Annotated in this window: 55 protein-coding genes (1 of these 55 cut by a window edge); 25 read left to right on the plus strand and 30 right to left on the minus strand. The window is 57.7% G+C overall.

From position 1 onward, the window contains the following. Positions 1–212 precede the first annotated feature (212 nt). The 3 genes from recA to PZA18_RS16400 all read right to left on the minus strand — a co-directional run bounded on the left by recA (position 213) and on the right by PZA18_RS16400 (position 3,851). Complete coding sequence (recA, locus tag PZA18_RS16390) at positions 213–1,256, minus strand: recombinase RecA (protein WP_284101948.1); 1,044 nt, start codon at positions 1,254–1,256, stop codon at positions 213–215. Positions 1,257–1,325: 69 nt separating this feature from the next. After that, a complete protein-coding gene (locus PZA18_RS16395) occupies positions 1,326–2,000 on the minus strand; it encodes a DUF599 domain-containing protein (RefSeq protein WP_284101949.1) in 675 nt (224 codons plus the stop codon). A gap of 15 nt (positions 2,001–2,015) precedes the next feature. Further along, entirely contained in the window at positions 2,016–3,851 is a 1,836-nt protein-coding gene (locus tag PZA18_RS16400) for an ATP-binding protein (protein WP_284101950.1), read from the minus strand. Positions 3,852–4,445: 594 nt separating this feature from the next. On the opposite strand from PZA18_RS16400, the gene PZA18_RS16405 reads away from it, so the two are divergent. Further along, the gene (locus tag PZA18_RS16405) at positions 4,446–5,705 is read left to right on the plus strand and encodes a D-amino acid dehydrogenase (protein ID WP_284101951.1); all 1,260 of its coding nucleotides are present in this window, start codon (positions 4,446–4,448) and stop codon (positions 5,703–5,705) included. A gap of 364 nt (positions 5,706–6,069) precedes the next feature. Here PZA18_RS16405 and PZA18_RS16410 read toward each other — a convergent pair whose 3' ends face one another. From PZA18_RS16410 to PZA18_RS16420, 3 genes are all read right to left on the minus strand, one after another. Then, a complete protein-coding gene (locus PZA18_RS16410; protein WP_284101952.1) occupies positions 6,070–7,893 on the minus strand; it encodes a M61 family metallopeptidase in 1,824 nt (607 codons plus the stop codon). A 202-nt stretch (positions 7,894–8,095) separates the two neighbouring features. Then, on the minus strand, positions 8,096–10,654 hold the full coding sequence (locus PZA18_RS16415) for an alkaline phosphatase D family protein (RefSeq protein WP_308447406.1): 2,559 nt from the start codon (positions 10,652–10,654) through the stop codon (positions 8,096–8,098). A 479-nt stretch (positions 10,655–11,133) separates the two neighbouring features. Beyond that, positions 11,134–11,685 (minus strand): DUF2946 family protein, encoded by a 552-nt coding sequence (locus PZA18_RS16420; protein WP_284101953.1) that lies wholly within the window; start codon positions 11,683–11,685, stop codon positions 11,134–11,136. A 287-nt stretch (positions 11,686–11,972) separates the two neighbouring features. On the opposite strand from PZA18_RS16420, the gene PZA18_RS16425 reads away from it, so the two are divergent. Beyond that, complete coding sequence (locus PZA18_RS16425; RefSeq protein ID WP_284101954.1) at positions 11,973–12,173, plus strand: hypothetical protein; 201 nt, start codon at positions 11,973–11,975, stop codon at positions 12,171–12,173. A gap of 51 nt (positions 12,174–12,224) precedes the next feature. On the opposite strand, the gene PZA18_RS16430 is transcribed toward PZA18_RS16425, so the two are convergent. Genes PZA18_RS16430 through PZA18_RS16445 form a run of 4 tightly spaced genes read right to left on the minus strand, consistent with a single transcriptional unit; the run spans position 12,225 to position 15,623 of the window. Next, positions 12,225–13,427, minus strand: a complete 1,203-nt coding sequence (locus PZA18_RS16430) for a tryptophan--tRNA ligase (RefSeq protein WP_284101955.1) — start codon at positions 13,425–13,427, stop codon at positions 12,225–12,227. A gap of 39 nt (positions 13,428–13,466) precedes the next feature. Then, entirely contained in the window at positions 13,467–14,108 is a 642-nt protein-coding gene (locus PZA18_RS16435) for a site-2 protease family protein (RefSeq protein ID WP_284101956.1), read from the minus strand. A 3-nt stretch (positions 14,109–14,111) separates the two neighbouring features. Further along, complete coding sequence (locus PZA18_RS16440; protein WP_284101957.1) at positions 14,112–14,738, minus strand: L-threonylcarbamoyladenylate synthase; 627 nt, start codon at positions 14,736–14,738, stop codon at positions 14,112–14,114. Positions 14,739–14,777: 39 nt separating this feature from the next. Continuing rightward, entirely contained in the window at positions 14,778–15,623 is an 846-nt protein-coding gene (locus tag PZA18_RS16445) for a 3',5'-nucleoside bisphosphate phosphatase (RefSeq protein WP_284101958.1), read from the minus strand. Between the two features lie 335 nt (positions 15,624–15,958). On the opposite strand from PZA18_RS16445, the gene PZA18_RS16450 reads away from it, so the two are divergent. After that, positions 15,959–17,521, plus strand: coding sequence for a tetratricopeptide repeat protein (locus PZA18_RS16450; protein ID WP_284101959.1), 1,563 nt, complete (start codon positions 15,959–15,961; stop codon positions 17,519–17,521). Positions 17,522–17,584: 63 nt separating this feature from the next. On the opposite strand, the gene PZA18_RS16455 is transcribed toward PZA18_RS16450, so the two are convergent. The 8 genes from PZA18_RS16455 to PZA18_RS16490 all read right to left on the minus strand — a co-directional run bounded on the left by PZA18_RS16455 (position 17,585) and on the right by PZA18_RS16490 (position 24,453). Beyond that, positions 17,585–18,616 carry a radical SAM protein gene (locus tag PZA18_RS16455; RefSeq protein WP_284101960.1) on the minus strand — a complete coding sequence of 344 codons (1,032 nt, stop codon included), beginning with the start codon at positions 18,614–18,616 and terminating at the stop codon, positions 17,585–17,587. A 139-nt stretch (positions 18,617–18,755) separates the two neighbouring features. Beyond that, complete coding sequence (locus PZA18_RS16460; protein WP_284101961.1) at positions 18,756–18,992, minus strand: hypothetical protein; 237 nt, start codon at positions 18,990–18,992, stop codon at positions 18,756–18,758. 383 nt (positions 18,993–19,375) lie between these two features. Continuing rightward, positions 19,376–20,521, minus strand: a complete 1,146-nt coding sequence (locus PZA18_RS16465; protein ID WP_284101962.1) for a M14 family metallopeptidase — start codon at positions 20,519–20,521, stop codon at positions 19,376–19,378. An 82-nt stretch (positions 20,522–20,603) separates the two neighbouring features. After that, positions 20,604–21,002, minus strand: a complete 399-nt coding sequence (locus tag PZA18_RS16470; RefSeq protein ID WP_284101963.1) for a YchJ family protein — start codon at positions 21,000–21,002, stop codon at positions 20,604–20,606. A gap of 169 nt (positions 21,003–21,171) precedes the next feature. Further along, entirely contained in the window at positions 21,172–22,125 is a 954-nt protein-coding gene (locus tag PZA18_RS16475) for a sensor domain-containing diguanylate cyclase (protein WP_284101964.1), read from the minus strand. After that, complete coding sequence (locus PZA18_RS16480; RefSeq protein WP_284101965.1) at positions 22,125–22,736, minus strand: chemotaxis protein CheC; 612 nt, start codon at positions 22,734–22,736, stop codon at positions 22,125–22,127. Before PZA18_RS16480 ends, PZA18_RS16475 begins: the two co-directional genes overlap by 1 nt. Then, positions 22,733–23,101 carry a response regulator gene (locus PZA18_RS16485; RefSeq protein ID WP_284101966.1) on the minus strand — a complete coding sequence of 123 codons (369 nt, stop codon included), beginning with the start codon at positions 23,099–23,101 and terminating at the stop codon, positions 22,733–22,735. The genes PZA18_RS16480 and PZA18_RS16485 overlap by 4 nt, the downstream gene beginning before the upstream one ends. A gap of 224 nt (positions 23,102–23,325) precedes the next feature. After that, the gene (locus PZA18_RS16490; protein WP_284101967.1) at positions 23,326–24,453 is read right to left on the minus strand and encodes a cupin domain-containing protein; all 1,128 of its coding nucleotides are present in this window, start codon (positions 24,451–24,453) and stop codon (positions 23,326–23,328) included. 150 nt (positions 24,454–24,603) lie between these two features. On the opposite strand from PZA18_RS16490, the gene PZA18_RS16495 reads away from it, so the two are divergent. The 11 genes from PZA18_RS16495 (at position 24,604) to PZA18_RS16545 (ending at position 34,262) form a co-directional block, all read left to right on the plus strand. After that, a complete protein-coding gene (locus PZA18_RS16495; RefSeq protein WP_284101968.1) occupies positions 24,604–25,071 on the plus strand; it encodes a peroxiredoxin in 468 nt (155 codons plus the stop codon). Positions 25,072–25,078: 7 nt separating this feature from the next. Next, positions 25,079–25,564 (plus strand): FKBP-type peptidyl-prolyl cis-trans isomerase, encoded by a 486-nt coding sequence (locus tag PZA18_RS16500; RefSeq protein ID WP_284101969.1) that lies wholly within the window; start codon positions 25,079–25,081, stop codon positions 25,562–25,564. A gap of 159 nt (positions 25,565–25,723) precedes the next feature. Further along, entirely contained in the window at positions 25,724–26,593 is an 870-nt protein-coding gene (locus tag PZA18_RS16505) for an ion channel (protein ID WP_284101970.1), read from the plus strand. Positions 26,594–27,063: 470 nt separating this feature from the next. Further along, complete coding sequence (locus PZA18_RS16510) at positions 27,064–27,267, plus strand: cold-shock protein (RefSeq protein ID WP_284101971.1); 204 nt, start codon at positions 27,064–27,066, stop codon at positions 27,265–27,267. A 122-nt stretch (positions 27,268–27,389) separates the two neighbouring features. After that, positions 27,390–28,385 (plus strand): DUF2059 domain-containing protein, encoded by a 996-nt coding sequence (locus tag PZA18_RS16515; RefSeq protein WP_284101972.1) that lies wholly within the window; start codon positions 27,390–27,392, stop codon positions 28,383–28,385. Between the two features lie 178 nt (positions 28,386–28,563). Continuing rightward, positions 28,564–28,809: a FeoA family protein gene (locus PZA18_RS16520; RefSeq protein WP_284101973.1), complete on the plus strand. Its 246-nt coding sequence runs from the start codon at positions 28,564–28,566 to the stop codon at positions 28,807–28,809. Beyond that, the gene (gene feoB / locus PZA18_RS16525) at positions 28,806–31,022 is read left to right on the plus strand and encodes a ferrous iron transport protein B (RefSeq protein ID WP_284101974.1); all 2,217 of its coding nucleotides are present in this window, start codon (positions 28,806–28,808) and stop codon (positions 31,020–31,022) included. Before PZA18_RS16520 ends, feoB begins: the two co-directional genes overlap by 4 nt. After that, positions 31,016–31,240 (plus strand): FeoC-like transcriptional regulator, encoded by a 225-nt coding sequence (locus PZA18_RS16530; protein WP_284101975.1) that lies wholly within the window; start codon positions 31,016–31,018, stop codon positions 31,238–31,240. Before feoB ends, PZA18_RS16530 begins: the two co-directional genes overlap by 7 nt. A 374-nt stretch (positions 31,241–31,614) precedes the next feature. Beyond that, positions 31,615–32,121 carry a hemerythrin domain-containing protein gene (locus PZA18_RS16535; RefSeq protein ID WP_284101976.1) on the plus strand — a complete coding sequence of 169 codons (507 nt, stop codon included), beginning with the start codon at positions 31,615–31,617 and terminating at the stop codon, positions 32,119–32,121. Positions 32,122–32,242: 121 nt separating this feature from the next. Then, positions 32,243–33,391: an NnrS family protein gene (locus PZA18_RS16540; RefSeq protein WP_284101977.1), complete on the plus strand. Its 1,149-nt coding sequence runs from the start codon at positions 32,243–32,245 to the stop codon at positions 33,389–33,391. A 124-nt stretch (positions 33,392–33,515) separates the two neighbouring features. Then, complete coding sequence (locus PZA18_RS16545; protein WP_284101978.1) at positions 33,516–34,262, plus strand: lysophospholipid acyltransferase family protein; 747 nt, start codon at positions 33,516–33,518, stop codon at positions 34,260–34,262. Between the two features lie 266 nt (positions 34,263–34,528). On the opposite strand, the gene PZA18_RS16550 is transcribed toward PZA18_RS16545, so the two are convergent. Together PZA18_RS16550 and PZA18_RS16555 are read right to left on the minus strand one after the other, a co-directional pair. Next, positions 34,529–34,900 (minus strand): hypothetical protein, encoded by a 372-nt coding sequence (locus PZA18_RS16550; protein WP_284101979.1) that lies wholly within the window; start codon positions 34,898–34,900, stop codon positions 34,529–34,531. A 51-nt stretch (positions 34,901–34,951) separates the two neighbouring features. Then, positions 34,952–35,485 (minus strand): carboxymuconolactone decarboxylase family protein, encoded by a 534-nt coding sequence (locus tag PZA18_RS16555; RefSeq protein ID WP_284101980.1) that lies wholly within the window; start codon positions 35,483–35,485, stop codon positions 34,952–34,954. Positions 35,486–35,766: 281 nt separating this feature from the next. On the opposite strand from PZA18_RS16555, the gene tmpT reads away from it, so the two are divergent. Both tmpT and PZA18_RS16565 read left to right on the plus strand, forming a co-directional pair. Beyond that, positions 35,767–36,405, plus strand: a complete 639-nt coding sequence (gene tmpT / locus PZA18_RS16560) for a thiopurine S-methyltransferase (RefSeq protein ID WP_284101981.1) — start codon at positions 35,767–35,769, stop codon at positions 36,403–36,405. A 42-nt stretch (positions 36,406–36,447) separates the two neighbouring features. Then, positions 36,448–36,849 carry a VOC family protein gene (locus tag PZA18_RS16565; protein WP_284102014.1) on the plus strand — a complete coding sequence of 134 codons (402 nt, stop codon included), beginning with the start codon at positions 36,448–36,450 and terminating at the stop codon, positions 36,847–36,849. A gap of 12 nt (positions 36,850–36,861) precedes the next feature. Here PZA18_RS16565 and PZA18_RS16570 read toward each other — a convergent pair whose 3' ends face one another. From PZA18_RS16570 to PZA18_RS16580, 3 genes are all read right to left on the minus strand, one after another. Then, positions 36,862–37,377 carry a methylated-DNA--[protein]-cysteine S-methyltransferase gene (locus PZA18_RS16570; RefSeq protein ID WP_284101982.1) on the minus strand — a complete coding sequence of 172 codons (516 nt, stop codon included), beginning with the start codon at positions 37,375–37,377 and terminating at the stop codon, positions 36,862–36,864. Then, the gene (locus tag PZA18_RS16575) at positions 37,374–38,828 is read right to left on the minus strand and encodes a DNA-3-methyladenine glycosylase 2 family protein (protein WP_284101983.1); all 1,455 of its coding nucleotides are present in this window, start codon (positions 38,826–38,828) and stop codon (positions 37,374–37,376) included. The genes PZA18_RS16570 and PZA18_RS16575 overlap by 4 nt, the downstream gene beginning before the upstream one ends. Positions 38,829–39,017: 189 nt before the next feature. Further along, positions 39,018–40,601, minus strand: a complete 1,584-nt coding sequence (locus PZA18_RS16580; protein WP_284101984.1) for a phosphatidylinositol-specific phospholipase C domain-containing protein — start codon at positions 40,599–40,601, stop codon at positions 39,018–39,020. A 116-nt stretch (positions 40,602–40,717) separates the two neighbouring features. Between PZA18_RS16580 and PZA18_RS16585 the strand changes: the two genes are divergently transcribed. The 4 genes from PZA18_RS16585 (at position 40,718) to PZA18_RS16600 (ending at position 44,510) form a co-directional block, all read left to right on the plus strand. Beyond that, entirely contained in the window at positions 40,718–42,733 is a 2,016-nt protein-coding gene (locus tag PZA18_RS16585) for a ribonucleoside triphosphate reductase (RefSeq protein ID WP_308447407.1), read from the plus strand. Positions 42,734–42,777: 44 nt separating this feature from the next. Then, positions 42,778–42,981 (plus strand): anaerobic ribonucleoside-triphosphate reductase, encoded by a 204-nt coding sequence (nrdD, locus tag PZA18_RS16590; protein ID WP_284101985.1) that lies wholly within the window; start codon positions 42,778–42,780, stop codon positions 42,979–42,981. Positions 42,982–42,989: 8 nt separating this feature from the next. Further along, positions 42,990–43,688, plus strand: a complete 699-nt coding sequence (locus PZA18_RS16595) for an anaerobic ribonucleoside-triphosphate reductase activating protein (RefSeq protein ID WP_284101986.1) — start codon at positions 42,990–42,992, stop codon at positions 43,686–43,688. Positions 43,689–43,823: 135 nt separating this feature from the next. After that, complete coding sequence (locus PZA18_RS16600) at positions 43,824–44,510, plus strand: Crp/Fnr family transcriptional regulator (RefSeq protein WP_284101987.1); 687 nt, start codon at positions 43,824–43,826, stop codon at positions 44,508–44,510. A 94-nt stretch (positions 44,511–44,604) separates the two neighbouring features. Here the strand turns inward: PZA18_RS16600 and PZA18_RS16605 are convergent, their stop codons facing one another. After that, positions 44,605–45,522 (minus strand): hypothetical protein, encoded by a 918-nt coding sequence (locus PZA18_RS16605; RefSeq protein WP_284101988.1) that lies wholly within the window; start codon positions 45,520–45,522, stop codon positions 44,605–44,607. A gap of 397 nt (positions 45,523–45,919) precedes the next feature. On the opposite strand from PZA18_RS16605, the gene PZA18_RS16610 reads away from it, so the two are divergent. From PZA18_RS16610 to PZA18_RS16625, 4 genes are all read left to right on the plus strand, one after another. Continuing rightward, the gene (locus PZA18_RS16610; protein ID WP_284101989.1) at positions 45,920–47,104 is read left to right on the plus strand and encodes an NAD(P)H-dependent flavin oxidoreductase; all 1,185 of its coding nucleotides are present in this window, start codon (positions 45,920–45,922) and stop codon (positions 47,102–47,104) included. Then, the gene (locus PZA18_RS16615; RefSeq protein ID WP_284101990.1) at positions 47,089–48,450 is read left to right on the plus strand and encodes an aldehyde dehydrogenase family protein; all 1,362 of its coding nucleotides are present in this window, start codon (positions 47,089–47,091) and stop codon (positions 48,448–48,450) included. Before PZA18_RS16610 ends, PZA18_RS16615 begins: the two co-directional genes overlap by 16 nt. 461 nt (positions 48,451–48,911) lie before the next feature. After that, positions 48,912–50,342: an FAD-binding oxidoreductase gene (locus tag PZA18_RS16620; RefSeq protein WP_284101991.1), complete on the plus strand. Its 1,431-nt coding sequence runs from the start codon at positions 48,912–48,914 to the stop codon at positions 50,340–50,342. A gap of 105 nt (positions 50,343–50,447) precedes the next feature. After that, on the plus strand, positions 50,448–50,834 hold the full coding sequence (locus tag PZA18_RS16625; RefSeq protein WP_284101992.1) for a tautomerase family protein: 387 nt from the start codon (positions 50,448–50,450) through the stop codon (positions 50,832–50,834). Positions 50,835–51,380: 546 nt separating this feature from the next. On the opposite strand, the gene PZA18_RS16630 is transcribed toward PZA18_RS16625, so the two are convergent. Continuing rightward, positions 51,381–51,614, minus strand: coding sequence for a hypothetical protein (locus tag PZA18_RS16630; RefSeq protein WP_284101993.1), 234 nt, complete (start codon positions 51,612–51,614; stop codon positions 51,381–51,383). Positions 51,615–52,135: 521 nt separating this feature from the next. Here PZA18_RS16630 and PZA18_RS16635 point away from each other — a divergent pair. Continuing rightward, positions 52,136–52,321 (plus strand): hypothetical protein, encoded by a 186-nt coding sequence (locus PZA18_RS16635; protein ID WP_284101994.1) that lies wholly within the window; start codon positions 52,136–52,138, stop codon positions 52,319–52,321. A 101-nt stretch (positions 52,322–52,422) separates the two neighbouring features. Here the strand turns inward: PZA18_RS16635 and PZA18_RS16640 are convergent, their stop codons facing one another. The 5 genes from PZA18_RS16640 to PZA18_RS24985 form a co-directional block, all read right to left on the minus strand. Continuing rightward, entirely contained in the window at positions 52,423–53,088 is a 666-nt protein-coding gene (locus PZA18_RS16640; protein WP_284101995.1) for a response regulator, read from the minus strand. Between the two features lie 22 nt (positions 53,089–53,110). Further along, positions 53,111–55,039 carry a type IV pili methyl-accepting chemotaxis transducer N-terminal domain-containing protein gene (locus PZA18_RS16645; RefSeq protein ID WP_284101996.1) on the minus strand — a complete coding sequence of 643 codons (1,929 nt, stop codon included), beginning with the start codon at positions 55,037–55,039 and terminating at the stop codon, positions 53,111–53,113. Then, positions 55,036–55,542 (minus strand): molybdopterin-guanine dinucleotide biosynthesis protein B, encoded by a 507-nt coding sequence (gene mobB / locus PZA18_RS16650; protein WP_284101997.1) that lies wholly within the window; start codon positions 55,540–55,542, stop codon positions 55,036–55,038. The genes PZA18_RS16645 and mobB overlap by 4 nt, the downstream gene beginning before the upstream one ends. A gap of 153 nt (positions 55,543–55,695) precedes the next feature. Next, entirely contained in the window at positions 55,696–56,298 is a 603-nt protein-coding gene (locus tag PZA18_RS16655) for a YitT family protein (protein ID WP_284101998.1), read from the minus strand. A 142-nt stretch (positions 56,299–56,440) separates the two neighbouring features. Continuing rightward, positions 56,441–56,566, minus strand: the 3' end of a protein-coding gene (locus PZA18_RS24985; RefSeq protein WP_308447408.1) for a carbonic anhydrase. It continues 231 nt past the right edge of the window; only the last 126 of its 357 coding nucleotides appear in the window; its start codon lies off the right edge, out of view — the gene reads right to left on this strand; its stop codon occupies positions 56,441–56,443.

The following is a 56,566-nucleotide window of genomic DNA, read 5'->3' on the forward strand; positions in this document are numbered from 1 at the left end:
GGGGCGGTTGTTTTGACCCCCAAACCCCCCCCCCCCCCCCCCCCCCCCCCCCAAAAACTCGACCCGGCCCGGAGGGTTTCGCCGGATTTGAGCCCGCTGCTGCGTTAAAAATCGCTTGCTTAGCCCACTAAGCGGCGCGCTTTTCGCCTTGCATCAGGCCCAAATCCGACGAAACGCGATCCGGAAATAAAATGTCAACAGAGCCTAGCGCATTACAGATCATCTGGGACTTCGTCGTCTGCTTCCTGGCTGGCAGGCAAGGGCATTGAGACACCCACGGCTGCGCGTACTTTGGCTTCAATCTCGCGGGCAATTTCCGGGTTGTCGCGCAGGTAGTCGCGGGCATTGTCTTTACCTTGACCGATCTTGCTGCCGTTGTAGGAGTACCAGGCGCCGGACTTCTCGACGATCTTGTTGTTGACGCCAAGCTCGACGATTTCCCCTTCACGGCTGATGCCGAGGCCGTAGAGGATATCGAAGTTGGCTTCGCGGAACGGCGGTGAAACCTTGTTCTTGACAACCTTGACGCGGGTTTCGTTGCCGATGACTTCTTCGCCCTTCTTGATCGCGCCGGTGCGGCGGATGTCGAGTCGGACCGAGGCGTAGAACTTGAGGGCATTGCCACCGGTGGTGGTTTCGGGGTTGCCGAACATCACGCCGATCTTCATGCGGATCTGGTTGATGAAGATCACCAGCGTATTGGTGCGCTTGATGTTGGCGGTCAGTTTGCGCAGTGCCTGCGACATCAGGCGGGCTTGCAGGCCGGGTAGTTGGTCGCCCATCTCGCCTTCGATTTCGGCCTTGGGAACCAGTGCGGCGACAGAGTCGATGACGATGACGTCTACACCGCCTGAGCGTACCAGCATGTCGGCGATTTCGAGCGCCTGCTCACCCGTATCAGGCTGGGAGATGAGCATATCGCCTACCTTTACGCCCAGCTTCTGCGCGTAGACGGGGTCCAGCGCGTTTTCAGCATCGATATAGGCCGCAACGCCGCCCAGCTTTTGCATCTCGGCGACTGCCTGCAGGCAGAGTGTGGTTTTGCCGGAGGATTCCGGGCCATAGATTTCAACGACACGGCCGCGTGGCAGGCCACCTACGCCCAGTGCAAGATCAAGGCCGAGCGAGCCGGTGGATACGACCTGCAGGTCGTTTTCGATCTGGGCATCGCCCATTTTCATGATCGAGCCCTTGCCGAATTGCTTTTCGATTTGCGCCAGCGCAGCAGCGAGCGCCTTGCTCTTGTTGTCGTCCATGCGGGTCATCCGGGTTGTGTTTGAGTAAGGGGAATTATGGCACAAAAAAACGATTTGGAGAACGTTTGTTCACTCTCCGCCGCCGCCGGGAGGCAGTACCCAATCGACACGGTACAAAACCACCACCAGCAGCGTGGTGGCGAGCAGCATCAGATAGGGGCTGAATAGCCAGAATACCAACGGAATGCAGTAGTAGTAGAGCCGCATGCCCGAGCTGTAATACTGGCCAGCCCGCAGCATGAGGATGTCAGCATCTTTCACCAGATGTTCGATGTCACCATAGGCTGACTCGCCGCCGACCATATAGCCGAGGTGGTTGTAGAGGCGAATGGCGCTGGTGAAGCTGAAAAATGCCGCGAAGAAATCGAGCACCAGAATGACGACCTTGGCCTGCCAAAGTGCCGGGCTGGAGGCATGAAACGAGGTTTGCAGGATGGGGTTGGTGTCCGCCTGGGTGGCAAGATTGAGCAGGCCGATGATGAACAGAACGGCAGTCGAGGCAAAGAAGGTTGCGGCCATCGTTGAGTTGCGCAAGGTCTGGACAGCCAGGATCTCCTGATTGCGACGACGGATGATGCTGCTGAGCCACGCCTGGCGCGCCAGGCGTGACAGGCCCATCAGGGTGGTATGGGGACGCAGGCGTGTCGCTCGTAGCAGCAGGGCGTGATAGGCGGCCAGCAGGATGATGCTGGCACCGGCGGCTGACCATTCGGTCAGCGCGCCGGAAAACAGGTCTGGAAGCATGCTGAAGCGCAGGTTTTAACGTTTGCGTGGCAGGGTGAAGTAGAAGGTGGCGCCCTGGCCGATGGCGGCCTTGGCCCAGACCCGACCGTTGTGACGGGCGATAATGCGCTGGACGATGGCTAGCCCCACGCCGTTGCCTTCGAATTCCTGCTGGGTATGCAGACGCTGGAAGGCTCCGAACAGCTTGTCAGCGTAGGCCATGTCGAAGCCGGCACCGTTATCGGCCACATAGAAGGCATTCTGACCATCAATATTGGTGACGCCGAACTTGACTTCAGGCTGCTCGGATTTGCCGGTGAATTTCCAGGCATTTGACAACAGATTCTGCAAGACGACGCGGATCAGCTTGGGGTCGGCATCGGCAACCAGATTGGGCATGATCACCAGATTGACCTGCCGGTCCGGTTCGGCATTTTGCAGGTCGTGGGCAATTTCCTGTGCGATATCCGTCAGATTGACCGACTGGGTATTGACCTCGCTGCGGGTGAGTTTGGAGAGGTTGAGCAGATCGTCGATCAGGTTCGACATATTTTGCGTGGCCCGGCGGATTCGCTGCAGATATTGCTTGCCGATGTCGTCCAGCTTGTCGGTGTAGTCTTCCAGCAGCACCTGGCTGAAACCATCAACCGAGCGTAGTGGCGCCCGCAGATCGTGCGAGACCGAGTAGGAAAAAGCTTCCAGTTCACGATTGGCAGCCGCGAGCGCCTTGGTGCGCTGCTCGACCAATTCTTCGAGGTGATTGCGGTAGTGGTTGAGTTCGATTTCGGTAGCCTTGCGGGCGCTGATGTCGATCAGATAACCCTGCAGGTGGCGCTCACCATGCTCGTCGGGCACGGCAGTGGCGACGAGCAGCACCCATACGACTTTGTTGTTGGAGTCGAGCATGCGGCATTCAAACTCGATGTAGTTCTCGCGGTCCTGCGTTTCGGAGAACAGCTTGTAGGCCAGGTGGCGGTCATCCTGATGCAGATAGCTGGTCAGAAAGCCTTCGCTGTACCAGATGTGCAGCGGAAATCCGAGCAGGGCTTCTGCCTGCGGGCCGACATAGGTGAAACGCCATTCTGCCGGGTTGGCCTCCCAGGGGACGACATTGGTCGATTCAACCAGACGCCGGTAGCGGTCTTCAGAAGCGCGTAGCGCTTGCTCGATCTGCTTTCGCTGCGAAATATCGGCCTGCAGCTCGCGGTTCTTGGCTTCGAGTTCGGAGAACAGGCTGTGCAGGGACTGGCGGGTGATTTCGAGACTCTGGCCAAGCTTGCCCAACTCATCCTGTCGCTTCCATTCGAAAGGTGTGGAGAGGTCGCGGCTGGCGAGGCGGATGGATTCTGACATCAGGCGTTTCACCGGCGTCAGCACCCGGTTGTGGATCAGGGCCATGATCAGGGCAAGGCTAAGTACCAGCTGGATGCCGACGGTGGCCAGGTAGTAGTTCTGGTCATCGTGGATGGTCTCGGTGAGCTTGCCATCGTCCATCTCGACCGTCACCTTGCCGATGACGTTGCCCTGCTTGGTGACGCTCTGGGATTCCTGCAGCAGGCGGCCTTTGCGGCGATCTGGCTTGTTGTGTTCAAGAAAGGTGCCAAGGGTGGCATCCTGAATGATGACGCGGACGATGCGCTCGTCGCTCATCACCGAATCCAGCAGTGGCTTGCCGGTATCGGGGGAGAGGTTCCATAAGGGTTCTTGCATCCCCAGAACCAGAATCTGGGTGATGCGGGTACGATCTTTGAGCAGACCTTCCTGCAAAGCAGCTTCTCGCCGCTTGAGTGTGCTGTAGCCACTGAATATGGCAGGAATCAGCAATCCCACAAGAATCGCCGCGATGACTGCACGACGCAAAGTTAAGGGCATGGATGCTCCACAGTCTGTTCCCACTTCTACGCTACACAAGCAGGCATGCGCTGCCTGCGTGTGGGTTGGCGGGATTTCTCCTATTATTTAGCCTAGTTTTGCAGCCGCGCAAACCGCTTGTGTAAGCCAGCCTTGCATGGATCCCTTCAAAACCCAAGGGGGTCATGGCTGAAAAGTGCGCAGCGCCGGGCGAGCATTACGCGGCAGTTTACGGCGGCGCGCAAGCCGTGCCTGTAAAAATGTGTTGCCGGGGCCTGGGCCGCTTAGGCCTGGCAGGTGCACACTGTCACAGGATTTTGTCGTAACGATGAGCGGGTAAGTCGGTTTTCATCTTTTTGTGAAGCCTGTCTGCAATATAGATGAGATGGGTGTTCGCCAAGCGCTGTTGACATTTTATTTCCGGATCGCACTTTGCCGGAAAGCGGCTTGGCGTTGCGTGACAGAGCGCTTGCATAGAGTGGCCATGCTGCGGGCCTTGCGTCTTGGCTCCCCTTAAAATCCGAGCCGGCGCGACCGAATAGGTGAGGCAACAGAGCCTAACTATTGCAAGCCTGCATTTAAAAACAGCAAACAACGACAACAATGGGAGAACCCATGAAGGTTCTGATTCTAGGCGCCGGCATTACTGGCGTTACCTCGGCCTGGTATTTAGCCCGGGCCGGGCATGAAGTGACTGTAGTAGACCGCCAGCCACAGGCAGCACTTGAAACCAGTTTTGCCAATGGCGGCCAGGTGTCGGTCAGCCAGTCCGAGCCCTGGGCCGGGCCGGAAGCGCCCTTTAAAGTGGCCAAGTGGCTATGGCGTGGCGATTCGCCACTGCTGTTCCGTCCCCGGCTGGACGTGCGTCAGTGGCAGTGGGGGGCGGGCTTTCTCTGGGAATGTCTGCCCACCAATATGCGGCACAACATTGCACAGATGGTGCGCTTGGGCCTGTATAGCCGCGACGCGCTACGCGAATTGCGTGACGAAACCGGGATCGCCTACGACTGCGAAACCCGTGGCATTTTGCAGATCTACTTTGATCAGGCCAGCCTGGATGATGCGGCGGCGACCTCAAAGCTCATGCGCGAGCTGGGTTGTGAACGCCGCACCTTGAACACCGAAGAAGCGGTCCAGATCGAGCCGGCGTTGCGCTACATCAAGGATAGACTGGCCGGCGCGACCTTTGCGCCGGATGATGAATCGGGTGACGCCAGATTGTTTACGCAGGGTCTGGCCGATCTGGCGGCACAGCGCGGAGTGAATTTCCGCTACAACACCATGATTCTCGGCGTGGAACACGCAGCTGATGCCGTAACCGGAGTGCGCATTCGCGATTGCGAAGGCCGGGATTCCACCTTGCGGGCGGATGCCTATCTGGTCTGCCTGGGTAGCTACAGTCCCTTGCTGGTGCGGCCGTTAGGCTTGTATCTGCCGATCTACCCGACCAAGGGGTATTCCGCGACGATCGATACCGAGGGATTTGACGGTGCACCCCACGTCAGCATTACCGATGATTCGGTGAAAATGGTCTTCACCCGCCTGGGTAACCGGCTGCGCATCGCTGGCACGGCCGAGCTTAACGGCTACAACACCGACCTCAACATGCTGCGCTGCGAGGCGCTGCTACGTCGCACCTTCGAACTGTTCCCGAATGCCGGGGATCGCCATAGCGTGCAGTACTGGACCGGACTGCGGCCCTCGACGCCGTCGAATGTGCCGATGATTGGCGGAACCCGCTATCGCAATCTGTACCTCAATACCGGGCATGGCACGCTGGGCTGGACTGAGGGCTGTGGCTCTGCCAAGGCCATCGCCGACATCATCAGCGGCCGCAAACCTGAGCTGGATTTTGATTTTCAGCGATCTGGCTGATCGGGCTTGTTGATCGAGGGGCCACTGGCTTAGCTGCTGTCGGTGCAAGGTGCGCCAGTGAGAAGTCACTGGATCAATCAGGGGCGATCGTCGAAATGCCATGGCCTTGACGGATTTTCGTGGAATTTGCGGACAGGGGTTCAATGGATGGGATGGTCTCGAATGCTTTGTCTGGACTGATTTTCAAACAAAGGCTGACAAGCCATCGAGTACAGAGATCGACTACAGCGTCTGGTGCAGAAGAATTGGGAGAAAGTAGCCCCTTTCGGCAGATCCCCGGCTTTAGCTATCCGAACGATAGTGAAGGGGCAGGGGGTTCGTCTACTGAGTACGTAGATGAACCCCGCCGTTACGTCAACAGAGTCTAGACACCGATCCAGGCGCGGCGTCTGGCGATCTTGTCGGCATCACTGTCATCGCAGGCCAGGCCGACGGTGTTGTCGGTGCTGACTTGCAAGGTCAGTCGGGTGGCGATCAGTTCATCGCGCCGGAAAGCCAGGATGTCGAGCTTGTCGCCCACCTTGGCTTTGGCCAGTGCCGCATCCAGATTGGCCTGGCTGGCTTTGAGGCCGTCAATCGCAACCAGAACGTCATTGGCAGCCAATCCCGCCTCCTCGGCAGGCCCGCCATTGAAGATGTGGGTCAGTTTGACCAGGCCGCTATCAGAGCCCAGCTTGGCGCCGATAGTGACACCACCAGCCTTTGGCTTGTCGAGCCAGCCGCCTCGGTCTGTGCCGGACTGCGGCGCCCGCAGCTGCCATTTCACGCCGGCGCTGGCCAATAGCTCGGGCAGGGGCAGATCTTCGGTGCTGCGCAAGGCATGATTGAAGAAGCCCTTCAGATCAAGACCCGTGGCCTCTTCAGCCACAGTCTCCCATTCGGTTTCACCCACCCCCTTGCCGCCACCTTCGTAGAAATCACGGCCGTAGCGTTGCCACAGTAGTTGCATGACATCGTCGAGTGACTTTGCGCCCTGCGTTTTCTGGCGGATGGTCAAGTCGAGTGCGAGGCCGACCATCGCACCCTTGGTGTAGTAGCTGACGCCGCTGTTTGGGCTGTTTTCGTCCTGACGGTAGTACTTGATCCAGGTATCGAAGCTGGAGTCTTCAAGATTCTGAACCAGTCGGCCGGGGGTGCGCAGCACGCCGGTGATGGTCTGCGACAACAGCTCCAGATAGCTGGCGGCGTCGATCAGGCCGGTGCGGACCAGCGTCAGATCGTCGTAGTACGAGGTCAGCCCTTCGAATGCCCACAGCAGACGGGTGTAGTTTTCTTGCGAGAGGTTGTAGGGCGCATAGCTGGCGGGTTTGATGCGCTTGACGTTCCAGCTGTGGAAATACTCATGGCTGACCAGGCCCAGAAACTGCCGGTAGTTGGTCTTGATGTCGGTTTCGCCTGCGGCTGGCAGGCTATCTCGCGAGCAGACGAGGGCGGTGGAGGCGCGGTGTTCCAGGCCGCCGTAACCATCACCCAGAACCACCGTCATGAACACATAGCGATCGAATGGGGCGGGCTCGCCAAACAGGCGGATCTGGTATTCGCAGATCTTTTTGAAATCGGTGCACAGACGATCCATGTCGGCATTGTGGCGCCCGGCGAATACGATATCGTGCGGTACTCCGCAGGCTTCGAAGGTTGCCAGAGTGAAGTCGCCAAGCTCGACGGGATGGTCGGTGAGGTCGTCGTAGTCCTTGGCGCGGTAGGTGCCAAAACCATAACGGGCGGCACCGGCTTCCGGCAGGCTGGTTGCCACTTTCCAGTTGGCGTAGCGGGCCGCGCTCGGGCCAACCATCTCGACTTCACACGGGCGATCGGTCTTGCCTTCCACCGCCAGGAAAACGCTGGTGCCATTGAAGAAGCCACGTTGGCTATCGAGGTATGCGCTGCGCACCGACAGATCGAAGGCGTACACGGTGTAGATCAGCGTCAGCTCGCCCTTTACGGGCGCAGCCTGCCAGCGTTGCTTGTCGAGCTTGGTCAGGGCTACGACCTGGCCCGCGCTCTCGGCCCGGATGCTGACAATGTTGCGGGCGAATTCCCGCACCAGATAGCTGCCAGGAATCCAGACCGGCAGGGTAAAGCACTGGCCTGCGGCATCCGGGTCGGCAACATGGCAATGAATTTCGAACTGATGGGCCTCAGGCGAGGTGACTGCAATGCGGTAGCGGATAGGTGTGTGGGTGGTCATGAATGATCAAACGCGGCGGGTTGCGAAATGAGCGGTCAACAGAGCCTGGACCGTCTGCGAAGCCCGCAGTTTATCACGCAGGTTTTCGGCGGAAGCGGTTGGGAGGTCTGTTGTGCGGCGGTTGCAGGCCTATGCGCAAAAAAAAAGCAGGCCGGGGAGTCCGGCCTGCTGAAGGGGTGATCCGTTAGTGCGTTGGGGATGATCAGCTGATCTTCACGTCCACGACATCGCGGGTCACGGTAGCGGTTTTGACGCTGGCAACCACATTGGCCGGTGCGTTGGTACCAACCAGTTTGTTGACGCGGCGGAACTGGCAGCTGAGGTTGCCGGGTGTCAGCGTGATGACTGAGTAGCCCTGTGCGTCGGTTTCGACGTACTTGAGCCAAGGATTGCTGTTGAGGGACGCCAGCTGCTGTGCCAGGCCAACCAGGCTGCCGAAGGATGACGAGCTGGTGAGACCCGCCAGCACAGCGGCCACGGTGGCATCAAGCTGAGCTTCCGGCAGACCGGCTGCCGCCAGTGCGCCCCGCAGCTGAACGCGGATCTGCTCGCCAAGCGCGGCCGCATTGGGAGCGGCCCGGCCCAGCGAGTAGTCCAGCAGATCGACATTGAGCTTGATGGTACCCAAGCCGGTTACCGGGATCGTCAGCGGGTAGTAGACGAGCGTGGCCAGATCGGCCGACAGCGCGCCCACGGCTTCCTGCAGGTAGGTGAAAAAGGAATCGGAGCTGATGCCGGCAGTGACCAGATCCACCATGACCGGGGTGCCACCATTGCTGGCCTGGTAGTCATCATTGACGGTACCGGCAAAGAAGGAGTGGATGTCCCCTGTGATGGCCACCACGTTCTTGATCCCGTTGTCCTTGAGGTGGGCCATCAAGGCTTTGCGTTCAGCGTTGTAGCCATCCCACTGGTCGGCATTGAGCAGGAATTTCTGGAAGAACGGGGTCAGCGCGGCGGCCTTGCCACTATTGGTGATGAAGGTCGATTTGGCCTGATTGGCCATGATATCGGCCTTGATGTAGCCAAAGGCAATCACTTGCGCGCCGGCCGTGGCCTGCGCCGTGCTGTCGCCTGCTGCGACCTGCATGGCGGCAAGGAAGGTTTGTGCCATCAGACCCAGTACCGAGGTGGGCAGGCCACTGCTGGCGGTCGCGGCTACCAGCGTCTGCACGCTGTTGGCCCCGGCGGCATAAGCGGTAGCCAGCGCTTTGGCGACGGCTGCTGCATTGGCTTGCGGAACGCCTGCAGTGGTGCCGGCAACCAGCGCTGCCGCCGTTGGAACATGGCCGGTGCTGGCGGCAGCATTGCCAATGCCGGTGGCGAGTGTGCTGATCGAGCCCAGTGCGATCAGGGTGGCGATGGCGTCTGTGCCATTGATGCCCATGCGTAGCAGCGATACTTCGTTGCCCCAGATTTTCCAGGTGGCGGGGCTGGACTTCATGGTGTCCATCCACCATTGACGCTGGCTTTGGCCAAGCATGGATACCAGCAGCAAGGGGTCGCTGGTGCCGATGCGTGTGGTCAGGGCAATCTTCTGCTGTTCTGCGCCATACAGCGTGGTTTCCGGCGCCATGTAACGGGCACCGATAGCGCCGATAGCCTGACCGGTGGCCGGGTTGGTCGCGGCTTCGGGGATCATGTGATCGGCGCGATAGAGCCGTTCATCGGTCATGATGAGGTGCATCAGCTTGCCGAACTGCAGCTCGCGATAAATCTTGATGTTCTCGACGCCATAGGTCTCGCCCGCGCTGAACCAGATATCGGCCGGCATGTATTCATACCAGGCGCGGTTGGCGTTGCGGCGGCGCTGGGGTTGGTGGGTGTTGTCGCCGCCAACGGTGGCGTTAAAGGTGCCGTTGTCGTAAGTGTGGGTGTCGCGCCAGGCGTCGTCCGAGAACTCGTGATCGTCCCAGATGGCAATCACGGCATAACGCTCGTGAACGGCTTGCAGACGGGTATCACTGCGGTACTTTTTGTAGAGGTAGCGGTAATCGACCAGAGCATCCGCGTAGCGGACATTGGAGTTGGGCTTGAATGCGCCCTGCGGCAGGCTCAGCGGGCCGTGTGCGGCTTCGACGGCTCCCTTCTGGAACGCCTCGCCAACGGTCTCGTAGATGTAATCGCCCAGATGGACGAAGAAGTCGAGATCCTTTTCGTTGGCAACCAGATGGCTGAAAGCACCCCAATGGTTGATCGACCAGTCCTGACAGGTCATGAACGCAAACTTCAGCTGCGAAACGTCGGCGTCTTTTGCTGGCGCTGTCTTGAAGCGGCCGACCCTGGAACGGACATCACCCGCGATGAACTGGTAGAAATACACCTTGCCCGCTGCCAGGTTGGTGATCTTGCTACGCACGGTGTTGTCGTACATGGCATAGGCCGGCACCGTGGTATCGACGACCAGATTGCCGTCAATGGCGCTGTTCGAGCCAAGCTTGCTGCTGTGATCGGCGTCACTGACGATCAGGCGAATCGAGACATTGGTATCGGTGCTGGCGGTCAGTACATCGTCAGCGCTGGCGGGTACCACACGCGTCCACAGCAGGATGCTGTCAGGGCGAGGGTCGCCTGACGCGATACTTTGCGGAAATTTCCAGCCGGAACCTGTGGCTGCCGGGGTGGCGGGTGCGGTGATGTCGGTGCCGGGAATGGTGCTGGTGCTGCTGCTGTCCGAGCTGCTGCAACCCATCAGGTTGCCGGTGGCTGCGGTTACGGTGACAAAGCCACCCCATTTCAGAAATTGCCGTCTATCCATCATGTCATCCTCTCGTTGTTATCTCGTTACGTGGACTGGAAACTGGCTTGAAAACCCCGCCATACGTGTGCGATGCCGGGCCGCGGTGGCCAAGGGGCTTTGCTGCAGGCGCAAGGCCAGCCTGGCTGACCGCCGCCTGCAGCAACACTTGAGCGGGTTCTCAGGCATGCAGAGCCTAGGCTCTGTTGACATTTTATTTCCGGATCGCGTTTCGTCGGATTTGGGCCTGATACAAGGCAAAAAGCGCGCTGCTTAGTGGGCTAAGCAAGCGATTTTTAACGCCGCAGCAGGCCCAAATCCGGCGAAACCCTCCGGGCCGGGTCGATTTTTGGGGCATGGCATCGTTAGGGTTCGCTTATTTAGCTCGCTAAACTACGCTCACCCTGCCTCGCTCTGCCCCAAAACTCGGCCCGGCGCGACCGGAAACAAAACGTCAACAGAGCCTAGCACATGCTTGCTAGATTTTTCATGACGCGGCTCGTTCATTCGGCTGATGGATGGCATTGAAAGCCGAAATAGCCTGGAATTTGCGTTTGCAGGAGCTTGATCACCGGGCTGCCGCGCCAGTTCAGGCGGCAATCCCGGTCAAACCGGTCGAGTTCCTGTTCCAGATCGGCATCTGTGCAGCGTTGGGCGCCCAGAGAGAAACCGTTGGCAAAGTCGGCGAGGTCGCGGTCATCAATCAGGCCACAAATGCCGTCAATAATGGCGTAGCAGTTGCCTTCTTCATCCAGAACAACCTGTTCGACCAGCTCGTGATGATGACCAGCCAGACAGGAAAACCCCCCGCTTTGATAGCGCCAGATCTGCGGTGTGGCATCCAGGGTGAGGTAAACCCGCTGAGGGCCATTCTGGAAAAACCAGCGACCTGCTTCATCATGGCTGCAGTTGCGGGCAATGAAATCTCGCAAGGCTGAATGGCTGACCATTTCGTCGCGAATCAGCCATTCCCCTCGGCGGTTGAGGCGCAACCAGCCATAGACGGCGGGAACATTGGGCCATTTGGCAAGCGCGGCAAATACGATGGGATCCATTTACTCATCCTGATTGTACGGGCTTCCAGCTCGCCTGAAGGGTAGAACCTTTTTTACAGGGTGGCGAGCTCGGGCCCGGTTGATGGGGGGCGGTGATGTCTCCAGGCCCTGTGCCAGCGAATCCTGAGTGGCGGATCAGACGCAGGCAAGATCTCATGTCAGATCTGTCTGGCTGCGACGACCAAACGGATGTGCGTAACAGGTTTGGGTGGCCGGATACCCGTAATCAGGTGGAGGTCGGTCCCCGTCTGTTGCCATTCATCCTTGACGAAGCCAGGAGGTATGCCATGACAGTTGGCCGTTGCAGTGATTGCTCCAACTCCAGCGAGACTTTCGAAGCGATTCGCGCTTACCAGCGTGAACAGCAGGACCGCCTGCAGCGGGCTGAAGTCGCTGGCACCCCCGAATCTCAGGTGCGCACACCGCTGAACATCAATCAGCCGCAGGCCGGGGCGACGGCGGGGAGCGTCGTCAATATCGCGGTGTGAGTAGCGCGTTAGCGGCTCTTGGTCTGTTCAGTTCGAGAGTGCCAACAGAACCTAGCTATAGCCCAGGCCCATCGCATCCCGTACATCACGCATGGTTTCGCAGGCCAGGCGATGGGCGCGTTCGCAACCGTCTTCAACGATATTGCGCACCAGAGCGGGATCGTCCAGATACGGCTGCGCACGTTCGAGCATGGGCGCCTGCTCGGCGACGATGCCGTCAATCACCGGCTGCTTGCAATCGAGGCAGCCGATGCTGGCATTCCGGCAACCTTGCTGGGCCCATTGCCGGGTGTTGTCGTCGGAGTAGAGCTGGTGAAACTGCCAGACCGGGCAGCGATCCGGTTCGCCGGGGTCGGTGCGACGGATGCGGGCCGGGTCGGTGGGCATGGCCCGGATCTTTTTGCTGATATTGTCAGGGGTTTCGCGCAGCGCGATGGTATTACCCAGGGATTTTGACATCTTGGTGCCGTCCAGCCCCGGCAGGCGGGCACATTCGGTCAGCAGCGGTTGTGGTTCGGGCAAAATGACTTTGCCTTTGCCTTCGAGGTAGCCGAACAGACGTTCGCGATCACCAAGGCTGATGTTTTGCATCTCGGCCAGCAGCGCACGTGCCGACTCCAGCGCCGCTTCATCACCTTCCTGCAGATAACGGGTGCGGAACTCTTCATACAGTCGCCCCTTTTTGGTGCCCATGCGGCGAATGGCGGCTTCGGCTTTTTCCTCGAAACCGGGTTCCCGACCATAGATGTGGTTGAAGCGGCGGGCAATTTCTCGGGTCAGCTCAAGGTGAGACACCTGATCTTCACCGACGGGAACGCGATTGGCCCGATAGATCAGGATGTCGGCAGCCTGCATGAGCGGGTAGCCAAGAAAGCCATACATGCCGAGGTCTTTCTGGCTGAGCTTTTCGATCTGGTCTTTGTAGGTAGGTACCCGTTCCAGCCAGCCCAGCGGGGTGATCATCCCCAGCAGCAGCGTCAATTCGGCATGCTCCGGTACGCGTGACTGGATGAAGAGGGTGGCCTGTGCCGGGTCTACCCCCGCAGCCAGCCAGTCGATCACCATGTCCCAGGTGTTCTTTTCGATTCGACTCACCTCATCGTAAGAGGTGGTCAGGGCGTGCCAGTCTGCAACAAAAAACAGGCACTCCACTTCATTTTGCAGTCGAACCCAGTTCTTCAAGGCGCCGTGATGGTGGCCCAGGTGCAGGGCCCCGGTCGGACGCATTCCAGACAGAACGCGATCGGGAAACATGGTGCGGGTCTTCTCCTCAGCAGGGTGTGGCTTGGCGACTTAAATGAGCATGGCCACCAGGGTGTAAACGAGTTTGATCAGCGGCCGCAGGATGGCGTCGAGAACATGGGTCAGCATCAACCCGAGGATGATGAACATGCCCCAGGGTTCGAGACGTTGAAGGGGTTGTGCCAAGCTGGGGGGCAACAGGCTAATCGCAATTTGCGCTCCAGGTAGGGGTGGAATGGGTAAAAGATTGAACACCAGCATGACAGTATTAATTTGTATTCCGGCCCCGCACATCCCGAGAAGTGGTGTGCGATAGTCGTTGGTAACTGGCATTGAGTACCCCAGCTTCAAGAGTATTGCCCACACTAGCAGCATTATCAGATTTGCTCCCAAGCCTGCTGATGCCACCCAAAGCATATCCCGCTTGGGGTTGTGAAATTTGCTGGGATCAATTGGAACAGGCTTGCCCCAGCCGAATACGAAACCTGTGATCATTGTCAATAGCGGCACCAGAACAGTCCCGATCAAATCAATATGTCGCAAGGGATTCAGGCTGATTCGATTAACTATTTCAGGGGTATTGTCTCCAAGATGGTTCGCTACATAGGCACGGGATGCCTCATGTAATGTCAATGCTAACAACACCGGCAAAATCGCCAGCAGAATTTGTTGAACCAGGTCAAATTCGCCCATCACTCACTCCAGCCCGAACGGGGTGATGGAGCCGCGACCCTGTCGAACCAGTTCGGGAGCGCCGCTGGTCAGGTCGATGACGGTGGTCGGCTCAATCCCGCACGAGCCGGCGTCCAGGACCAGCTCGACATCATGTTCAAGCCGTTCACGGATTTCCCAGGCATCGGTCAGGGGCAGCTCATCTCCCGGCAGCAACAAGGTGGAAGACAGCAAAGGTTCGCCCAGCTCTTCGATCAGGGCGCTGACGATCGGGTGATCGGGCACGCGCAGGCCGATGGTGCTGCGCTTGGGGTGTTGCAACCGGCGCGGGACTTCCTTGGTGGCCTGCAGCAGAAAGGTATAGCTGCCGGGCGTGGCAGCTTTCAGGTAGCGATATTGTTGATTATCGACCCTGGCGTAGGTGGCCAGCTCGGATAGATCACGGCAGACCAGAGTGAAGTGGTGCTTGTCATCCACGCCACGAATACGGCGAATACGCTCAACGGCGTCTTTGTCACCAAGGTGGCAGCCGATGGCGTAACACGAATCTGTCGGGTAAACGATAAGTCCGCCTTTGCGGATGATGTCCACCGCATTGCGAATCAGTCGTACTTGGGGGTTTTCAGGGTGTATTGAAAAAAACTGGGCCATTGGGTTGCCAAAATCGAGAATAGGGGAGGGAGGGACGGCTCAGGCGTCGGTATCGAGCCAGGCCGACCAGACGGGTTCGCAGCCATTGGGCAGTGCGGGCAGAATGCCGGGTTCGCGTGCGCCTTCGCCGGTAGCGTGGTAGTCCGACCCGGCCGAGGCTTTGAGTCCGTGTTCACGGGCATAACGGGCAGCGCGGGCGGTATCGTCAACACCGTGGCTGCCAGACACCACTTCAATGGCTTCACCGCCAAGCGCCTTGAATTCGGCGATCAGGTCCAGCATGGTGCCCTTGCCGAATTCGTAGCGACCGGGATGGGCGATGACGGCTACGCCGCCAGCCGCTTTGATCCAGCTGACGGCGTCCTGCAGGCTGGCCCATTCGTGCGGCACATAGCCCGGCTTGCCTTTGGCCAGATACTTCTTGAAAACGCTGCGCATATCCTTGGCAATGCCGCGTTCGACCAGATAGCGGGCGAAGTGGGCACGGCCAATCATTTCGGGGTTGTCGGCATACCGGCGCGCACCTTCGAGTGTGCCTTCGATGCCGGCGGCGCTCAGCGCTTGGGCCATGCGGCCGGCGCGCTCCTCACGGCCAGAGCGCACACTGCGCAAGCCTTCCTGTAACTGAGGGTTGGCGGGATCGATGCCCAGCCCGACGATGTGCAGGGTGTGCTTGCACCAGGACACGGAAATTTCGACGCCATTAACGAATTGCATACCGCGTGAGGCAGCTTCGGCGGCCGCCTCGGCCAGACCACGTACATCGTCGTGATCGGTCAGGGCAAACAGTCGGCAACCGCGCTCTGCGGCTCGGGCAACCACATCTCGGGGAGCCAGAATGCCGTCCGAGATATTGGAATGGCTGTGTAAATCGACTGCGAGCATTGGGGAAAGATCAGTAGGAATCAGTAAATATGATAACAAAAATTACCCCCTCGCCCCGGATCCCGACGGCCGACTGTCGGCTGCTGGAGACATTTGCACCGTTTTGCGACGGCGATCAACCAAACGGCATGGTAGTTGTGATACCAGCTGCTAGTCTGGATTTTAGGCGCTATTGACACATTATTTCCGGAATCAAAACGTCAACAGAGCCTGGGCGGGCCACTCAGTGGGGGCTGCCAGCGCAGGGGGTAAGGCTTGCGCGGCGCGCTAACACGTCTTGCCGCCAACGAGATGGCAGGCGCTGCCTTTCACATCAAGAAACCAAGGGGAAGTCCATGCGTGAGGTGACGGTTTTCAGGGGGGCGGCAGGCGAGGTGGCGGCGGGGTTCGTCCACCCGCTGATCTTCTTTACGGCAATCCCGGTGCTGATGCTCTATGGCTCGGGCGGACTGGTAGCGTGGGTGTTTTCGATGATTTTTCGCAAGGCACCGACCGTGGCGGAGCTCTTTACGTTCCTTCTGTTTTTCGGCCTGTATACCGCCACGCTTGGGCGCTTTGCCGTGTCCTCCAGCCGGGGGGCCACGGAAGAAGGCATGTTTTCAGACAAGGTGCAGTCCGGTGAAACGCGAGCGTTTGTGCTGCGTTTTACGGTGGCTACGCTGATGTGGGCTGCGCCGCTGTTTGGGTTGTTCCGGTTGCTGGCACGGTCTGCCGGATCGGTGTCGCTGGATGACGACCCGGCACCGTCGTCTGCCAAGACAACCGACTCGTTTATTCCTGGCGAGCAAAACCTGACGCCCGTCGATGATGCGCTGGGCGCGCTGGGGATGATGACCAGTGTCGCCAGCATTGTCTCAGTGGTGTACGCGCTGACGGTTATCGTGATGGTGGTGATGCCGTTGCTGACCTGTATTGTTGCAACGCGCGCCGAAAGCTTTCCTGACATCTTCAAACTCGAAGCCTGGCTGGAGCCACTGACGGAACGCCGGCAGGACTTTCTGGCCTTGTGCTGCACCCTGTTTGGCGCGATTGGCGTTGCGTACGTCATCTACCTGGCGCCGGCGATGCTGGTTATAGCGGCCAGCTTCCGGGCTTCCACGACCTTTGGTGTGATGGTGATGGGCTTCATGTCGATGTTGCCACTGGCCTTGTCGCCCATTCTGTTGGGGCGGCTGACAGGGGTGTTTGTCTATGGTGGGCGGGTGGTCGATCTGGACCAGATGGACCAGCATTCCGTCACCGAGCTGAGTTCAGATGGGTTTTCCCGGTTGGCGGTTCCAACTCAGTACGGCGAGCCCTCGGCCCTGTTGCGACCCGATGTGCCGCCGGCTCCTCCGGCACCTCCCAAGCCAACCCTGGAAGCCATGCAGGGTAAAGCGGCGGGGCTGACAGGGGATGCGCTGACGCAGGCGATTCAAGACGCCGAGGCGGGGTTAAGGCAATCACCCCGCGATCCGTATCTTGGAGTCGAATTGTGTCTGTTGCTGAGTAAGGCTGGGCAAACCGATAGACTGATTGACGCCGCAGCACCCGCGGTTGCCAATACTTTGGCGCATGGTCTGGCACCCATGGCGATGGCGGTAATGCGTTCAGTCTGGGCTGACCGGGCCAAACTGAAACTCGATACAGCCGTGCTCGACAATATGGGGCGGGTATTTCTGGCCCAGAATGGCTTTGTCGAGGCGGCTTGGTGTTTGCATGCGGCAGGCGTGGTTGCCAACGACGAACTGCGTGCGCAGAAAGGCTTACTGGAGGCGGCCAACCGGGCGGCCGAAGCCAAACAGCCCAAGGCTGCTGCCCAGTTATATCAATTCTTCCTCAAGAAATACCCTGGCTCACAATTTGTGAGCTTCGTGACATCGGCACTGGAAGCCGAACAGCGCAAGTGCAGTAAATAGGAATATTTGAGCCCCCCAAAAACCAGACTGCAAGAAGCAGTCTGGTTTTTTATTGCCGGGCATTTAGATTGGGGTAAGAGCGATCACTTTACGTTGATCTTCCTGTTTTTCGTGTGGATGTGTATAAACCGGGCAGGAAAGAATATCCTCGTCTCTATCGGCAAGCCCTCTAAACCAATAACTGAGTTTCTGGTTGTTCAGGGATAGCGTGCCGTCATCCTGCAAGGTGCCGATATGGTTTTTCGGATCATCAAAGGCAACCGTGCATTTGGCAATCTGCCCATTGGCGCGAATTACCAGATTATTCGGTTTTGAGGCATAGCAGATATAGCCATTTGCATGTGAGCTTACTGCATCAATATGCTGGATCGGTTCAAGAATTCTTTCGATTTCAGCCAGAGCTGTCATTCGATCAGATTTAGACAAAGTGCTGATATGTGCGGCATTCGGGCCGCCCAGATTTTCAATGGGCTTGAGAAATACATCAAACCGTTTATCGGCAGAAAATTCTTTAACAATGGCATGTGCCAATTGTTTGACTGATTCGATATTAATATCTGTTAAATGAATACGAATGGTCGTCGCGAAATTCAGATCGGTTTGACGCATCATTAATAACGTGGACCAGACGCTATCAAATGTGCCGCCGCCTGATCCATGGCGGCGTGTGTTGTCATGGCCGGCCTGCCAGCCATCCAGCGAAATCTGGAAAATACGCTGATTGAGTGCCACCAGCTTGCGCAGCAGCGCTTCGTCAAGCAAAGAGCCATTGGTGGTGATATCCCCGGCAAGCAGTTTTACGCCATGCTCCTGGCACAGGTTTTGTGCAAATTCACTCAGCTCAAGCACAATGTCTGATGCGGCTAATGGTTCGCCGCCAAACCAGCCCAGTTTGAGCTGTCGAAGTGTGCCAATGCGTGATTGTAATAATCGTTTTATTGCCAGGATCTTGTCTGACGACATGCGGCCGACTTGAAAATCTTCATAGCAATAGGTGCAGCGGAAATTACATTTCTCGGTGGGGAGAATAATCAGGCTTAATGATTTTGGGTTTATGGCTTCGATGAGCGCCCCGTCTGAAATGCTGTTTTCCATTTTATTATTCCATTGCAGCCTGTATGAAACGGGCGAGGGGCAATATCTCCGATTGCCCCTGCATCCCGAATAAAGCGATATATTTACCCTTTGCGATCAAAACCAGCGAGCGCTGGATGCCTGATCGCATCCGGGGTGCTTATTTTTTCTTTTTGATGGGCTCGCAACGGAAGTTGGAGCCGCAACCGCGATTGTGGTAGTCCGCATCCGCATCCGCTTGAATATAGACATCTGGATTTGCGATGGAGTCACCTTGCTCGTCCCGTACTGTGGCAGTGGCGCCAGCAACCAAGGCCAGCAGGGCGGGGTCTTCAATGGTGATCATGCCGCGTTGATCCAGACTGAACTTAAAAGTTGTTTCTTTATTCTTTTCCACGAACTACTCCTTGTTTTGATTGCAACACAAGTGTATGCGAATGAAATCGCATTTCTGTTAAATAAATTGATGGTCGGCTGCTTGTGTTGTAGGAATGAGTCTATTCGGTCTATTCCCTTCAGACAATATGTACGGCAATCAGGATGAAGAACTGCACGGCAATTTAAGGGTAACTGACTGGGAGTAATCAGATGAGTTTACTGTTGGGTTTAGAAGTTTCTATTTTTTTGGAAATAAAAAAACCAAATAAAATCAGTGTCTTTGTCAAAAAAATACCCCGATTATTTCGGGGTATTTTTTGGGTGGAAAATCTTTCGGTATTTCCCACGCCATGAACGCTCTTGAATCTGTGATGTTCAGACTGCGCACAAGATGAGGTGATCTCAGCGCAGCGAGTCGAGTACGTTGAGCGTTGGTTGCAGCACGCTCGCCCCCAATTTTTTCGAGCGCTCACCGCTCCAGCCGTATTCTTCATCAGGCAAGTTGGCGTTGTCTTTGAAGGGCATCTCGATGGTGTAGGCCAGGCAATCGAATTGCTGCCCCACCCAGTTCGTCGCCAGGGTCAGGTTGGCAGTGCCAGGGGCATCGCGCTCGTAACCGTGGGCGGTCTGGAAGTCGGGGCTGGCCTGCAACCAGGCTGTCTTGAACGCTTCTTCGAGTGCTTCGATACGGGTGTTGTAGCCGGGATTGCCCTCGCAGCCGGCTACAAAGTTGTAGGGGAGGTTTTCATCGCCGTGGGCATCCAGAAACAGGTCTACCCCGGTTTCCAACATCTTCTGGCGCACCAGATAGACTTCAGGCGAGCGTGCCAGGGTTGGGGTTTGCCATTCCCGGTTGAGGTTGGCGCCGGCAGCGTTGGTACGCAGATTGCCGCGCGCTGCGCCGTCAGGGTTCATATTCGGCACGACATGGAAGATGCAGCGATCAAGCAGAACGCGGCTTACCGGGTCATCCTGGTCCAGCAACCGCTCCAGAAAGCCTTCCACAAACCACTCGGCCATGGTTTCGCCAGGATGCTGACGGGCAATCAGCCAGACGTGACGTTTGGCGGTAGCTGATTGGGCATGGCCGGTGATGTGCAATACCGTCATGTCGCGCCCATCCAGGGTATTGCCCAGATGCTCGACTTCGACCAGATCTGACTCGGTGGCAAAGCCGATCAGATCAAGGTGGCGTTCATGGGAGTAGGGCTCGAAGTAGGCAAAGTACAGGCTCTGCGCCATGGGTGTGGTCGAGAACTTCAGTTCCTGGCCGTCATAGCTCGCTGGCAGACGGAACCAATGCTGACGATCGTAGCTGGCGACGATGCGGTAGTTCTTCCAGCCATCCGGGTAGGCAGATTGACCTGCATTGAGCATGCGCACGGTGACGGGTAGCCCGGCTGCGCCCTGCAGGCGGAAGTGGAACCACTGGGCGAATTCCGAAGCGTTGTCGGGGCGGATTTTCAGCTGGATGTCTTTGTGGTCGGCCAGGCTGACGACTTCGATGGCACCGGAGTCGAACGCAGTGCTGATACTGAGTGTGGGCATGGGGGCTTTCCTTGTTTTGTGGGATGGCTTGGACGCTATGAAGGCTTCGTTTCCTGTCCAGGCAGCGAAGCGTTCAGTGGACCTATTCGTTCACTTCACCGTCGATATAGAGCCAACGACCGCCAATGCGTTCAAAGCGGCTCCTTTCTGACAGTTTGGCGGCACGCCCGCCGATTTTATAGCGGGCGATGAATTCAACCACGCCTGTACGATCTTCCGGCTGTCCGGCTTCGGTGGCGATGACCAGCAGGCCGACCCATTTTACGGAATCGCCTTCTAGGTCCAACTCTTGCGGGCGGGTTTCCGGATGCCAGGTTGCCATCAGGTAATCGGATTTTCTCATCGCGTAGGCGCTGTAACGCGAGCGCATCAGTGCTTCGGCGGTGGCGGGGGCGTCGTCGCCGTGATGATATGGGCCGCAGCACTTGCGATAGTCGATACCGCTACCGCAGGGGCAGCTCAGGTTGTTTGATTTGCTCATGGGATTCCGTTTGAGGCTGATGCAAGGCCGCATCAGCCAGGTGAGTGATGCCTGAGGGGCGTAATACGGTATTTTAGCCTGTCGCTGGACGCTATTGATGTTTTGTTTCCGGCCACGCCATGCCGCAACGCTCAGCTCGGCACGACCGGAAACAAAACATCAACAGCGCTTAGATTTCTTTATGAACGGCGGGATCGTAGCAGGTGACCAGATTGCGACCATTGCGCTTCGAGTAATACAGGGCAAGGTCGGCTTCGTGTATGAGGTCTGCAGCGGATTCGTGATGGTCTGCTTGCAATGTCAGCCCCATGCTGGTGGTGGCTGGAATATTGATCTCACCAAAGATCACGGGTTCGGCGGCAACCAGCTCTCTTAGCCGTTCGGCAACCTGATAAGCCTGCTCCTGATCGGTCGCCGGCATGATGATCATGAATTCTTCACCGCCGTAGCGGCCCAGAATGTCGGTTTCCCGCAGGTTGGCGGCAACACGCTGGCTGACTTCCTTAAGGACCTCGTCGCCCCCCAGATGGCCATAGGTGTCATTGACCTTCTTGAAGTGATCCAGATCAAACAAGGTCAGCGCCAGCGATCCGCCGTAGCGCTTAACGCGCTTGATCTCGGTGGTCAGTGCATGTTCGATGTAACGGCGATTGAAAATGCCTGTGAGCCCGTCGCGGTTGCTGGCTTCCTCGACACGACGCATCGCGTCTTTGAGCATGCGTTGGTAGATGGCTGCGTCCGTGACATCAAACAATACGACGCATACGGTTTCGACTTCGCCATTCTCGCCCTTCATCGGCATGAAGGTGCAGTTCTGCTGCATGTAGTCGATGCCGCCGGTGATGGGCCGATTGTGATCAAACTGGAACAGCCAGGGGCGCTGCTCCCACGAGGTGAACGCGAAATTCTTGAGGATGAAAACGCTCTGGATTTTCTTTTCGAGCCACTTGCGCGGCAGTTCGGGAAAAACTTCGAACAGGTTGTGGCCAAGCACCTGATCGGCCGTCCGCCCGCTGTGGTTGGCCATATAGCGGTTCCACAGCAGAAGATTCATCTGACGATCCACTGCAAACAAGCCGACGCCTACCTCATCAACGATGAAATCGCGCAGACTGGCACTCATCAGAAGTTTTCCATGAAGGTATCAATCGCCTGCTTGAGCCGCTCAATCGAGTCTTCCGGCATCAGCGTGACCAGATGGCAGGAGAAATTCCGCGCTTCCAGCGTGAAGTTGACTTCCACCAGCAAGGCGTTGTTCCAGGTGAGCTGGGTTGGGTCGATCAGCGAATTGATGATGACCCGTTCGGCCATGATGCTGGGGGGTGCAAAGGTCAGCCCGGTTTGCAGGATGTCGGCGATGCCATTGAGGCAGGCGCCGATCAGGACATTGGCGATGTCCAGCAACAGTTCGCGCTCGGCAGACTGGTCGATATCCTCGTCGTACCCCATCAGATCAGCCAGATCGCGACAGCCTTCCTGGCCATAGATGATGATCGCCTCCCCGCGCAGGTGGCCGGCGAATGATTGGCGTACGGCTGTGACCTCTTTGCCGTTGCCAACCATTTTGCTGATGGCGCTGCCGATTTCACTGACTTCGGGGATATTGATGCGCGGCACCGAGATGGTGACGAAGGTGGACAGGATGGTGGCCAGCGTGGACGCCGCTTGCCCCATCGCAATATTGGTGACTTCCTGCAGCGCGTCCTTCTGGTCGGACGTGAGCGTCTGGCTCATAGTTCTACCCCGTACTGTCTCAGGAGACCTTCAACATCTGCCGGATTGACCGGCTTTTTCACAAACGCAATGGCACCCAGCTGCTTCACCCTTTCCTGAGCAAGCGGCTGGATGTCGGCGGAAACCACGATCACAAAGCTGTTGAGCCCTTCTTTCTGCAGGGTTTCCAGAACCCCATAGCCATCCAGTTCGGGCATGGTGAGATCCAGAAACATGACTTCAGCTTTACCTGCCCTGTAGGCTTCCAGGGCTTCCAGGCCATTGGCGGCCTGCGTGATCTCGACGTTCCAGCTGGAAGGCAGTGCCTTGATCAGCATTTTGCGGGCCATTGCCGAGTCATCACACACAAGAATTGGCGTGGGCATGTTGGATAGTCACCTATCGTTACGGTGGGCCAGGGTTCCGAAGATTGAGCCCACCTGATATCCAGAATAGTCATCCAGCGGCGTAAAACCAACCATCTTGCTGAGCGTACCCCTCACACTGGCGGGTGGTTGTTCAAAATCTCGCACCAGGCGCCCCGTGTTACGGCGCCCACCCTTTGCCGCTCGGCTGCAACAGGAATTCGGGCAGATTTCAGAACGGCGTCTCAATCATCTGAATCGGGCCGCAGATAACCGTATTCATAGCAGCAGAACAGCGACTCCACCAAGGCGGGGTCAAACTCCCCGGCAGGTAGACGGCGTTGACTGGCAAGCTGCCTGAGTTCGGTGTGGCAGGACACATCGGCCTCCAGTGGCTCCCCATTGATATAGAACTTGCCTTGACGATGCAGGATCTGGCTTTTCAGATCGAGAACCACGCCGTGTTCGGTGATGGCCTGCTCGAAGTCAGCTTCATCCATCAGATCGTCCGGCGCCTCGAAGAAAACGTGCTGCTTGGGCTCGGTGAAATAACGGCCGATGAATTCTTCGACATCGCGACGTTCCCAGCGAATGCCCTGCAACATGGTTTCAATCCGGCCTACAAACGTATCTTCAATAGCGGCGGGGTCGGCGGTGGCAACCAGATCGGGGTCGGCATACATACCTTCGAGCTGGATCTTGTCCCGCAGATAGTCAAGAAAGCCAACCGCCATTTCCTGTGCGGTCGGGGCGCGAAAGCCGATGGAGTAGGTCATTCCCGGCTCAAGTGCGACGCCATGATGTGCAAAGCGTGGCGGCAGGTACAGCATGTCGCCTTCTTCCAGAATCCACTCCTGTTCCGGCTCAAAGCGCTTGAGGATCTTCAGCGGGGCGTCTTCCACCAGCTCGATATTGGTCTGCGATGAAATCTGCCAGCGCTTTTTACCGCCAACCTGTAGCAGGAATACATCATAGGAGTCGAAATGAGGGCCGACCGTCCCGCCTGGTGGGGCATAGCTCACCATCAGATCATCCAGCCGGACCAAGGGCATGAAGTCGAGTTGATAGAGCAGCTCGGCAATATGTGGCAAATGATGGTTCACGTTCTGCACCAGAATCGTCCAGTCTGATTCGCCAAGGCGTTTGAAGCGGGCAGGGCGGAATGGGCCGTGCTCCAACTTCCAGCGGCCGTGATTGAACTCAACCAGACGCGATTCAACATCGTCGCGGCAGGCAAGCCGGCATAGCTGCTCCAGGTCAAGCGGCTGGCGGATCTCTTTGACCGCTTGTCGGATGAGAAGGGGCTTTTTCTGCCAGTATTCAGCCAGAAATTGTTCGGCGGAGATTCCGCCCAGTAGCGTGCAAATAGTCATGGGCTATAGTGGTTTTGACAAAGTGAACGGCATTATCACACCCACCTGCGGTCACGGCCAGAAGCCGTCTGCATGGGCATGAAGCCGCTTGCGAGCTGGCATGGAACACAGTTGATTTCCTGTCGAAACAGTCCACTGCGGAGGCGATTGATGCTGAATCCCGGAGATACACCGCCCGACTTTGAATTGCCGGACGCTGACCTTGATATGGTCCGCCTGGGTGACTATCGAGGCAGGCGGCATGTTGTGCTGTACTTCTACCACCGCGACGATGACCCGGGTTGCACACGCGAAGCCATCGAGTTCTCGGACCTCGCCGAAGAGTTCGATAAAGCCGGCGCCACCATCCTTGGTGTGAGTCTCGACGACTGCTTCTGCCATGAAGAATTCAGGGACCGGCATGGCCTTCTGGTCAGGCTTTTGTCTGACGCAGAAGGAGAAGTTTCACGCCAATATCACGCTCTGCACGAGCGTGAACGGGATGGCGTGATAAAATTGGGAATCATCCGCTCGACTTTCATCGTCGATGCAGCCGGAAATTTACGCCACGCACTCTACAACGTGAGTCCGCGTGGTCATGCGGCGGATGTCCTCCGGCTCATCAAGCAACTGGGATAAACCAACTATGCAAATTGGCAAAAACACCGTCGTGTCGCTCAGCTACGAGATGTTCGACGCGAACAATGAGCTGCTCGACCGAACCGTAGATGAGCCGATGGTTTATCTGCATGGTGGATACGACGGCATCTTTCCGTTAGTCGAAGAAGCGCTTCAAGGTAAAAAAGTGGGCGAAAAAATCGACGTAACGATGGAGCCGGAAGATGCTTTCGGCGAATACGAGCCTGAGCTCGTTCGCAAGGAAGCAAAAGATGTATTTCCGCCAGAAGTCGAAGTCGGCATGATGTTCGAAGCCGACGATCCAGAATCGGGTGAAATCATGATCTTCACCGTTACCGAAATGGGCGACAACTACGTAACCGTCGATGGCAACCACCCTCTGGCCGGCAAGACCGTGCGCTTTGTCGGCACTGTGACCGACGTGCGCGCAGCCAGCGAGGAAGAGCTGGAGCACGGTCACGCTCATGGTCCGCACGACCATCACCATCATTGATCAGCCACCGCCTCGTGCGGTGACTTGTTCCATGTAAAAAACGGCCCGACAACTGTTGGGCCGTTTTTTTATCGTGCAATGTATTGGCCACCCCCTTTGATTTCAGTGTCTGGTGGCTTGCTGATTTACCAGAGCCTACGAACAAGAGGTTATCGTTCCATGCCACAACGTCATCCCCGCAAGGTTCAGATCGGCGACCAGAAAGTCCTGACCTACGGCATGCCGCGTGCCTTGCTGCAAGATCTGTTTCATTACGCCATGACCACGCGCTGGCCGGTGTTCTTTTTGGCGCTTGCGGGCATTTTTCTTACCATCAATCTGCTTTTTGCTTTGCTCTACGCGGTGCAGCCGGATGGCATTGCCAATCTTGCCCCGCCAGACCTTACAGGGCTGTTTTTCTTCAGTGTGGAAACCTTTGCTACGGTGGGGTATGGCGATATGCACCCTCAGAGCGCCTATACCCACTTTGTGGCTACCTGTGAAATCTTCTGCGGCATGATCAGCATTGCTTTGATGACCGGGGTCATGTTCGCTCGTTTTTCCAAGCCACGCGCCCGATTCCTGTTTGCCAGGCATCCTGTGGTGCGCCCCTACGAAGGTTGGCCCACCCTCATGATCCGCGCCGCCAATGCACGGCAGAACGTCATCATTGACGCGTCTGCCCGACTGCGGCTGATGCTGACAGAGATATCGCCAGAAGGCGTAGAAATGCGCCGGCTATATGATCTGAGCCTGACGAGAGATCAACATCCAGTCTTCATTTTGGGGTGGATGCTTATGCATTCGATCAACGAAGCCAGCCCTTTGTATGGCAAGACGCAAGAGGATCTGGAACGGCAGGATGCAGTGCTGATACTGACGTTGGATGGCATGGATGAGACCACTTCCCAGACGCTGATCACCCGTCATCACTATCGAAGTGCAGAAATTCGCTGGAACCACGGTTATGCCGACATGACTTCAGTGGATGAGCAAGGAATCAACCATCTCGACTATCAGAAATTCCATCATGTTGAACCTCTGCCGTGACTTGATTTGAATTTCATTTGTGAAATCAGATAACTATTGGCAATTTTCACGGCCACGCGCTGTAGCTGGCCTGGATAAGAGCTATTCGTGATATTCGAATGGAATATGACGTAAGCGTATTTGGCGCCGGGCTGGAACTTTTGTCAGCGGAAAATGACTGCAATTGCCGCCAAATTTTTTTACTCGGTGTACACTGGAGCTTGCGGTCTACATAATCCGCCGCACCGCTTGCCAGTGGGGAAATCCCGTGACTGGCAGGTAGCGCGGAATTAAGAAAGCGACAGACATCGGATGGCCTACGCAGAAATGCTTTGCAAAAATGCTCGAACTCGCGTAAAAAGCGTTCCGCAGGCTCTTCAACTAGTAGGTTTTATGGCAGTTCTCGTACCTTTACCGGTATCCCGATTCGCCAATCCTGGGTTTGATCGTCCGCACTTTTCTTTCTATTACTTCCATTAAGGAAATGCATCATGGCAACCGGTACCGTTAAGTGGTTCAACGACTCCAAAGGTTTTGGCTTTATTACTCCTGACGAAGGTGGTGACGATCTGTTCGCCCACTTCTCGCAAATCCAATCCAATGGTTTCAAGACCCTGGCTGAAAACCAAAAGGTTTCTTTCGATGTAACGACTGGCCCCAAGGGCAAGCAAGCATCGAACATCAAGCCGGTCTAATTTGATCGAATTGGTGTTGAATTGAAAAAACCCGGCTTCGGCCGGGTTTTTTTATATGCGCAAAATGTAGGTATTCTGTCCATCCGGCTGGGTGGGATTTTCTGGTATATAAGGATTATTTGATGAGCTATTTATCGCGATTAACGTCTTTATTATCAACTAGCCGTGCGGCATTGCTGGCGGCGGGTGTTCTGCTGGCACCGATGGCGCTGGCTGGGCAAGGGGCCAGTCCAGCCAAGCTGCATGCCTTGTTCGAGGCACAGAATACAGCTTCGTCGGTTGAGCAGATCATCTCGGCGATGGAGGGACAACAGCGCGCGCGGTTTGAGGCTGAGACGGATCCTGAGAAAAAGGAGAAGGCCAAAGCCATCTACGACGTGACCTCCAAGACCATCCGCCGCCATCTGGATTGGGCCAAACTGGAGCCGGTTGCAATCTCTGCGTATCAGAAGCATTACGACGATGCTGAAGTAGATGCCCTGATTGCGTATTACCAGACACCGGCAGGCAAATTGCATATCTCCAGAATGGTGCCGGTTGCTACCGAATTACTGCAGGTAATTTCTTCGCATATCGGCGCTCGGGTTGATGAAATTTCCGATCAAATAGATAAAAAACAACCGGTAAAGAAAGCGCCCGTTGTGCCTGTGCCGACGGCGGGGTCAAAAGAAGCGATTGCGCTTGATTTTGTCCGTGCATCGGGTGATCAGTATCGGGTGCAATTCAATGCGCAAATGGCCGAATTAGATAAGTCGATGCAGAAGCAACTGGAAATGTTTTCCGGTTCCGCCGACAAAAAGCAAAAAGCCAAGATGCAGGCCGAAATAAAGAAGATGGCTCAGGCAATTAGATCAGCTATTTCTTATGCAGAAATCGAGCGACTCATTGCAGATACTTATGCAAAGAAAATGTCGCAGGAGGAGCTGGCGTTGTTGCTGGACGATGCGAAGAATCCCAAGACTCGTAGCCTACAGGCGCAGCGGTTTGCGGCAGACCAGACCATGAGCCAGGTTCTGCAGGAAGATATGCAGAAAAACATCATGCCCAAATTGATGATGGAGTTGTTGAGCATCATGAAGACGGGTGGCCAACCCGCAGCTGAGACCAGCCCCCAATAAGCATAAGCGCTTGCTAAGCGCCACAGAACCAGGCGTCGTTGATGTTTTGTTGTGGGAAAACAAAACGTCAACGGCGCCAAGCTTTTAGGGCATCAGCCCGACAATTCTTGACCCCGATCAAATCTGCCATCTCTTTAAATGAATACGATTCTCATCTGTATTCAACTGAGGTGGCGTCATGTCCAAATCCTATTCCCTGCTTGATCTGAACAGTGGCGAGCGTGCCACGGTAAGTGGATTGGCGCTCGCTGCATCGCCTTTGCGCCGTCGCCTGCTGGCGATTGGCTTTCTGCCTGGAACCCATGTTGAAGTGCTACGTCGCGCCCCATTGGGAGACCCCATCGAGGTGGCCGTGCGTGGCACTACTTTTGCCCTGCGAAGAGAAGAGGCGGCGGCTTTGCATGTCATCCGGTTCGCGTCATGAAAACGATCGCGCTGATCGGCAATCCCAACTGCGGCAAGACCACGCTGTTCAACCGGCTTACCGGCCTCAATCAGACCGTTGGGAATTGGCCTGGGGTAACTGTCGAACGCAAGAGCGGCAGCCTGCGGCTGATGGACGAAACGCTTGAAGTCATTGACTTGCCTGGTCTTTATAGCCTGAGCGAGGGCGGCGGGGCGGATGAGGCGGTTGCCAGGGGCTATTTGCATACATTCGATGGTCTGATCGTCAATTTGCTGGATGCCCGCCAGCTGGAACGCCAACTATTCCTTACCTTGCAGTTGCTCGAGTTGGGGCACCCGATACTCGTGGCCTTGGGGATGACGGATCTGGCTCGTGCGGAGGGCATGCAGATAGATACCGCAGCGCTGGGTCGGGCCCTGGGTGTGCCGGTGGTGGAACTCGTCGCAACCAGTGAGGCTGGGGTGGCAAGCCTCAAGACTGCGCTGTTGGCACCTTGGCCCGGCAAACCCGCTACTTTGCACTACGAAGAACCTGTGGCATCGGCACTGCAGACCTTGCGAGAGGTGCTGCCGACAGCGACGGATGATCAGCGCATGGCAGCACTGGAAGGGCTGGCCATGGATGGCGCTATGGCTTCGCAAGTGGCGTCTGTGCGGCAACGGCTGGCGTCGCAATATGGTGATGATGCCGATATCGCCATAGCGGATGCCCGGTACACGGCGATTGGTCAATTAATGCAGCATGTGCGCCGTAGCGCAGAGCGCTCGCGCACGAGTCGCCGCCTTGACACCGTGGTTCTGCACCGGCTCTGGGGTTTGCCAATTTTTCTAATGGTGATGTACGGCCTGTTTGCCTGGGCGACGCATGTCGGTGGCGCATTTGTTGATGCAGTGGATGGCGTGGCTGATGCCTTGCTGGTACAGGCCCCGGTGCGCGCATTGGCCGCACTGGGTTTGCCGGATTGGCTGGGTTTTGGCCTGGGCAATGGTCTGGGTGAAGGCATCAAGACCGTCGCCACCTTTGTGCCGACCATCGGCATGCTTTACCTGGCTCTGGGAGTACTCGAAGACTGCGGATACATGGCCAGAGCAGCCTTTGTGGTGGACCGGCTGATGCGGGCACTCGGGCTGCCGGGCCGAGCATTTGTGCCGATGATCATCGGCTTTGGCTGCAATGTGCCGGCCATCATGGCAACCCGGACCCTGGAAGGGCGGCACGCCCGCGTCATGGCAGGGATGATGCTGCCATTTGTTTCCTGCGGGGCACGGTTGCCGGTATACGCCTTGTTTGCCACGGTGTTTTTTCCGGGGGACGCCGGAGGTGTGGTGATGAGCCTGTATCTGGCCGGGATTGCCGTTGCGCTGGCAACGGGTCTGTTGCTGCGTCACAGCGTTTTGCGTGGCGATGCTACGCCGGCCGTGCTCGAACTGCCCGACTGGCATTGGCCTAGTCTGCATAGCGTGTTCAAGCAGGCATGGTCCCGACTCAAGGGCTTTGTACAGGGTGCGGGCAGTCTGATTGTGCCGATGGTGTTGATACTGGCCTTTCTGGGCGCGGTGGATATGCAAGGGCGGCTGCGGCCGGATGCGCCCGATGACTCTTTGCTGGCCAATGGCGCCCGCCTGCTGACCCCGGCATTTGCGCCTATTGGCATCCAGCGCGACAACTGGCCGGCGGTGGTAGGGTTGGTGACCGGGGTGTTGGCCAAGGAAGCCGTAGCCGGTACGTTGGCCAGTAGCTATGCACGGCTTGCCGGCAAGGCCGCTGCCGATGAGACCCCCCCCGCGCTGGCCGGACAAATTCGCGATGCGCTGGCGACGATACCGGCGAAGTTTGCCGAGCTGGGGGCCCGTTTGCTGGATCCGCTTGGTTTGAAGGTGGCCGAGTCTGACGTCAGCGATCAGCTCGGTGCAGCCGAAGGGGCTGACACCGCACTGAAGCAGCGCTTTGGCAGTGTCACGGCCGCTTACGCCTACTTGCTGTTCGTGCTGCTCTATACCCCTTGCGTGGCCGCATTGGCTGCGCTTCGACGAGAGTTTGGCTGGCGCTGGATGCTGGCCAGTGCCGGCTGGACGTTTGGCATGGCATACACCGTAGCGGCCAGTTACCACCACTTTGCAAGGGCTGCAGTGCCGGTTCCCTGGCTGGCGATCAGTGCAACGTTGAGTGGACTGGTAGTGTTTGGCCTGTTGCAGCGTGAGCGTAATCCAAGACAGGTGGAATCATGCTGATTGCCAGGATCAAGCAATGTCTGCAGACGTCGCCCGCCAGCGCGCAGGCGCTTGCCCAGGCCACGGGGGGAGACATCGCCACTATCAACGTTGCATTGGAAACCCTGCTGGTACGCGGCAAGATCGCCCCGCTGGCGATGGCTTGCAATCGTGGACGCTGCGGCCATTGCAGCTCGACCTGTTCCGATGGGCAGATGTATCGCTGGGTCGAAGCCTGACTCAGGGGGCTCGCTGCCGGTAGCGCCTTGCCAAGGCGCGTAGCACAACTAGGTTCTGTTGACGTAAGGTTTGCAGATCGCGTTTCGCCGGAAAATGGCCAGGAACAAGGCGCGGAGCGCGCCGCATAGTTATTCTATGCAAGCGTTCTGCAACACAGGGCCAGGCCACTTTCCGGCGAAACCCTTCGGGCCGGGTCGAGTTTTGGGGCAAGGCGTCGTTAGGGTTCGCTTATTTAGCTCGCTAAACCGCGCTTACCCTGCCTAGCCTCGCCCCAAAACTCGACCCGGCGCGACTGTAAACCTTACGTCAACAGAACCTAAAAAGCTTGATGCTGGATATGGTATTGGTGAGAGGGCAGATCAATAATGCATGCATGTTCCCATCTGCCAATCTCCCCAGTCCTGACGACCCGATAGCGATGCTGGTCGCCTGCCACGATAAAGTGCGGCGCTTTTCGGCACTGGTGGCGCGCATTGGTGACCATGTTTTGCAGAAGGGCTGCGATGCTGAAGCGCAGCAAGCCGCAACGTCGGTACTGCGCTATTTCGATGTTGCCGCCCCTTTGCACCATGCCGATGAAGAGATTGATCTGTTTCCTGCTTTACGAGGCTTGCGCGACAGTCAACTCAACTACGAGCTGGACCGGATCGAATACGAGCATCTGCCGCTGGCCGGGTTGTGGCGGGATGTCGGTCACTGGCTGTCGCTTGTCCAGCAAGGATCGCCAGCCGAAGTGCCATCCAGCCTGCTGCTGACCTTTGCCACCGCCTATCCCGAGCATGCTCGCCAGGAAGAAGAACGACTCTACCCGCATGCCACCCGTTTGCCTGCGCCGACGCTGGCGAAGATCGGCCAAGCCATGGCCAGCCGGCGGCAATAGCCGGTTTTCCGTTGCGGGCGGCCAGTCAGCTTCGGTTGGACACAAGGCAGGGCGCATTTCAGATAACCCCAGACAACCCAGATTGAACCCGATTGGCGATGGCCGAAACGGATGACCCCTCATGCACGCACTCAAACTTGCTCCTCATCGCCTGTACTTTTTCGCGGGCACCCTGGCCTTGCTTCTGCTGTTCGGCTGGTGGTGGCTGACACTTGCCCGACCGGCTGGACTGGCGGCCGTGCCGATACATGCCCTGCTGATGCCACTTGGGCTGTTTCCGTTATTCATTCTCGGCTTTACTTTCACCGCTGGCCCGCGCTGGCTGGGGGTAAATGGCGTCGGGGGCTTTTTGCCGATTGGTAGCGGCTATCTATCGGGCCTGGTACTGGTGGTGCTGGGAGCGATTAGCGCATGGCGACCATTGGCGGCATTGGGATTCGGCCTGATGTGCCTGGCCTGGCTGGCGGCCAGCTGGCGCTGGAGCCGCCTGGTCAAGGCCAGCAAGGCGCAAGATCGTTATCATGCCAAGGTCTTGCTCGCAGCCATGCTGGGCGGTGCGCTGGCACAGGCTGCGGCAATGATGTGGGCAGCGGGTATCGAGCCAGCGTGGATCGTCGCCCGTCAGTTCGCCTTCTTTGGCTTCCTGCTGCCAATCTTTCTGGCGGTCTGCCACCGCATGCTGCCGTTTTTCAGTGGCAATGTCATTCAGCCCTACACCCCCTGGCGACCCTATGGCCTGCTGTGGGCATGGCTGGGTGGTTGCATCAGCGTAGGTGTGGCCGGCGGATTGGGCTGGTCCTGGCTCGAAGCTATTGCGGCGACTGCGATGAGTCTTGGTTTCGCCTACACCAGCTGGCGCTGGGGCGTGTTGCGCAGCCTGGGTAATCGACTACTGGCGATGCTGCACCTGTCGTTTGCCTGGCTGGCGATTACATTCGCACTCATAGCGCTCGGTGCTGCCGGCGTGCTGACGGTAGGCTCCGCCCCCATTCACGCGCTGGGGCTTGGCTTCATGGCGACCATGCTGGTCGGCTTTGTCAGCCGGGTGACTTTTGGCCATAGCGGCCGTCCGTTGCAGGCCGAAAACTGGCTGTGGGCGCTCTATCTGGGCCTGCATCTGGCGGCCGCCAGCCGCGTGGCCGCCAGCTTGCTGGCCATCCCCTGGCTGATGCATGCCTCGGCCAGCCTGTGGCTGGCGCTACTTGCTTTATGGGTAATGAAAATGGCCCCGATCTACCTGAAGCCCCGCATCGACGGGCAGCCGGGGTGAGGGGTTGGCTGTACACGCAAGAAACGTAGCGCGGCGTGGCCGGAATTGAGGGGTCAACAGAGTCCAGTTCACAGCAGCCGTGCCAGGCCTCACAATGCGGACCGCACATTTTCGAGGCTTTGCCATGCGTATCCTTCAGGCTGTTTACAGCGCATATGTTGGCCTGCTGTTCCTGATCGGCGTTTGCGCCGTCATTCCGTTTTACCTGCCGGCATTTTTGTTGTCCGAACACCCTCGCCTGACCATCATGTACCGTGCCAACCGGGTGTCGATGCGGATCTGGTCGCTGTTGACGGGCATTCGGGTGACGGTGGAAGGGCAGGCTGCCTGGCAACCGGCGCCGGTTATTGTCGGTAACCACTGCAATATGCTCGATATGCCGGTTTGCGCCATCGCTTGCGCACGTGCGGTCAAAGTTCTGGCCAAGGCCGAGTTCGCCCGGATTCCCCTCCTCGGTTTTCTGTTCAGAAGCTTTGCTGTGCTGGTGACACGTGACTCTGCCGAGAGTCGGCAACGAAGTGTGGCGGCGTTAAGGCGTGCGCTGGCAGATAACTGGCCGGTGTTTATTTTTCCCGAAGGCACCCGTAACCGGGGTGAGACGCCCTTGCAGAGCTTTCGCGATGGGCCGTTCCGCTTTGCAATTGCCGCCCAGGCGCCGATTCAGCCCTTTGTGCAGCTGAACATGCGGGGTGTGATGTCGCTGAATGGCTTGATGCTCAAACCCGGCAAAGTGGTGTTTCGCTGGCTGCCACCCATCCCAACGGCTGGCCTTACGGAGTCTGATGTGCCGGCGTTGCGCGATAAGGTTTATCGCCTCATAGAAGCCGAGTTGCGCCGGTGTGATCCCGCCTTCGGTGGACAGATGCCATAGCGCCATCAACAGAGCTTAGCAGCCTGTCGGACTTTCGATGCGCGGGCGGAATTCGCAGGTTGAACAGCACATTTTTGCTGGTTTTTTCGTTGCATAGGCTCACTATGCGCCTCAAAAACCAGCAAAACTGGTCTCGTTCTCCCGCGTTTCCGCTTGCGCGCCCGAAAGTCCGACAGGCTGCTAGAAGAAAAAGCCGCACAGCCCGAGGGATGTGCGGCGAAACGTCAAGCGAGGAGTAGGGTGCAGCATTGCCGATGCATCGGCGCTTACTTGGTCATGTCTACGTCGTACCAAGGAGTGACGTTGATCGGGCAGCGGTAACGGAAACCATCGGCACCGACTTTGACGCGCACAGTCTTGGTTTCATTGGGTTTAAGGCCAAAGCCGCCCAGCAATTCATGTGACTTCTGATCCTGCACATTGAACCCGACAAACTTGCCGGCCTTGTTGGTGACGACGAAATCGTAATCACCGGGTTTCAGGTCGGTCAGGGTTTCCTCGGCGGCGAAGTAACCGTTGTACTCCGTCAGATGAATCGTGGTGACGCCATTCTTGGTTTGCGGTGTCGCGCCAAAAGCGGGGGCGATCATGACAGCGGCCAGGGTCAGTTGGGCGGCGAGTTGTGCGATGCGGTTCATGGTATTTCCTTTCCAGTATTCAGTAGTGTTCGATGGCAATCAGCGGGGCGCTCAGGCGGAGACCTTCGGGAAGTCGATCTCGACGCGGCTGGCCTTGCCCAGGATGTTGGTCAGCAGATTCATGCCGACGTGGGTGATCACCTCGACGATATCGGCATCGCTGTAACCGGCATTGCGCATCTCGATGAGCTCGGCGGTGGTCACTTCACCTTTGTGCTCGGCCAGCGAGCGGGCGAACTTCACGGCGACGGCGGCCCGCGCATCCTGACTGCTGCCGGCGCGGTTGGCGGCGATTTCCGCGCCGTTCAGACCGGCCTTGCTGCCGATGGCGGTATGGGCCGACAGGCAGTACTCACAGGAATTCTGTTGTGCCAGCGCCAGGGCGATGCGTTCGCGGGTCGGCAGATCCAGGCTGCCGGCACCGGCGACACCGTGCAGACCGAGGAAGGCTTTCAGGGCCACTGGCGAGTTGGCAAACACCCGCAGGAAGTTCGGGACGATACCCAGTTGGCTATGGATGGCGCTGAACAGGGCAGCTTGTTCGGCGTTGGCGGTTTCGTTGGTGACGACGTTGATGCGGCTCATGGTGAATCCTTTCGGGCTTGGCGGTTTCGCTTCACACAGTGCGTTGCGAGTGACGCTACTTTGCCAAAGCTCAAAACAAGAAAGAATAACCATAAATTGCAATTTATTATTCCATTTATTGGAATTATTAAGCGGCGGAAATGCGCCCCTTGACGTCTATGGGGCGAATAGCCTACTCCGAAGACGGCTGCAGCGCGGACCGGCTGGTGGAGATAATCTATGTACAGAACACCCGCTGCGAGTGGCGGGTGCGATCAGACATTCAAACGGAGAGACCTTGCATGGACGCTAATTTCTGGCACCGAAAGTGGGAAGCAAACGAAATCGGTTTTCATATCAGCACGGCGAATCCGCTGTTGGTACGCCATATTGGCCAGCTGGCGCTAGCCACGGGCAGCCGCCTGTTTTTGCCGCTGTGTGGCAAGACGCTGGATATTGGCTGGTTGTTGGCACAGGGATATCAGGTTGCTGGGGCGGAACTGAGTGAATTGGCGGTTCAGCAGCTATTTGCTGAACTGGGCGTCGTGCCGGTCATAAGCCAGCATGGCGCACTCAAGTGCTATCAGACCGGCAATCTGCAGGTTTGGGTTGGCGATATTTTTGCGGTATCGGCGGAACAGCTTGGCCGTGTCGATGCCGTTTACGACCGGGCGGCATTGGTCGCCCTGCCTGACCCTGTCAGGCCGCGCTATACCGCCCATTTGAGGGAGATTATCGCTCAGGCGCCGCAGTTGCTGGTGTGTTATGCGTATGACCAGAGCGTTCAGCCCGGCCCGCCGTTCTCAATCAACCAGGCCGAGGTGCTGCACCACTATGCCGAGTATTACGATATCTCGCTGCTGGAGAGCGTCGAAGTTGTGGGTGGCATGAAGGGTAAGTGCGCGGCCTGGGAACACGTCTTCCATCTCGCCAAACGGTAAATCGTAGTGTACCCCCCAGCTTAGACCGGGATTGATCGTGTGATGACGCACAGCAGCTACTTCATTCTCTACGTTGCCGACCAGAAGCGCAGTCATGATTTCTATTGTGCCGCGCTCGACATCGCGCCTCGGCTGCATGTGCCGGGCATGACGGAGTTCGACCTTCCTGGCGGAGGCGTGTTGGGCTTGATGCCGGAACTGGGGATTCGGCGGTTGCTCGGAGACCGGCTGCCTGATCCTGCAAGGGCCAGCGGTATTCCGCGTGCCGAGCTGTATCTGCTGTGTCCGGACCCTGCGGGTGCGCATGCAAGGGCACTGGCTGCCGGCGCGCAGGAACTCAGCCCGGTGCAACCTCGAAACTGGGGACATGTAGCCGCTTACTCGCTCGACCCGGATGGGCATGTGCTGGCCTTTGCCCGGCCGAAGGACTGGCAAGACGGGTGAATGGGATCAGCATCAACGCAGCCACGTTTCATCGCCGAGCGTGAACTGACGTTGCTCGAAAGCCAGCAACTGCTGCTTGAGGCCGAGCCCACCCGCATAGCCGGTCAATGCGCCATTGGCGCCGATGACGCGATGGCAGGGAATCACCAGCGCAATCGGGTTGGTGGCATTGGCACGGCCGACGGCCCGCGCGCCATGAGGCAAGCCTAGCTGACGAGCCAGCTCGCCATAGCTGCGGGTTTCGCCCATCGGTATCTGCAATAACGCAGCCCACACTTTTTGCTGAAAATCGGTGCCGGCAGGGGCGAGGGGAAGGTCGAATCGGCTGCGTTCACCTCGAAAAAAGTCGTCAAGCTGCAGGGCTACTGTGTCAAATCGTGCGTCATCGCGCTGCTCTGCCGGGCCTTGTTCGCCACCTTTTGCCGTGCCAGCCAGAAAAACCAGCCGGGTAAGCCGGCCCGCCGCATCTTGCGCCGCCGCAACGGTGCCCAGAGGGGTTGGAAACTGGCCATAAAAACTTGTCTTCATGTCGATGCTTTCAGGCTGGCCCATAAGTGACAGGTGGCAAGGGAGGCGTGCGGCGAGAAGGGTGCCAGGAGCTGGCGCGTCTGATCGGCATCCGGCCTCGAATCGAGCTGGAAAAATCGCTTCAAACCTTCGGTCAGGCCCGAATCGCCCACCGGTATGCAGTCATCAAAGCCGGCGCCGCGCAGCATCACGTAGGCTGCGGTCCAGGGGCCGATACCGCGCAGGGCCAGTAACGACCGTTCGGCCAGAACGGCGGATTGGTCACGCAAAGTGTCGAGTGCCAGCATTCCCTGCGCGACGGCTTCAGCAGCGCCTAGCAGATAATCCGCTTTCGAACGCGAAAACTTGCTGGCGATCAGATCGGCGGGCATCAATGCGGCCACATCGCTGGCGTTGGGGTGCAACCACAGATGGCTGCCTGCCACTTTGTGGCCGGCGTGTGTAATCACGGTTCGTCGCAACTGGGTGGCAAACGACAGATTGACCTGCTGACCAACGATCGCCCACACCAATGCCTCAAATATGGTCGCGGTCAGCGGCGGTCGTAACCCGTGCCGGTGGGTGATCAGCCTGGCAATCAGCGTATCGCTGCCTGCACGGGCTTCAAACGCTGCCGCATCGCTATCCAACCCCAGCATGCGCAGCGCCATTCGATGCGCGGCGACGCGATCAGCGGGCGACAGGGTCTGTTGGGCATGCAGCCGGCAATAGGCGAGCCCCAGCTCGGGGCGACATTCGATACTCAAAATGGCCGGCCCGGATTCCGACTGAAAGGCCTTATCGAGGGTATGCCCGCTTACCCGTTCCGCGAGCTGTTCGTTGTCTCGCGAGAAATACGCCAGCGTTTCGGCGTAGCGATAGCCTTGTGGTAAGACCAGTGCAAACTGATCGGCATTGCGCAGCTGCCGGTAGGCGCCCGGTGTCATGCCGGTTGCTGCCAGGAACTGCCGGTGGAACGAGGCCTCGCTTTCGAAACCCGCCGCCAGCCCGGCATCCAGCACCTTGCCACCCCCTTGCAATAGATATTGCTGGGCCTGATGCAGCCGCTCCCGGCGCAGCCAGCTGGCTGGGCGCAGATGGGCATGCGTACGCAGCAGATCGTTGAGTTTGGACAGGCTGACTCCAGCCTTTTCGGCCAAAGCCGCCACGGACGGTACCGCCGTTGGCGCTTCCCGCACATGGCGCTGCAAAGACTGAAACAACTGCGCATCCCAATCATTGCCTCGATAAAACGCGTCAGGCCGGCAACGCTTACATGGGCGCAGCCCTGCGGCAATGGCATCCGACTCGTGCTCGAAAAACGTCACGTTTTCCAACTTGGGCTTACGCGCTGGGCAGGAGGGCAGGCAGTAGATGCCGGTGTTGTGTACGCCTGTCAGAAACTGCCCGTCGAAGGTGGCATCTTTGGCGAGAATGCGGCTGTAGCGGAAGGAGAGGTCACTAGGATTCATGCCGCTGATGGTACCCGAACCCCGCCGGCAACAACTCTCAAGGCGCGTGCTGGAATTGCAGAGGGTCACCAGCCTGGCGGGTCTGATCAAGGCTCCAAAAGGGCAGGGCGCTCAATATCCCAATCAGGAATATTGAGCGCCCTTGCCGTGGAGCACGATCTGGCTATTAATTAAAACTCGCTCAGTTAATTATTCGGAGAAACTCCATCCACCAGAATTAAGATTGATTTGATACTTCCAGTGTAATTGTCTGCCGCAATGTGAAGTTCGCTTGTAAAAGCGACGCTCATCTGCCTGAGAAGAATTCTTGAACAGTGTTACTTTCAGCGAAGTGGAGAAGCAGTCATTGTTGCCAAGGCGAACACCAATTTCATTTGGACCTTCGCGAAATTGGCTCCAGATATGATCGGGAAGATCTGCTTCTTTTCCCTTGTAAGAGAAAACATCAACACCATTCAGAGAAACTTCGATCCGATCATTAATTTCCCCAAAATGCATGGAGAACTTATGCTTCTGCGGAAGTGGGGGTGGTGCAGATAACGAATTTAATTTAATAATGCTATTAATTAAATTCACGTCGGGGAAGTCGGTTAATACAATGCCTACACGCCTTCTGTTTGTGTCGGCAGGCTTGGAGTTGGCAAGCGCGGAGAAATAATTGTGTGCTTGAATATTAACATGCCGCGCTACATATTCTGGATCAATAGCCATAACGGGAGCCATGCCTCCAGTCCATGCGGCGGAGAATGCACCGCTTATGCCATGAATATGCATAGCGTCATCATGGTTAACACCGGGCTTGGAAATTTGTTCGAAAATCGCTTTCTTTGTTTGCCAATACTCTTCTCTGGCACCCGGATTGGCGACTTCCCATTTGCCATCAGTTTTAATGAGATGGGGGAAACGTGTTCCCCAGTTATACATGTGGGGCCCGGGCAATCCAAACCAACCCAGCGATGTTTCAGTCGGTTCAAAATCATGGAGTATGACGATTTTGCCGCGAACATCTCGCATGGTAGGGATGCGTGGCTCCGTAGTCGGTACGGGAATATCCGGGATTATGGTTGGTGTTGGAAATACCTCACCTTGATACCTTAGTCCCCATTCGGCTGGAGCATCTATTATTGGCGCATTTCCTTTCCAGAAGTAAGATTTAAAGGGATTCCAATAAGCTGAATGGAACGTATACGCAAACCTCTCCACGCTATTGTCTTTAGGAGCGCCATCGCTGCCATCTCCATCGGGGTTATTTAGAATCATGAAGACAGTTTCGCTGGGGTTCACGGTTAAAAACCCCCTGACAGCATCAAGCACTTCATAGAGATCTTTGTTTAAGTCATATGATCCATGCCTGAGCGCGCAACGATCCCTTTTGTGCTGGCAACGAATATCAATCGCCCGTACACCAGCCTCCAGCTGGCGCCGGATATTCATACTTTGCGTTTTTGCGATGCGAACATATTCAATATCTGGAACATCCCATGTGGCGGTGTCATGTGTTCCTGGGATAGATAATTGGCTGACACGAATATCATCTGAAAGCCTTGACATCCAGTTTGAATTTTTTTCGTCAGATCCGCCGTTGGATTCTTTGGAAAAGCCATCCTTGGAAAATGCCTGATTTGAAAGGGCAATGGTTGCGGTAATGGCTAGATATTTTGCCATTTTAATGGCGCTGCTGATTTTTTGACGTGCCATTTCTGAAGTGACGAGTTGATTGTAAAGGATGGTAATACTATTTAATTGATGAAGGTTTGTCAAAAATAATGACATTTGAAGTGTGGCGCGGCGATGCGGTCAATACCTCACTGCTTGACCCCCATCAAGCCTTTCAAAAAATCCCTCTGCCTTGGCTTAGAAAACACTACATCTAGTACTAACATGGCGTCATGAAACTAGATGTAGGGGTTGTGATGCGACCGAGTCATTTGATTAAACGAGATGGGCGGGTGGTGCCGTTCGATGTGCAGAAGATTGCGCGGGCGATGGCGCAGGCGGGCTTGGTATGTGGCGAGTTTGATGCACCGGCGGCCCAGCGTTTGGCGGCTGTGGTGGTGGACCGGCTTGCGGCACAGTCTCCGGCCTGTCCTGGCGTCGAGGTGGTGCAGGATGGGGTGGAGCAGGTGCTGTTCGAGTCGGGTTTCTGGCGCACGGCGCGTGCTTATATTGTTTACCGCGAGCAGCACGCACAGTTGCGGCAGGTACGCCAGACGCTGGTGGATGTTGAAAGCGCGATGGACGAATACCTCGATCAGCGCGACTGGCGCGTCAATGCCAACGCCAATCAGGGCTACTCGCTGGGCGGGCTGATCCTCAACGTGGCGGGCAAGGTGACGGCTAATTACTGGCTGAGCCATGTGTACCCCCCCGAGGTCGGGCAGGCGCATCGCGAGGCGGATATCCATATCCACGATCTGGACATGCTGAGCGGCTATTGCGCGGGCTGGTCGCTGCGCACCCTGTTGCACGAAGGCTTTAATGGGGTGCCGGGCAAGGTCGAGGCGACGCCACCGCGCCATATGTCGAGCGCCATTGGCCAGATCGTGAATTTTCTCGGCACTTTGCAGAACGAGTGGGCGGGGGCGCAGGCGTTCAGTTCGTTCGATACCTATATGGCGCCGTTTGTGCGGCGCGATGGCATGCCCTATGCCGAGGTGCGGCAGTGCATGCAGGAGCTGATCTACAACCTGAATGTGCCCAGCCGCTGGGGCACGCAGACGCCGTTTACCAATCTGACGTTCGACTGGACCTGCCCGGCCGATCTGCGTGAGCAGATTCCGTATATCGGCGGTGAGGAGATGCCGTTCTGTTATGGTGATCTGCAGGCCGAAATGGATCTGATCAACCGCGCCTATATCGACGTGATGATGGCGGGGGACGCCAAGGGCCGGGTCTTCACCTTTCCGATTCCCACCTACAACATCACCGAGGATTTTGACTGGGAGCACCCGAATACGCTGCGGCTGTTCGAGATGACGGCCAAGTACGGCCTGCCTTACTTCCAGAACTTCCTGAATTCGGACCTCGAACCGCATATGGTTCGCTCGATGTGCTGCCGGTTGCAGCTGGATCTGCGCGAGTTGCTCAAGCGCGGGAATGGTCTGTTTGGCTCGGCCGAGCAGACGGGCAGCATTGGCGTGGTGACCGTAAATTGTGCCCGGCTCGGTCATTTGTTCCGGGGGGATGAGGCGGGCTTGCTGGCGCGGCTGGATTACCTGCTGGAACTGGGCCGGCAGAGTCTGGAGATCAAGCGCAAGGTGGTGCAGCGCTATATCGATCAGGGGCTCTATCCCTACACCAAGCGCTATCTGGGCACGTTGCGCAACCACTTCAGCACGCTGGGCGTGAATGGCATCAATGAGTTGATCCGCAACTTTACGGAAGATACCGAGAACATCACCACCGAGGCCGGGCACGCGCTGGCGATGCGGGTACTGGAGCGGGTGCGGGCGAAGATTGTTGAATTCCAGCGCGACACGGGCCATCTCTATAACCTCGAAGCCACACCGGCGGAAGGCACCACCTACCGTTTCGCCAAGGAAGACAAGAAGCGCTGGCCGCAGATTCTGCAAGCCGGGACCGAGGATGCGCCGTATTACACCAACTCCAGCCAGTTGCCGGCAGGCTTTACCGATGACCCGTTCCTGGCGCTGGAAATGCAGGAAACCCTGCAGCGCCAGTACACCGGCGGCACTGTGCTGCACCTTTATCTGAATGAGGCCGTGTCGTCAGCCCAGGCGTGCCGCGAATTGGTACGGCGGGCGCTGCAGAACTTCCGCCTGCCGTATATCACGATTACCCCGACCTTCTCGATCTGCCCCAAGCATGGCTATTTAAGCGGCCGCCATGAGTTCTGCCCGAAGTGCGACGCCGAGCTGATGGCGCGCCAGGCGGCATGCCGATGACCGGCATCGGCTTCGCCATTTCAATTCAATTACGAGGAAACATCATGACACTCTCTACCCCCATTGCTGTGCAAACCCACCCGCTGCCATTGGCTGACAGCGAACGGACCCGCTGTGAAGTCTGGACCCGCGTGATGGGCTATCACCGCCCCGTGGCGTCATTCAATATCGGCAAGCAAGGGGAGTTCCGTGAACGCCGATTCTTCGTCGAGCCTCGGCGGGCAGGCATGGTTCAGGATCGCGAATAGGTTGTGTGATGACCGACACCGACGCTTATGAAGCCGCCCGCCTGGGCGGCTTTGTGCCGTTTTCCAGCGTGGATTGGCCCGGAAAGCTTGCGGCAGTGGTGTTTGTCGCGGGCTGCCCCTGGCGTTGCGGCTATTGCCACAACCCGCATCTGCAAAATCGGGAAGGGCATCTGGCCTGGATGGCTATCGAGCGCTATCTGCAACGGCGACAAGGTTTGCTGGATGGCGTGGTGTTCTCGGGTGGCGAGCCGACGGTAGAGCCGTTACTACCCGAGCTGCTGCAGCGCAGCCGGGCGCTAGGCTTTGACTTGGCCCTGCACACGGCGGGTATGTATCCCGATCGTTTGCGGCAACTGCTGCCCCAGCTGGATTGGGTGGGGTTGGACATCAAAAGCGATGTCGCCGGTTATGACGCGTTGACCCAGCGTCGCCACAGCGCCATGCCCGTGCAGGCCAGTTTATCGGCCTTGCTGGCCAGCCGGGTGCCGTTTGAATGCCGCACGACCTGGCATCCGAGCTGGCTGAATGAGTCACGCTTGTTTGCGCTAGCGCAAAACCTGGCGGAGCAGGGCGTGACACAGTTCGCCTTGCAGCCTGCACGCCCGTCGGCCTGGAATGTTCCAGACACCGTGGCAATACCTTCATCTCACTTGCTGGACGCACTAGGCAGGCTGTTTGAGCACTTTGAAGTCAGACATGGCGACTGAGTGCCCTGAGTCGGCAAGCCGCACGCGGAAGTTGTTGGAAAAATGGCCGGATGATGGCGGGGTGTTTGCCCACGCATTTTGCCAACAACTTCTGCGGCTGAGGTGCGATCCAGCAGGGACAGGAAGGATGGAAGAATGGGACGCAAGCTCGATATTGGCGAACTGTTAAGGCAGCAGCCCGTGTTTCGCGAGATGTCGGATGAGCTGCTGCAGCGACTCGCGGCCGTGGCGATCCAGGTGCGAGCGGCCAAGCACCAGCTGGTTTTCCGGCGTGGTGAGCAGGCTACCGGTATCTATATTGTCGCCACCGGCCATGTAAAACTGGCTATTCCCAGCCCGCAGGGGCAGGAGAAAGTCATTGAGTTTTTCCGGCCTGGGCAGATTTTTGGCGATGCTGTGATGTTTCTCGATCGTCCCTATCTGGTCGATGCCGAAGCGCTGGAAGACTCCCTGTTGATCTGGATCGACAAGCATCACCTCTATGAAGCGATAGACCACGAACCTGCATTGGCGCGCCACTTGCTGGTGAGCCTGTCGCAGCGCCTGCATTTTCTGATGCAGGACATCGAATCCGTCAACCTGCAAACCTCCACGCAGCGTGTGGTGTCGTGGCTGCTGCGCCAGCCCCGGCGAGCGACGGATGCTGGTACGCAGACCAGCTTTGCCGTCAGCAAAAACCTGATTGCGTCGAAACTCGGTCTGACACCCGAAACCCTGTCCAGAGTCCTGCATCAACTCAGAATCGCCGGACTGATCCAGGTGGAAGGCCGTGACATTCTGATTCACGACGCCGATGCGCTGGAGCAATGCATGGCGGGCTAACGTCAACAGAACCTGATGACAGATGTGATTTGCGCCTGGCCGATAAGCAACCAGGCGCGGATTGCCAATGCTACGTTGGGTGATGCGGGGTTGGTCAGCGCTTTAATGTGCTGAAGGTGGCTATGGCTTTGCCGTCGGCATCAATCCCGATGAAGCTCAAACCTTCACCAATATCCACCACCTTGAAAGCGGTGCCAATCTGCAGATTGCCAACGGATGGCGCATGAGGATTGGCGGCAACGGTGCCTGAAGCGCTGGAAAGATTCCAGGTCAGCTTGGCCTGATCGGTGGTATAGGTCGCCACATCACCCGCAATATTCACTGCACCGCTGGTGAAGGTCTGGCCATAGCCAGTGTACGACCCGGTGCCCGAAACGCAGCCCAGCATGCTCTTGCGCACCACGCCGGTTTTGAAGGTGGTTGTGACGCTGCCATTGGCCTGTTTCACGATCAGGAAGTTATCGACCTCCGGGTTACCGCTGATCTCGACAAGATCGCCCTGCTTGAAACCCATTCCCGAATAGGCAATTAGCCCATATGCCTTCAATGGGTCGAAGCTGCGCAGTGTTCTGCCCTTGAGGAAAGGGTTGTCTTCGGCCTTGGCAGTCCTGGCCCAACTGAGTGCCAGATCGTACATCCAGACGGACTTCAGATTGATATTGTCCGGCGTGATGTCGGCATTAACGTTGATCGCCCCGCCATATTCCACGCCATTCACCACGCGGATCGACGACCACATCTGATAATCATCGCTTTCATAGACACGGCTGGTGCAGCGCGCCTGGCTCGAAAGTGACAGGGAATCCGGGTCAAACGTGAAGCTCAGCGATGCGGGATTCCACTTGAAGCGAACGGCATAGCTACCATGCCCCGGTACGTTCAGATTGTTGAACTGGATGGCATCCTTGCCGGCAAATTGTACGGTGGCGCCGGTGCTGTCAATGTCGATTGCGTAAACAGGCGTGACCAGGAGTGCGGCAGCAGATAGCCATGCGTAAGTGGATTTGTTCATTTTCGACCTTCCGGATTAGGGGATTGCACTCGCCAATATTAGAGAGTGTTTATATTTAAAATGCCAAAGTCCTGAATTGTTTATATAAAAGGACTTTGAGCGATTTTGTGTGGAATATTACGCATATTGCATTAAATCTCAAGGTGCCAAAACTGTAAAAAATTATAAATAAACAATGAAAATTCTTACGAGGCGGGTGATTTTCAAAACCATAAGCGGGTCGATAAATAAACAAGTAAATGAAAAACTGGAGGATTTGGCGTTTGTAGTGCAAAGGCTCCAGGTTGACATGGCTCAAGTCATTTTCCGGTGCCTGCCGTTAGGCTCTGCGAACATTTTTATAACCTGCCCAAGCAGCGCTAACCCCGTCGCCAAACTCTCTCAGGAGCTTATTTCAATGATCGAGCATGTACTGGAACTCGCTGGCCGCCGACTGAAACCCATTGTGCAGGGCGGGATGGGGGTCGGGGTGTCGGCGCATCGGCTGGCTGGCGCGGTGGCTGCCGAGAATGCGGTTGGCACGGTGGCAAGTGTTGATTTGCGTCATCATCATCCTGATCTGCTCGATGCGACCCATCGTTGCCGCGATCCGCAGAAAATTGCCGCTGCCAATCTGACAGCGCTGGATCGGGAAATACGGGCGGCCAAGCAGCAGGCGGCCGGCCAGGGCATGGTGGCCGTCAACGTTATGAAGGCGGTAGCGGAGCACCCGAACCTGGTCCGCCAGGCGTGTGAGAGTGGTGTCGATGCGGTCGTGATGGGGGCAGGGCTGCCGTTGGATCTGCCTGAGATGACGGCAGATTATCCCAGGGTAGCCTTGATTCCGATCCTGTCCGATGCGCGCGGCATTGCCTTGGTGGTGAAAAAATGGCTGCGCAAAGGTCGCCTGCCTGACGCCATCGTTATCGAACATCCGGCCCATGCAGGCGGACATCTGGGCGCCAGCCGGATCGACGAATTGCGGGATGGCCGTTTTGAGTTCGGCCGGGTGCTGACGGAGGTTCGCAGTTTCTTTGCCGAGCTGGCTTTGGCCAAGGATGCGCCGAAGCTGATTGTGGCGGGCGGTATCGACAGCCATGCCAAGGTGCAGCATTGGCTGAACCACGGCGCCGATGCTGTGCAGCTGGGCACCGCCTTCGCCGTGACCCGGGAAGGGGATGCGCATCCTGAATTCAAACGCGTTCTGGCAGAGGCATCGCCGGAGCAACTGGTAGAATTCACCAGCGTGGCCGGTTTGCCGGCGCGTGCGGTGCTGACCCCGTGGCTGCGTAACTATCTGAAGCGCGAATCCAGCCTGCAGGCAGCCAGCAAAGCCGACCCGCGCCGCTGCACGCAAAGGCTCGACTGCCTGAGCCAGTGCGGCCTGCGTGATGGCATTGCCCGCATCGGCCAGTTCTGCATCGACCTCAAGCTGGCAGCTGCCTTGCGGGGCGAGGTGGATAAAGGCTTGTTCTTTCGTGGCGCCAGCCGATTGCCGTTTGGACAGGCGATCCGGCCGGTGCGCGAGTTACTTGAATATCTGATGAGCGGCACCATGCCGGCTGATCTTGCAACAATGGAATCTGGATGTACCGGGACCTAGACTTCGATACCGCTTTTCGCGCTTGCGATCCTTACACCGGCAGGCTGCTGCAAGCACGCGCCGCCTGCAGCACGCAACAACTTCACCACAGTCTTGAATCGGCCAGAGCGGCTGCCCGTCAGTGGGCGCATGCAGATTGGGCAGAACGGGCAGGCAGCCTGCGCCTGTTGGCCGACGCTCTGCGCAAGCAGGCCGGGGCGCTGGTTGCGGCGCTGATGGCCGAAATCGGCAAACTCCGTTTTGAAGCTGAAGAGGAGGTGGCGCGCGCTGCGGACTGGTGTGAATTTGTCGCGGACCAAGGGGAACAATGGCTGGCAGATGAATGGCAAGGCGGTGCTCGCCTGATACGCCGGCCCTGGGGCATCGTGCTGGCGGTGGCGCCGTGGAATTACCCGCTGTGGCAACTGGTGCGCCCCCTGGCAACGGCCCTGGCGGCAGGCAATGCCTGCCTGCTCAAGCCGCCACCTGCGGCGCCGATCACGTCTGGTCTGCTTGAACCGTTGCTGCAGCAATGTCTGCCACCGGGGTTGGCGCAGCTGGTCTGGCTCGATGAGCTGGGGACCATCAGCGCGTTGGCTGCATCGGATCTATTTGTCTTCACCGGTGGCGAAACCGCCGGTCGGCAGCTGGCAGCGCAGGCCGGTCATTACCTCAAACCCTGCGTGCTGGAGCTGGGTGGCAACAATGCGATGGTGGTGCTGGAAGATGCCGATATCGCCAGCGCTGCCCGTCTGGCCGCCAAATCGCGTTGTACCAACGCAGGCCAACGCTGCACCGCCATTCAGCGTTTGATTGTCGTGGATACCATCGCCAGCGAATTTCGCGAAGCCCTGCTGGCCGAGCTGGGGCGTTATCGCTGCGGTGAGCGCGATGCCCCAACGACCACGCTGGCACCAATGGCGACCGCTGGCGTCAAGGCACGTTTGCAGCGCTGGCTGTCTGCTGCGCAGCACAATGGGGCGCAGACCTTACTGGGCGGGCAGGCTGCCGGTGGCGAGGGCTATCATTTCCCGGCAACCCTGTTGCAGGTTGCTGGCCCCGGCAATCCGGCGTTTGATGAGGAATTGTTCGGTCCGGCCGCGACATTGACCGCAGCGCCAGATGCCCTATCCGCCATCAGTATGGCGGGTCAGGTCCGGCAGGGCTTGGTGGCCAGTGTGTGGGGCGGCGATGTCGAGCAGGTGCGTCGTCTGTTGCGAGGTTTTCGTGCGGGGTCGCTGTTCATCAATCGCATTCCCTCCAGCCGGTTTGAGCTGCCATTTGCGGGTACCGGCGCCTCGGGTTTTGGTAGCACGCTGGGCCGCGATGGCCTGCTGGCCATGACACAACCCCAAGTCTGGGCCTAGCGACCTGTCGGACTTTCGATGTGCGGGCGGAATTCGCGGGTTGAACAGCCCATTTTTGCTGGTTTTTTCGTTGCATAGGCTCACTATGCGCCTCAAAAACCAGCAAAACTGGTCTCGTTCTCCCGCGTTTCCGCCTCCGCGCTCGAAAGTCCGACAGGCTGCTAGGCTCTGTTGACATTTTATTTCCGGATCGCGTTTCGTCGGATTTGGGCCTGATGCAAGGCGAAAAGTGCGCCGCTTAATGATAAGCCACGCGATTTTTAACGCGGCAGTAGGCCCAAATCCGGCGAAACCCTCCGGGCCGGGTTGATTTTTGGGGCATGGCGTCGTTAGGGTTCGTTTATTTAGCTCGCTAAACTGCACTTACCCTGCCTAGCCCTGCCCCAAAACTCGACCCGGCGCGACCGGAAACAAAACGTCAACAGAGCTTAGGCTCGGCAACATACCCTCTGCAAAATGCCATGACAGATTTTCTCTCGCGGTTGAAACAATATCTGCCAGCCGCCGCCATTTGTACCGATCCCGACCGCATGGCGCCACGCCTGCTGGACCAGCGTGGGCGCCTGCATGGCGCCGCTCGGGCCTTGGTGCTGCCGGGCAGTGTCGAAGAGGCGGAAAGGGTGATCCGCCTATGCAACGAATACCGGGTGCCCATAGTGCCTCAGGCGGGTAATACGGGTTTGGTGGGGGGCGCTACCCCAGCTGCCGATGGCCGGGCGATCTTGCTGGGTTGCGATCGTCTCAATCGGGTGCGCCAGATGGGTGCCGCCGACTTTTCAATGGTTGCAGAAGCCGGTTGTACGCTTGAAAGCCTGCAGCGGGCGGCAGCCGCAGAGGGGCGCTTGTTTCCGTTATGGCTGGCTTCGGCCGGCTCGGCCAGGCTGGGCGGGTTGATTGGCAGCAATGCTGGCGGCACCCAGGTGCTGCGCTACGGCAATACGCGCGAACTGGTGCTGGGTATTGAAGCCGTACTCGCCGACGGTCGCCGCTACAACGGTTTGCATTCCTTGCGTAAGCGAAATATCGGTTACGACCTCAAACAGTTGCTGATAGGCAGTGAAGGCACACTGGGTTTTGTCACTGCCGCGAGCCTTCGCCTCTGGCCACAGCCGAAGGGTCAGGCCTGTGCGTTGGTGGCAGTAGCGTCGATTGCCGCCGCGCTGACCTTGTTTCAGCAGGCTCAGGACATGGCTGGCGAGGTATTGACGGCGTTTGAAATCATCAACGCGGCTGCGATGCAGCTGGTGGCCGATCAGCATGCCGAGCTTGCCCGGCCATTCGCCACTACGCCGGCCTGGACGGTACTGATCGAGCTGTCTGGCGGGGAATCCGACGCGGTGTTGTCCGAGCGGCTGTGTGCGCTGTTAAGTGCCGCAAATACGCCTGATGCCTTGGTGGCGCAGGATCTGACACAGCGCCAGCATTTCTGGGGTTTGCGTGAACGTATCCCGTCTGCCCAGAAGCGGGCGGGGTCTTCCATCAAGCACGATCTCAGTCTGCCGATTGCCGCCATTCCCGAGTTTGTTCAACAGGCAGCGGCCCTCTTGGCGGCACACATGCCGCTATTCGAGCCCGTGATCTTCGGCCATGTGGGTGATGGCAACCTGCACTTCAACCTGCAGTACCTGGGTGAGACGGGGGCGGCCCGCAAGCTGCCGGTACCAGCCTTCGACGCAGCGGAGCAAGTGGCGAACGAGCTGCTCTACCCGCTGGTGCTGGCTTGTGGCGGCGATCTCTCGGCCGAGCACGGTATCGGCCGCCTGCGCCTGTCTGCCGCCGCCCGCTATCACGATGCCGGTGAGCGTGCCCTGATGGCTACGCTCAAGCAAGCTTTCGACCCGCTGGGGCTATTCAACCCCGGTGCGCTACTGAGCGGGCAAGGGAATCTTTGACTGGCAATCTCGCAGTATGCCAGCTTGCGTGATAGCTTCCTGCGCACGTCCGGGCACGCTGCTGCCGCAAAGATGAATTCCCATACCCGTTGAAAGAGCCTTGATATGCCTGTTGTCAGAATTGAAGTCACCCGCAAGCGCAGTGCTGAAGACATTACCGCCATGATTGATGCGGTCTACCATGCTCAGATCGAAGCGTTCAAATTGCCGGCGGATGACAAGCAGATCCGTTATATCGAACACGCACGCGAGTGCTTTCCGGTCCCGCCCGGCAAGACCGAAAACTACACCATTGTTGAATTTTCCATCTTTCCCGGCCGCTCGCTTGATGCCAAACGCAAACTCTACGACGGTGTGGTAAGCCGCCTTGGCGCGCTGGGTATCGAGCCGCGCGACATCATCATCCTGCTTAACGAACTCCCGCTGGAGAACTGGGGTATCCGTGGCAAGCCGGCCTCGGAGATTGATATTGGGTTCAACCTGAATGTTTGAGGGCGTGCTTTGGGTTTGTGGCCCGGTTTGGCGATAAAAAATGGTGCCGACGCAGCGGCGGCACCATGAGGGGTTGCATGACAAAGTGGGGATGAGACAAATATCTTATGCGTCTACCTGTTCCGCCACCGACCGATTATCTGGCCGGGCAGGAGTCGAACCTGCAAGGGGATTACCCGTAAGAGCCCATGTAGTCTCATCGGCATTCATGCAAAACGTTTTGGCAGACCGAAAGCCACATTGGCCTGCCGAATAGGTGGGACGACAAAAGATGTGGGAACGGCACTCCGGGGTTTCCGGTGCGGGTCGCCAGACTCGCAGGCCAATGGGCGGCTGTATTCTCACAGGCATTCGTCCCTAAAAAAGGGGGGGTGACAAGGATTGACGAAACTTTTTCGTGTACTAGGCCGCTGTACGACTACCCCGTTGTGGCAGGGTAGGCAGGATTCGAACCTGCGTTTCGACCGTGGAAGGGTGTAGTTCCGTCGGCATTCACCCCAAAAGCGTCAATATGCTGAATTCAATTACAACTCTCTCGGTGCTGTTTCAATGGTTGTTGGATGGTGTGTCTTGCTGCGTCAAGCGCCAGCTTGCCTGTTCCAGACCGGATAACACATAGCAGGGCGTTCCCAGCTCGATGCTGCCGTTGAACCCAGTCTGCAGGTTGCCAATGACGCGGCTGACACCTAGTTGGCTGGCAAGCTCCAATAATTCGATCAGGGCAAGCTCCCACCGCTGTGCGGTGTGGTGTACCAGAAACTGAATTTCCCACAGAGGCACAGGGCTCTGGCGCCTATGAAGCTTTATCGGAGTCGTTTCTGCTTTCAGGAACCGCCTGAGCTTATGAAAAAAGCGCTGCCCGTCTCCGCAGTCGGCCCATACTGTCCACTCGCTGCAATACTTTGCGTTCACGCCTTGTTCCTTGTTTCTATCTATGAACACGCTGGTGGTACCAACCACAAGCTGGACTGCAGGCATGGCGGGACTCGAACCCGCAGTAAGTCGCCACCGGGCATTACTCCGGCGTACAGCAGCGTTTAAACGCGCACCACTTGCAAACCTTACGCAGACCTGCAAGCTGCATCTTCAAATTATGGCTGCCATCAAGACTGTCGGTTTTATCCTTCACCCGTTGCGCTCATCGTTTACGGGCCGCTCGCCGTTTCGCGTTCATGCCTGCAGTCGAGCCTGTTGGCATTAATTAATGCATGGAGCGTGCCAGAAGCGATGTTTAAGGCGAGATTTCTTGTAAGCTAATGATTTGTTTAATAATTAAAAGAAATTTTCGGTGAGGGCGTCTGGTGTGTCATTTAATTTTTCTGGAAATTTCTATCTTTTTAGATTGCTATATAGAAAATCAGCTAGTTGATATCGATGGCTTGCGCTTCATCAGCACCCCCTTTCCGGAAATAGATGACACCCAGGACGAAGATGATCTGGGGCGTGCCAATGGCGACAAAGCCCTATTCGCCAACATGGCCCAATAAACCAGTCGGTTGAACAGCGCCAGGATGGCAAAACGGCTCGCTTTTCTTCGAGCCGTTGGTGCGCGGGCGGGTGATGTTTGGTCAAGTGGCCTTATGCGTCGTCAGCTCTGCCCGCCAGCCAATCCATGCTCGACCGCGTAAATCGCGGCCTGAACGCGACTGCTCAGTTCCAGCTTGCGCAGGATGCTTTGCACATGGATTTTCACTGTGCTTTCCGCGACATCGAGTTTGCGGCCGATTTCCTTGTTGGAAAGCCCCGCTGCAACCTGCACCAGAATCTCACGCTCACGCGGGGTCAGCCGGTCGGCTTCAGTCTGTGGTGGTGGGGTTGGGGTGCCACCGGTTCGGCAGTGGCTGATCAGCTTGCGCGTCATTTCGGCCGAGATCACCGAGTCGCCATTGGCAACCCGACGTAGTGAATCGAGCAGAAAATCGGCGTCGATGTTCTTGAGCAGGTAGCCATCGGCGCCACCTTGCAGGGCGGCCATCAGGTCATCCGATTCCTCCGATACTGTCAGCAATACGACATGGCAGCCGGGCCGGTCCTGGCGGATCAGTTGCAGGGCTTCCAGTCCGGACAGCCCTGGCATATTGAGATCGAGCAGCACAATATCCGGCGCCAGTTCGCGGGCGCGCTTTACGCCATCAAGCCCATCAGCCGCCTCGCCAACGACTTCAAAATCGGCATTGCGTTGCAGCAGCAGGCGAATACCGCTGCGGAACAGGGTGTGATCATCTACCAGCAGGATACGTAGTGGGTTGCTCATGGGTCTCTATGGGTTGGAAGTATCAGGCGGCGATCCGGTCGCGGCTGGGCAGGAACAGCGCGATTTCGGTGCCAAGATTAGGTTGGGATTTGAGCTGCAGCAGCGCCGAGAGGCGCTCGGCACGCTCACGCATGATGGAAAGCCCGACGTGCTGGTCACCACGTTTGGCGTTTGGATCAAAACCGCGGCCGTTATCGGCAATGGCAATTGAAAAGTCCCGATTATTACAGTAGGTCAGCACGACTTCACTGGCGCTGGCGTGTTTGCGGATATTCGATAGCGCCTCCTGCACGATGAACAGCACCTGCAATTGCTGTTCGGGGGGCAGGGGGGGGCCGCTGTCGTCGGCGTTCAGCCGTACCGGTATGCTGGTCTGGCGGGTGAATTTTTCGCACGCCATGCGAATGGCGGCGAGCAGATCGCCATCTTTCAGCTTCATGCGGAAATTCAGCAACAGCTCGCGCACATCTTCATAGCTTTCCTTGACACCGGCCTTCAGTAACTCGACGCCTTCGACCATTTCTGCATGGGCATTGCGCTTGAGGGAGTCCTGCAGCATCTGCACCTGCAGGTTCAGAAAATTGAGCCCTTGGGCAATCGAATCATGCAGCCCCTGCGCCATCAGATTGCGCTCTTCGGCAACCGCCAGCTCACGGGTGCGGGCCAGCAGGCGCCGGTTCTCGATGGCGACGCCGAGCTGTCGGCCGAGCGTATCGAGCAGGCGTTGTTCGGATTCTTCAAAGGCCCGAGGCTGCCTGAAGTGCAAGTTATAACTACCCAGCAGCTCGCTGGCGTTCATGATGTGGAAGATGGCAATCGAGGCAAATCCATCCTGTTCGCAGCGGTAGTTCTGCATACTGCGCGGCATATTGCGAAAGTCCCGGATGATGGATACGCCGCTCTGGGCCGCTGCGCCACACAAGCAGTCGCCGGCATTCAGGCAGTGTTCGGCCTCCACCAGCTCTTTGGAAAGCCCTTCGTGGATCACCATATGCAGGTTGTCCTGCTTCGGATCGCGGATGCGTACCGAGCCGCCGTCGGCCCCGAAGCGGGCCATCAACCGCTTCAGAAAGCCGTGGCAACGGGTTTCCAGGTCGCCGGGCTGGCTCAGGTAGGCGGTGATTTCATACAGCGTGGTCAGATCACGGTTCTGGCTGGCGAGCTGGGCGGTCTTGTCAACGACCCGTTGTTCCAGCGTGCTGTAGGAGCTTTGCAAGCGTTCGGCCATTTCATTGAAGCCTTCTGCCAGCTCGCCGAATTCATCGCGGCTTTCCACCGGGACGCGGGCGTCAAAGTCATGGCTGGCCATTTTGCCGATCCCATTGCGCAAGGCCTCTACGGGGTGGATGACCCAGCCATAGAGCAGGTAGATCAGGGTGACCGTGCCGGCGATTGCCAAGGCGGCCAGAGCAAGCTGAGACAAGCGCAGCAGCGTGGTGTCGCGGGCATTTTCGGCCTCGATCAGAGTAACAAGGTGGTTGGCTTCTTCGACAAAGGCCGGCAGGTCGCGCAGATAGCGTGCCGCATAGCTGGCATGCTGGCCGGGGTGCTGGATAGCGCCCGTCAGGGCGGGGGAGAGTTGCCCCGACCACAGCTGGCTGACCTTATCAAACTGGCGGAAGACCTCATGGCTTTCCGGCAAACGTAGCGGCCGTTGCGGATCGCCGCGCCGCAGTTCGTTGAGCGTACGCTGGAAATCGGCGGTTTGACGCTGTATGGCTTGCCAGTCGGGTGTAGGTTGCTGCAGCCACAGGCCAAGCCGGACCGAACGCATGCGCAGGCTGCCGGTGTCGTTGATCGCAGCGGCGGCACCCTCCAGTGCCCATGATAGCCAGAGCGTACCCAGTATCATGGTCAGGCCAAACAGCAGGGCGCCGGCCAGCGCGGCCACGATGCGGGTGCCGAGGCGATGCCGTTGCGGCAGTTGGGCGAGCAGGGGTGCAAAATTCATGGCAGCACTCCAGTTGATTCGAAGTGACGAAGAATACGCTCGGCAATGTCTGCCGGGTCATTCAGCGGCCAGAGCGGTAGAGGGCACTCGAAAGTTTCGTCGCTGGCTACCGCCAGTACCGAGGGGAACTCCGGGTAGCGCAATGCTTTGCCGAGGCTGGGGCGGTAGACCTCGATGCGGGGGATCGGAAAGGGCTTGAATCCTTCGACCAGCGTCAGATCTGCCGGTTGCAGCCGCTCCAGCTGTTCCTGCAAGGTCGGCTCGGCGGCACCCCGCAGCTCGTGGATCACCGCATAGCGATAGGGCGATGCAACCAGCACTTCGGCGGCTCCGGCTTGGCGGAAGCGGGCGCTGTCCTTGTCCGGGGGTTCAAGTTCCAGATCATGATGGCTGTGTTTGAGCACGTTGATGCGCATGCCGCGCTGCTGAAACAGCGGGAGCAAGGCTTCGATAAGCGTGGTTTTGCCTGAGCCGGAGTGGCCGATAAAGCCAAATACTTTCATGTGGTGACATCCTTGATCGCGCAGTCGGGTGCTGGGTGCGGCGCATGTTTTGTTGCTGGGCGTTCCTTGTCGGCCTGAACCAGATGAAACGTGGCCGGAAGGCACAACCGGCAGCCTCTGTTGAGGGCCAGCGCCGCCACAACAGCTGTGGCATTACATACCAATATACCTTCCGGGACGATGATTGACGGCAATAACGAGGTTGAGCGTCACCGCTCCCAGAATCGAAATCGCCATCCGTATCGGATCGAGAATCGATGCGGCGGAGAGCAGGATCAAGACATCTGCGCCCATCTGCAGCTTGCCGGCTCGCCAGCCTCGGGTTTCCTGCAGATAGAGCGCGAGCACCCCCACACCGCCAAGGCTTGCCTTGTGCCGGGCCAGGATCAGGATGCCGTTGCCTGCCAGCAGGCCGCCGAGAATGCCGGCAAACCACGGGTTGAGATGCCCGAAGCTGATCCAGTGTGGCAACAACTCGCTGTAGAGCGATAGCAAGGCAACGGCGGAAAACGTCTTCAGCGTGAAGGGCCAGCCCATGGCCTTCCACGCAAACAGGTAGAACGGCAGATTGATGACGAAGAATATCCAGCCAAAGGGCAGGTGGCTCAGGTAATGCCCCAGAAAGGCTAGGCCCGCCGTGCCACCGGTTTGCAGGTTGGCGTATTTAAACACCTGAACGGAGAGCGCGACATTCAGGCTGCCGATGAGCAGGGCCTGAATATCTTCAGACAAAGTATGGTGGAGTTTTTCTGACATGAATGATCTGCCGGCTGACGGGGATGACAGTTTGCCTGAATAGCGGTCTGCAGGCTGACTGTACGAGTGGTTGCGGGTGGCGACCTGCATTTGGCAAGTCGTGACAGGCCCTCGCGCTGCCGTCATTTCCCTCTGGCGCAGATCACGCCGAGATCGTACCCGGTAACGGACACACCAGAGGCAGGAAGCTATCCAGACGTGGCGAATAGGCATGCAGTGCCCCCGCCTGCAGATCGAAATACCAGCCATGCACTGTCAGCGTGCCCTC

This window comes from Parachitinimonas caeni, assembly GCF_030129945.1.
Taxonomy (GTDB): domain Bacteria; phylum Pseudomonadota; class Gammaproteobacteria; order Burkholderiales; family Chitinimonadaceae; genus Parachitinimonas; species Parachitinimonas caeni.

Bases quoted from the DNA above. Each gene is read 5' to 3' on its own strand.
- recA (WP_284101948.1), bottom strand. From the start codon at position 1,256: ATGGACGACAACAAGAGCAAGGCGCTCGCTGCTGCGCTGGCGCAAATC.
- PZA18_RS16395 (WP_284101949.1), bottom strand. From the start codon at position 2,000: ATGCTTCCAGACCTGTTTTCCGGCGCGCTGACCGAATGGTCAGCCGCC.
- PZA18_RS16400 (WP_284101950.1), bottom strand. From the start codon at position 3,851: ATGCCCTTAACTTTGCGTCGTGCAGTCATCGCGGCGATTCTTGTGGGA.
- PZA18_RS16405 (WP_284101951.1), top strand. From the start codon at position 4,446: ATGAAGGTTCTGATTCTAGGCGCCGGCATTACTGGCGTTACCTCGGCC.
- PZA18_RS16410 (WP_284101952.1), bottom strand. From the start codon at position 7,893: ATGACCACCCACACACCTATCCGCTACCGCATTGCAGTCACCTCGCCT.
- PZA18_RS16415 (WP_308447406.1), bottom strand. From the start codon at position 10,654: ATGATGGATAGACGGCAATTTCTGAAATGGGGTGGCTTTGTCACCGTA.
- PZA18_RS16420 (WP_284101953.1), bottom strand. From the start codon at position 11,685: ATGGATCCCATCGTATTTGCCGCGCTTGCCAAATGGCCCAATGTTCCC.
- PZA18_RS16425 (WP_284101954.1), top strand. From the start codon at position 11,973: ATGACAGTTGGCCGTTGCAGTGATTGCTCCAACTCCAGCGAGACTTTC.
- PZA18_RS16430 (WP_284101955.1), bottom strand. From the start codon at position 13,427: ATGTTTCCCGATCGCGTTCTGTCTGGAATGCGTCCGACCGGGGCCCTG.
- PZA18_RS16435 (WP_284101956.1), bottom strand. From the start codon at position 14,108: ATGGGCGAATTTGACCTGGTTCAACAAATTCTGCTGGCGATTTTGCCG.
- PZA18_RS16440 (WP_284101957.1), bottom strand. From the start codon at position 14,738: ATGGCCCAGTTTTTTTCAATACACCCTGAAAACCCCCAAGTACGACTG.
- PZA18_RS16445 (WP_284101958.1), bottom strand. From the start codon at position 15,623: ATGCTCGCAGTCGATTTACACAGCCATTCCAATATCTCGGACGGCATT.
- PZA18_RS16450 (WP_284101959.1), top strand. From the start codon at position 15,959: ATGCGTGAGGTGACGGTTTTCAGGGGGGCGGCAGGCGAGGTGGCGGCG.
- PZA18_RS16455 (WP_284101960.1), bottom strand. From the start codon at position 18,616: ATGGAAAACAGCATTTCAGACGGGGCGCTCATCGAAGCCATAAACCCA.
- PZA18_RS16465 (WP_284101962.1), bottom strand. From the start codon at position 20,521: ATGCCCACACTCAGTATCAGCACTGCGTTCGACTCCGGTGCCATCGAA.
- PZA18_RS16470 (WP_284101963.1), bottom strand. From the start codon at position 21,002: ATGAGCAAATCAAACAACCTGAGCTGCCCCTGCGGTAGCGGTATCGAC.
- PZA18_RS16475 (WP_284101964.1), bottom strand. From the start codon at position 22,125: ATGAGTGCCAGTCTGCGCGATTTCATCGTTGATGAGGTAGGCGTCGGC.
- PZA18_RS16480 (WP_284101965.1), bottom strand. From the start codon at position 22,736: ATGAGCCAGACGCTCACGTCCGACCAGAAGGACGCGCTGCAGGAAGTC.
- PZA18_RS16485 (WP_284101966.1), bottom strand. From the start codon at position 23,101: ATGCCCACGCCAATTCTTGTGTGTGATGACTCGGCAATGGCCCGCAAA.
- PZA18_RS16490 (WP_284101967.1), bottom strand. From the start codon at position 24,453: ATGACTATTTGCACGCTACTGGGCGGAATCTCCGCCGAACAATTTCTG.
- PZA18_RS16495 (WP_284101968.1), top strand. From the start codon at position 24,604: ATGCTGAATCCCGGAGATACACCGCCCGACTTTGAATTGCCGGACGCT.
- PZA18_RS16500 (WP_284101969.1), top strand. From the start codon at position 25,079: ATGCAAATTGGCAAAAACACCGTCGTGTCGCTCAGCTACGAGATGTTC.
- PZA18_RS16505 (WP_284101970.1), top strand. From the start codon at position 25,724: ATGCCACAACGTCATCCCCGCAAGGTTCAGATCGGCGACCAGAAAGTC.
- PZA18_RS16510 (WP_284101971.1), top strand. From the start codon at position 27,064: ATGGCAACCGGTACCGTTAAGTGGTTCAACGACTCCAAAGGTTTTGGC.
- PZA18_RS16515 (WP_284101972.1), top strand. From the start codon at position 27,390: ATGAGCTATTTATCGCGATTAACGTCTTTATTATCAACTAGCCGTGCG.
- PZA18_RS16520 (WP_284101973.1), top strand. From the start codon at position 28,564: ATGTCCAAATCCTATTCCCTGCTTGATCTGAACAGTGGCGAGCGTGCC.
- feoB (WP_284101974.1), top strand. From the start codon at position 28,806: ATGAAAACGATCGCGCTGATCGGCAATCCCAACTGCGGCAAGACCACG.
- PZA18_RS16530 (WP_284101975.1), top strand. From the start codon at position 31,016: ATGCTGATTGCCAGGATCAAGCAATGTCTGCAGACGTCGCCCGCCAGC.
- PZA18_RS16535 (WP_284101976.1), top strand. From the start codon at position 31,615: ATGTTCCCATCTGCCAATCTCCCCAGTCCTGACGACCCGATAGCGATG.
- PZA18_RS16540 (WP_284101977.1), top strand. From the start codon at position 32,243: ATGCACGCACTCAAACTTGCTCCTCATCGCCTGTACTTTTTCGCGGGC.
- PZA18_RS16545 (WP_284101978.1), top strand. From the start codon at position 33,516: ATGCGTATCCTTCAGGCTGTTTACAGCGCATATGTTGGCCTGCTGTTC.
- PZA18_RS16550 (WP_284101979.1), bottom strand. From the start codon at position 34,900: ATGAACCGCATCGCACAACTCGCCGCCCAACTGACCCTGGCCGCTGTC.
- PZA18_RS16555 (WP_284101980.1), bottom strand. From the start codon at position 35,485: ATGAGCCGCATCAACGTCGTCACCAACGAAACCGCCAACGCCGAACAA.
- tmpT (WP_284101981.1), top strand. From the start codon at position 35,767: ATGGACGCTAATTTCTGGCACCGAAAGTGGGAAGCAAACGAAATCGGT.
- PZA18_RS16565 (WP_284102014.1), top strand. From the start codon at position 36,448: ATGACGCACAGCAGCTACTTCATTCTCTACGTTGCCGACCAGAAGCGC.
- PZA18_RS16570 (WP_284101982.1), bottom strand. From the start codon at position 37,377: ATGAAGACAAGTTTTTATGGCCAGTTTCCAACCCCTCTGGGCACCGTT.
- PZA18_RS16575 (WP_284101983.1), bottom strand. From the start codon at position 38,828: ATGAATCCTAGTGACCTCTCCTTCCGCTACAGCCGCATTCTCGCCAAA.
- PZA18_RS16580 (WP_284101984.1), bottom strand. From the start codon at position 40,601: ATGTCATTATTTTTGACAAACCTTCATCAATTAAATAGTATTACCATC.
- PZA18_RS16585 (WP_308447407.1), top strand. From the start codon at position 40,718: ATGAAACTAGATGTAGGGGTTGTGATGCGACCGAGTCATTTGATTAAA.
- nrdD (WP_284101985.1), top strand. From the start codon at position 42,778: ATGACACTCTCTACCCCCATTGCTGTGCAAACCCACCCGCTGCCATTG.
- PZA18_RS16595 (WP_284101986.1), top strand. From the start codon at position 42,990: ATGACCGACACCGACGCTTATGAAGCCGCCCGCCTGGGCGGCTTTGTG.
- PZA18_RS16600 (WP_284101987.1), top strand. From the start codon at position 43,824: ATGGGACGCAAGCTCGATATTGGCGAACTGTTAAGGCAGCAGCCCGTG.
- PZA18_RS16605 (WP_284101988.1), bottom strand. From the start codon at position 45,522: ATGAACAAATCCACTTACGCATGGCTATCTGCTGCCGCACTCCTGGTC.
- PZA18_RS16610 (WP_284101989.1), top strand. From the start codon at position 45,920: ATGATCGAGCATGTACTGGAACTCGCTGGCCGCCGACTGAAACCCATT.
- PZA18_RS16615 (WP_284101990.1), top strand. From the start codon at position 47,089: ATGTACCGGGACCTAGACTTCGATACCGCTTTTCGCGCTTGCGATCCT.
- PZA18_RS16620 (WP_284101991.1), top strand. From the start codon at position 48,912: ATGACAGATTTTCTCTCGCGGTTGAAACAATATCTGCCAGCCGCCGCC.
- PZA18_RS16625 (WP_284101992.1), top strand. From the start codon at position 50,448: ATGCCTGTTGTCAGAATTGAAGTCACCCGCAAGCGCAGTGCTGAAGAC.
- PZA18_RS16640 (WP_284101995.1), bottom strand. From the start codon at position 53,088: ATGAGCAACCCACTACGTATCCTGCTGGTAGATGATCACACCCTGTTC.
- PZA18_RS16645 (WP_284101996.1), bottom strand. From the start codon at position 55,039: ATGAATTTTGCACCCCTGCTCGCCCAACTGCCGCAACGGCATCGCCTC.
- mobB (WP_284101997.1), bottom strand. From the start codon at position 55,542: ATGAAAGTATTTGGCTTTATCGGCCACTCCGGCTCAGGCAAAACCACG.
- PZA18_RS16655 (WP_284101998.1), bottom strand. From the start codon at position 56,298: ATGTCAGAAAAACTCCACCATACTTTGTCTGAAGATATTCAGGCCCTG.